The organism is Bradyrhizobium sp. USDA 4538 (genome assembly GCF_024171045.1).
In the GTDB taxonomy this organism is placed as follows: domain Bacteria; phylum Pseudomonadota; class Alphaproteobacteria; order Rhizobiales; family Xanthobacteraceae; genus Bradyrhizobium; species Bradyrhizobium australafricanum.
In genome coordinates this window covers 5,011,299-5,068,595 of the sequence record NZ_JALJZE010000001.1, presented here as the reverse complement: position 1 = coordinate 5,068,595, position 57,297 = coordinate 5,011,299, and the positions used below count along the sequence as shown (strand labels likewise).

Sequence of the window (57,297 nt, the reverse complement as noted above, 5' to 3'; positions counted from 1 at the left end):
GATCGCGTCTACCGCCCAGGACCCCGGGACTTAAAACAGCGTCTCGAACTTCAACGAGCGACCGTAGACGGAGATTCAGGAGTTGCGCTGTTGGGCGCGTCATTCGACTGTTCGGCGGCAACGACGGAACGAATCTCGTCGATCCGTCGACACGCGCGGATCGCACACTCTCTCAACTCATCGATCGATTGCGTTTCTGCCCGCGTCTTTTCAACCGCTTCGATTTGCGAGTTGAGGGCTGCAAGTTCTGCCTGGAGCAGTTCAAGCAGCGATTGGTTGGAACCAACCGCCCTTTCCACTCTTTTTGCCCGCATTGTCATCCCCAAATACGGTTGTACATTCGTGACAACGATTCGTGGCTTCATTATGAATCACGCTGCCGAAGTGATCGTTCATTGCGTGACGCGCCATTTCGTTCGCGACCTCGAGCGCGCCCCATCGGCGATGGTCGAACCCCGAACGAGAACGCCCCTGATCGTGTTCTCGTACTTATCGCGACTGCAAATGCACGGCCTTTGCCAAGGCTCGCGCCGCCTCTTCCGGAGAAGCCTTGTCCGTATCGCCGTCGACCATGAGGTTAGCGGCGCGCATCGCCTCAACGGGCACCGAGCCGACAAGCGGAACAAGTGCTCGCTTCAGCCGCGCATCGGCGGCGCGCTTTGGCGCGATGAGGATCAGCGCATCATAGGAAGGTATCGCATGCTTCGGGTCAGCCAGCACGAGCAGATCAAGCGCCGCGATACGCCCGTCGCTGGAGAACGCGGAGATGACATCGGCCTCGCCGGCCTCGAGAGCATGATACATGATCGTTGGATTGTACGAGCGTCGCGTTCTGAACGACAGACCATAGGCATCCTTAAGCGAGCGCCATTCCGGTCGGCCCAAAAACTCAAGGTCATCGCCGATGGTGAGTTGAGGTGCAACACGAGCAAGATCGGCAATCGAGGTGACGTTTAATTCCTGCGCTCTCTCCCGTTTCATCGCGAGAACGTAGGCATTTTCGAAACCAAGCGCACCGAGTACCGTGACACCCTGCTCCGCTTTCATCCAGCGGACGATCTCCGCCTGCATCTCCTCGCGCCGTGGCATATCGGTGCGACCGATAACGTTGCGCCAGAGCGTGCCGGAGTAATCGACGTAAGCATCAATGTCATTGTGAGCCAGCGCGCGAAAGGCGATAGCCGAACCGAGCCCGTCCTTACGCGTTACGCCGACCCCTTCGGCCTTCAGCCGGTCACCCATCAGGTCCGCCAGAATGAACTGTTCGGAGAAGCTCTTCGCGCCGATGACATAGGTTTCTGCTTCGTTCGAGAGCAGCGGCGCGAAACCGGCGAGCGTGCCGAGAGCAAGCCCGGCGATGCCGAACACCACACGCTTCCTGCTGCGTTCAGACGCCCCTGTCTCCACGAGACCGAGACAGAAGTCGGTGATCAGAGCAAGCCCGGCCGCGGCGATGCAGCCGAACAGCACGGAAACCCAGTTCTCGGTTTGCAACCCCGTAAAAATGTAATTGCCAAGGCTGGTTTGGCCGACGGGCGTGGAAAGCGTGGCTGCTCCAATCGTCCATACGGCTGCAGTCCGCACCCCGGCCATGATGACGGGCGTGGCGAGCGGCGCCTTGACGCGCGTCAGAATCTGCTGAGGCGTCATACCAACGCCTTCTGCCGCTTCGACGATAGCTGGACTGACGCCATTCAAACCAACCACACTGTTGCGCAAGATCGGAAGCATCGCATAGAGCGTCAATGCGATCAGCGTCGGCAGGAATCCCAGTGCGGGGATACCGAAGCCGAAGAGCCGTGCCGTCAATGTCGAGAGCGCAAGGAGCAATGGATAGAACAGTGCGAGCAACGCAAGTCCCGGTATGGTCTGGATCAAGCTGGCGATGGCAAGCACCAGCCTGCGTAGCCATGGTCGTTCCGCTGCGAGGGCAGCCAGCGGCAGGCTGACGAGCAGTCCAAGCGCCAGCGCCGTGGCGCAAAGTACAATATGTGGTGTGAGATAGGTGGGAAGCAGGCGCCAGGCGTCGAACAACGCGTCTAATCGGGCACTGGAAAGCAGCTCTGCGCCGGCATCAGGCACGAGCAGGTCCGTTCTTGGTCGCAAGCGCGGCGATGCGTTCCGCTTGACGTCGCGGGACTTCCATCAAGGCGGTCACGTCCGGATCGTCAGAACCAGAGCCCATCATCAACGTGTGCGGCGTATCGTCCGCGAGTACGCGGCCGTTCTTCATGACGACGATTCGATCAGCCATCAGCGCAGCTTCCTGGATGTCATGGGTGACCATCAGGGTCGTCATGCCGAACCGGTCGTGCAGCTCGCGGTAGGAAGAACCCAGGCTGTCGCGGGTGACAGGATCGAGCGCACCCAGCGGCTCGTCCATCAGAACAATGCGCGGTCGGGCGGCGATTGCACGCGCGACGCCAACCCGTTGGCGCTGACCTCCGGACAACATGTGCGGAAAGCGGCCGGCGTAATCCTGCGGCAAGTCCACCATATCCAGCATTTCGGCCACCCGCGCTTTGATCTCGCTCGCCTGCCAGCCACGCAACCTGAGTGTTACGGCAATGTTGTCGGCAACGCGCATGTGCGGAAACAAACCGATCCCCTGAAAGACGTAGCCGATGCTCCGCCGCAGCATCGGCGGTTCGGCTTCGCTTACAGGCACTCCGTCGATCCTGACTTCTCCAACGTCAGGATCGACCAGTCGATTGATCGTCTTCAGTAGCGTGGTCTTGCCGGATCCCGAGCCGCCCACGAGCGCGACCAGTGAACCCTGCTGCACGTCGAGCGATACGTTGGAAACAGCAACACTCCGCCCCCCATCGTAGGATTTCGATACAGCATCGATCTCGATATACGGCACGGAATTGGACGGATTCGAAATCGGCGAAGCTGTCATGGACAGGGCCTCCCTGTAGACTGCAGAACTGGCAGAAAATGACCAAGCAGGCGTCAGGGCATGATTCACTTGGAGGCACAGGTCCCTGGGTCACACCCACGCCCATCTTCGGAAAGCGAGTCCGTCACGGCTCCAACGCGACCTGCAAGCCGTCGTCGCCCTCAACATGGACATAACGGGGTCCGATCGGACGCCCCCTGCCGCTGGCAACAGTGACAATGTCTTCCAGGGGAGCGGCGCGCGCATCCGCCTCAGGGCGGGACAACATCAGATCGGCGTGAAACAGCCCTTCCGACTCAAGACCGGTAGCATCGATGCCAAGAGCCGCCAGGCTGGCCAAGCAACTTTCAAACTCCTCAGCATCGCGAAAACGACGCTGGATGAAAGTCGCGCCGGCAAGACGCTCCGTCACAAGGCCACGCTTCGCGAACGTCGCGGCTAGAGAATCGAACGGGAACATTCGTAGCACGAACGAAATGATCCATGGACGCTTCTCCGTCGCATCGAGAATCTTGCTGAACGTCTTCTCGGTGACGTAGCCGATGCACCCAGTCGACATGATGACATCCGCGGATCGGACAAGATGCGCGCTGTCGGTCGAGAGCGCCTCCGTTTCAAGATCTGCGACAATGCCCTGCTCAAGCAGACCAACACCCGTCGCATACCTTATCGCCGGCGCCGATACATCGAGACCGATAAATCGCGCGAGACCGACATCCGGCCAAGCCGCATAAAAATTGCGATCGAGACGCACCAATGTCTCAGAACCGATCGCCCTCATCTCGCGTCGGGCGTAGCGATGGCGCAAGCCCCCGAAAGTCAGTGGAAACCGATGCACCGCTGCGTTGATTCCGTATGAACAGCCAACATCAAGCACGGTCGGCTTGACGCCGGTTTCCGAAACCTTCGCTGCCAGAATTTGGCGCACAACCGGCTCGGCCACGTCCGGGATCATGTAATCCAAATCTCCCAGGACAGAGAAATATGCCCTGGGATCATCCAGGGCATAAATATCATCGAAGACGGCCTTGGACTGATTGATGCGCGAAAAATGTGTTTGCAACCCGGTCTCCTATTTCAACTTGCAAGCCACTCGACGGCTGCTGCGTTCAAGTGCTTGATGCCCTATTGCAGAGATTGATCGACGCACAAACCCATTGCGCTTTTTTTCAACCTCGCTTCGTGGAACTGCGCTGCGCACTGATGTGCACGCGCGTGTAACGCGGCCTCCTTTTCGAGACCATCGCCTGTTGGGGCGGCTTGATGTGCGGTCAGGATGATGTCGAAAATGCCAGTCGCTCCGGCAGAGAAAAGGATCAACTCTAGTGCTGCACGAATCAAAGCGTGCGGGCAGCCGGCCCCGATAGTCGACAATGCTGGTCAGGCACGGACGCGACGGTTGGGAAATCACGCTCACGTTGCGTGCCCGGTGGCGCCAGTCGCGGCACCGAAGAACATTTCGCAGAAGCATGGAACGCACTCGCGCCAGCACAGTTGCCGACAACAGGTTGAGACCGCGCCAATAGGAAGGCCGCTCAGATGGGAATGATTGGCCCGCGTAGTTGGCCGATGGATCGAACTCGGCCTACGGACAAGGCGCGCTGGAGCAGTTCCTCGGCAACGGCAACTCACGCACGTGGTTTGGGGGCCATGTTAGAAAATGCGCCAAGCTGCCACGCCGAGGATGAACCAAGCTTGAAGCTGATTTGGTGGAACAGCAACTCGCGCATACGCACAGGGCTATTGACGGTTTGCATCGCTCGCGAGGCCGATGTTCGGAACTTTGTCGGTTCCGCTGCAACGATGAGACTCTGACAGCGCTGAACGGACCGGGCTCCTCGCAGGTATCGTCAGCGAGATTGAGCGTTTCCAAGCGTCTCGAACACCGTCTGCTGCCACCAATCACCTTCGATTTGATCGAGTACGGCGAGATCGAGCATCGGCCGCAAGGCGCTGTCTTTGGGCAGCACGATCGCATAGCTCTCGCTGCTGAAGCTGGTATCGACGACGCGAGCCGAGGCCGGGAAGTCGCTGCGAACCATCCAGGTCAGCAACGGCTTGTCATGAACAAAGGCATCGATTGTCCCACGCCCCAGCGCGGAGAGGCCGCCTTGGATGTCCGGAAACGTTCTAAACGAAAGCCGCTGACGAGCGAGGTAGTCGGTCGTCGCGGAGTTCGCGACCGCGCCGACGCGCACGGACCGCAAGTCGTTGAAGCCGTGAACGGCGCCCTCGAGCCCTCTGCGCGTCAGGGTGGAGGTGATACCGGCGGTGAACACCGCAATCGCGATCACGGAAGCGATCATCCATCCCATTGCGACGATCCTGCCGGGGAGGGTTGTCGGCGCATTCTGAGCGGCCCCGGCTTGCGTCATGGCGATGGTCGACCACCAGAAGCTGGAGCCGAGTCCCTTGGCGCCGCCACCGAAGTGCTCCGTTTTGCGCCGTTCCAGCATCCAGATCAGGAATCCGACCGCCATTGCGAAACCAAGCAGCACCGCGACGGCCTGGAAGAATCCGAAAGAGAGAAGCGCCCGCCCGATCGCGAGCCAGGGGTTTTCGTTGACCGGTACCGCAACGCCGAGCCCGGTGTTGTAGAACGGCTGCGTAAAATCGACTTTGCGCGCACGCTCGGCAGTCACTGTGACCGCCGCGACGCCAACATCGAATCTGCCGTTTGCGACGCCGTCCAGCAAATCCGGCACGCTCTGGGTTTCGACCAGGCGAAAACGCAGGTGTGCCTGATCGGCGATCCTTTTCCAGAGCGCGATGCTCATACCGCTCCAACTCCCATCCGGCTGCTTGATGGCAAATGGAGGGGCCTGCTTGGTCGCCACGACTAATTCCTTGTCGGGCGCCGCGGCCGCTTGGGCGTGAAGGGCGCCGCAGCCGAACGCGGCCACCGCCAGCGCCAAGATGCATAACCAGACCGGTCGAATCGACGTCCGCTTGCGTTGCGAGATTGGATCTCCCGGCCTGGCGCTGTGGGCAGCCATCTCACACGACACCCCTCCCAAGTGGCGGTCGTGCAGAGCTGTCGGGAAAGCCTCGAATGAACTCATTGCTCACCTCGATGCATACCGGGATTGCCGGCCGGAGCTTCGCTACTCTCTTGGCAGCATTCGTCACACTCCTGTCCGTCAAAACAAAGGCGAAGGAGTCTTCGGCCATGTCCGGAGGGCTAACTAACCTCAGGTTGAATTTCACAACGCAGACGCTCGATTGTCGACGTTGCGGGTGACGGCATCGCTTCTCTCGATTCAACAAAATCGCAAGCATCGGCATGAGCTGCGAGGCAGTGACAAATGACACCATAACGCTCAGGATACGAGAGTTTCGGCACCATCGAGGCGTTCGCGAAGACACCCGCTGGCGTGCGCATGGTCTTTACGAAGAATGGAGCCCGGTTGGATGCTGAAGCCTCGCTTGCGGTTGTGGCGGTGGGTTGGGTCGCAGACACGAAGCGGCTGAACGTCGCGGCTAGCCTACCCCACCTACGGAGGGATCTTGGCCCGGGCTGCGGTGATGGCGGCAGGACAGCTCGGCTTGAGCATAGGCTGGCAAGCGCACCGGTTCGAGAATGTATCGCCTGCGACCCGCCAGTCGGGAGAGGTCGGGGAGCGTCGGTGACCTTCACGGGTCGCCCGTCGCAAGGGAGATTTCCGCAAATTTCGGCAAGCATCGAGACGTGCGAACGGCCCACGGAGACGGGCTGGCAGCCCCGACCAGTAAGCCGATCCTGGTCAACCCACAGCACTGAAAGCCATCCAATCCCTGCAGCCGGGCAGCACCCCGCGACGGGCAGAACGGCTAGTCCGTTTTGTTCGCGCTGATATCCCCTTCAGCGACGAACACGGTGGCCACCGCAACGAAAACGCTAGGCAATGGCGGCATTCGCGAGGTTATCCAGTCCATGCCATTGAATTTGCTTGGGATATCCCTCCTGCCGGGATCGCCACGTCATTTCCCGCTCCAGTGTTTTCAATGGGTTGAGCCTCAATTTGGAAGTCGAGCTTGTTCAGAAGGCGCAGCCTCATGAAGATTGGAAAGCCAAGAGAGCCAGTCACCGTCCTTTGGCGCGCGTTCGCGTCGCGTCATGCGCACGGCTCGGCCAGCCCTTCATCTGCACGTCGACATGCGTGTGAGTGACAAGGTCATCGCCTGTGGTCGCTTTTTTTCCGGATCACGAACGGACCCGAAGTTTGACGATCATTGTGAACCACCCCACAGCCCGCATGCAGCCGAAGTGATAAAAGGCATTTTAGACATTGGACAAGACCGCTGACGGTCTCCGGCGGTCCGAGAACCGCAGGTTTGTTGATTTTCTCTCCAAGACAGGGTTCCATTCCGGCTCCATTGAGCCGAGGTCGTGCAATGCCTGCCGGAGCTGTCGCGAGGGAGCAAGCCGCCCACACGCCAAAATGGGTGAATGCACGCCTCCGGTCTCAGGAGTGGTCCAACAACCCTCGCGCGGACGCCCGGACCGCGGCAGTGCTGCTTATCGACATTGCCGGCTTCACAGCGAAGACCGACCGCGCTGCCGGCGACGGCGCTGAAAGCCTTACCTACTTCATCAACGATTGCTTTGCGATACTGGCCGACGTGATTGATTCAGAGGGAGGCGACATCGTCGCTTTCGCCGGTGACGCCATTCTCGCGATTTGGGTCGATCCGGACGCTGCCGTCGCTACCGCGCAGGCCGTGCGCTGCGGCCTTGCGCTGCGACAGGCCATGACCGCCGGGCCGGGCCGAGAAGCGATCAGTGCGCGCACGGCGGTGGAAACCGGCGAAGTGTTCTTCTGCAGGCTCGGCGGCTGGCAGGACAAATGGCACTATGTTGCAGCCGGAGAACCCTTTTATCGCATCGGCCTCGCTTATCAGAAAGCCGCGATCGGCGACATCGCGTTGTGTGCAAACGCCGCGCGGCTGTTGACGGGCTCGTGCGAACTCGAGCCCATGCCCTATGGAGCACGGCTCCTTGGAATGAACTCGCCTGATGCCGTCGCACCGATAGACCGCACCATCTTCGGAAGCCACACGGGCAAGGCCGATGCCAGCGACTGGGTCGGCGAGTTTCGCACGCTCACAGTGGCGCGGGTCGGCCTCCCCGATTTCAATTTCGATGATGATTTCTTGACGAGACTGCAGGCCTTCGTCGTTGACGTCCAGCAAATCGCCGAACGGCTCGAGGGAACCGTTCATCAGGTCCTGATGGACGACAAGGGCCTGACTCTCACGCTCGTCTTCGGATTGGCTCCGCTTGCCCACGAAGACGATCCCTTCAGGGCAGTCGAGGCGTGTCTGCGCCTCCGTCGCCAGCTGGAAGCGAAGGCCATTCCGATTTCTGTCGGCCTGGCGACCGGCCGCCTGTTCTGCAGCAATTATGGCGGCCTCCATCAAAGGACATTCGGGATTTTTGGGCAGGCGATCAATGTGGCCGCGCATTTCGCCGAGGCCGCACAGGGCGACATCGTCTGCGACGCCACGACGGCCCAGGCCGTCGGGCGCAGGATCGTGTTCAATCTGCTGCCACATCTCCAGGTCAAGGGGACGGGCGCATCGATGCTGGCGTTCAGTCCGGCGGCAGTGACCGACGATTTCCATGCTCCACCCCGGCGCACCATCATCGACCGCATCAGCGAAACCGCGATGCTCAGGAGCTGTCTCGACGGTCTGAAGACGGGAACCGGTAAGCTCGTCCTCATTGCAGGCGAAGCCGGCATCGGAAAATCGCGCCTACTCGAAGACTTCATCGGATCGGCGCAGGCCGACAATCACGCCGTCCTGGTTGCAAATGCCACGGCGATCGAAAGATCGACGCCCTATTTCGTGTGGCGCGCCGTATTGCGGCAGATCTTGCAGTTTGAAGGACCGGGCGACGGACCGCGGGTTCGACGCGAATTGTCGGAAGCGCTGCTCGAAAACGAGTCGCTGCTGAATTGGCTTCCGCTGCTCGAAGAAGTCATTCCACTGGGATTTTCCGAATTCGCCTTCACTGAACAGATCGTCGGCTCGGCTCGCGCGAGCGCGATCGAAGAACTCGTGATCTTCATCCTTCGCCGATCGAGCGTTCGCATCCTCCTGATGGAGGACGTCCACTGGTTCGACGGCCCCTCGATCGAACTGCTTGGCGCCGTCGCGCGCCGGCTTTCGGACTTCCTGATCGTGGTTACTCAGCGGACCCAGACGACAGCGATCGCAGAGCAGCGTCTTGCCGTCGAACTCGCCTCATCGCTGCAGCTGCGGCTCGACCGGCTGTCGCGCGACGACGTGCGGCTGCTGGTGAAGCGGCGCCTGAGATCGTCCGAGGTTCCGCCGGAACTGGTGCGATATGTCTACGGTCATGCCAGTGGAAATCCGTTCTTCAGCGAGGAGCTCGCGCTCGCGCTCAGGGACACTGGAAAGATTCAGGTTACGCGGGGGATATGTTCGTTCGATGAACAGAGCCTCGCCGATTCCAGTATCTCGCTCTCGACCAGCGTTGAACGCGCAATCGTCAGCCGGATCGACCTGCTATCGCTCGACGACCAGCTGGTGCTCAAGGCCGCCAGCGCAGTCGGCGACGCCTTCTCCTCCGAGCTGCTGGATCAAATCGTCCCGGAGTTGTCCGCTGCCACCAAGGCGGAATGCATCCGCCGATTGATCGAATTTGACTTCCTGCAACTCGATCGCGATACGCGGCCACTTTCCTTTGTGTTCAGGCACTCCATAACGATGGAGGTTGCCTATCATGTCTTGTCTTTTGCGCAGCGAAAAACCCTCCATCGGCGGATTGCCGGCTTCATCGAGCAGCATCACGCCGAGGAGCTGCAACCGAATTATGCGCGCCTGGCAAGGCATCTCGAGCTTGGCGGCGAGCCGTTGCGGGCGATCACTTACCTCGAGCTTGCGGCGCAACAGTCGCGCAACAACTCGGCAAATCGCGAAGCGATCCGTTACGTGGAGAAGCTATTCGATCTCACGCAGCGCGAAGCAATCCAGATCGGACGCAGCCGCAAGGCGGCTTGGGAGGTCATCCTCGGTGACGCTTGTCACGAATTGTCGGACTACGAGAGCTCCGCCAACCACTACCACCGCGCGATGGAGTTGCTTGGTCATCGTCTCCCGGTGAGCAAGACCGAACGAATCGGCGCGCTTGTTCGCAACGCCGCAACCCAGTTGAGGTTACGGTACACTTCGTCGAAACAAGTGGCCCTGGCTGAGCAGGACAGGTCCGACATGCAGCGCGTCGCTCATATGCACGAATTTCTGTCGGAGCAGTATTTCTACCAGAATGACTCGCTGGCCGTGCTCAACGGAACCCTGGCCTCGTTGAACCTGGCCGAAAAATGCGGCGCGACCCCGGAGACGATTCGAGGATACAGCGCGCTGGCGCTCGGAATGGGGATGTCCGGCATGGTGGGGATCGGTCGCAGCTACGCAGCGCGCGCGATCCAACTTGCGGAAGGTTACGGCTCGCTGCCCGAGATCGCGCGGGTCCGACTCGTGCTCGGCGTTCTCTCTTATGGCCTCGCCGAATGGGACAATGCCGAGGCGCATGGCGAACATGCAAGACGTTGTTACGAGCGCCTGGGAGACCGAAAGCGTGCGCAGAACAGCGAGACGATGTTGATCTTCATCGCGCTGTTGCGGGGATATATTTCGCTCGCCGACGAGCGGCTTGCCAGGCTGTTCGCGGAACTCTCCGACGATTCCCCGCCGCAGATCCGCGCTTGGAGTCTTTCCTTACGGGCATTGATCGACATCACCCGGGGCGGGGCCGATACCGGATGCCTCGACAAACTGAAAGCGCTGGCGGGCCAGCGGTTGATCCGCACGGAACAATTGCTTTGCACCGGCGTGGCCGCGGCCGGCTACCTCGAGCGCGGCGAGGCCGCGGTCGCCCTGGAGCTTGCGGAACGGGGACTTCCGATCTTGCGCGAATGCGGCGTTGTGTGGGGCGGATATGCCTTCGGGCCGGCAGGAATCGCCGATGTCTTACTGAGCCATTGGGAGCAAGCTTCCGGCGCAGTCTCTTCGAACATTCAAAGCCAGGCGAAGCTGGCGTGCCGGGAGCTTTCCCGGCTGGCTCGAACATCGCCGATCTGCCGTCTCTACAGTCTGTTAATGAACGGCCGATTGTGCTTCCTGACCGGTCAACCGGCGCGGGCGCTCGAGAGTTGGAAGCGCGCCGCCGAAGTGGCCGAGCTGCTGCAAACCCCCCGCGAGCAGGCGCAGGCGATCTATCGAACCGGCCTTGCGACCAGCGCGAGCGATCCTGAGCGTGAGTCTCGCCTGCGGCAGGCGGCCGACATCTTTGAACGCCTCGGCGCCGCCAAGGAGCTCGCCGAACTGAAACGTGTCCATCCATCGCCGTCGTCGCAATGGAGACAGGCTTGAGCCAGCGCCGCATCATCATCGTGGGCGGCGGAATGGCGGGACTTTCCGCCGCCTATCAGCTCAGCCTTACATCGGAATTGCGCAAGCAATATCACGTCACGGTCTATCAGCTGGGATGGCGGCTCGGAGGCAAGTGCGCCAGCGGGCGCGATGCGCAGGGCCGCAACATCGAGCATGGCCTGCATATCTGGTTCGGCCACTACCTGAACGCTTTCCAGATGTTGGCTGAGGTTTACCGAAACTTGCCGCGGAAGGGAGCGAGAGTCGATTTGAACACCTTGATTCTCCCACAGGCTTACACGCCGATCGGCGATCCCGATGGGGCCAAGCCGACCGTGTATGACGTCAACTTCCCGACATCGAAGAAAGTCGGTATACCCGGCAGAGAACCGGCTGACCTCAGCATCGCCAATTGTCTGTCGCACGCGATAGGGCTGTTGATCGACTTCCACGACTATGCGCTCGGGTCAGACTCGCCGATCGTCAAGCTCGACGAAGTTTCGATCGAAACGATAAAAATGCGCGACGACCCGCGGTTTCCCCCCTCAAGACTACTCGGTGTGGTGACGGCAAGGACCTGTCTGGAGATTGCCTCGGCATGGCTGTTGCATCTCGACGAAGACATGATCTCGTTTGGCCCCGCGGACATGGAATTAGTCCGCCGGGTGCTTCAGGGCGCTGCTGGCGCCAGTTGTCATATGACCTTTGCGAATACCGCAGCCGGTCACTTGTTCGACCAGGCCTTGCGACTAGCGTGGCCGCTGGTGGACGGCATTTTCGACGACATCGTGATTGAGCAACGATCCATCCAGCAGATGGACGGCGAGGACTTTCGCCGCTGGTTGGTTCGTCATGGCGCCGAGCCCTTACTGGTCAAGCAGTCGCCAATGGTGAGAGCGCTCTACGACACGATGTTTCAGTATCCGGACGGAGACATCGCCAACGCGAGCTACGGCGCAGGAACCGCGGTCCAGGTCCTGCTTCGAGCACTCGGAACCTATCAGGGAGCCGTGGCGTGGGAGCTGCAGGCCGGTGCGGGCGAAGTGATTGTCGCTCCCCTGTTCGAGATACTCAAGCAGCGAGACGTCGAGTTTCGGTTCTTTCACAAACTGACCGATATCAGGGTCTCGTCGGATGGGCGATCCGTCGATTCACTGCACTTTGACGTGCAGGCGATACCGAAGTCCGGCTATGAATGGACCGTGCCGATTGGCGATGGACTGTCCGGCTGGAGCAGCCAACCCGACTGGCTTCACCTCGACGTGCCCCCGAACGGCTGCGTTGATTTTGAATCGTTCTGGTGCAACGAGCGGGTCGGCACCGACGTAAAGACACGCGTCGACGATTTCGACGATGTCGTCCTGGCGATACCGCTCGGCGCTTTCAAGAAGTTCACGGGCAACAAGAGTGTCGAGCGACCGCCCGGACCAGGCCTATCTGGCATTGAAGCAAAGCACGAGCCGTTCGACGACCTTTACAACTACAGCACCGGCTTCTGGAATATGGCGGCAAAGCTTCGCCTGGTGCCCAGCATCGCAGTTCAGCTCTGGAGCACGCGCTCGCTTGCCGGCCTCGGCTGGTCCGGACAAAAGCCCGCGCTGGTGTCAGGCCCCAATCCTCTCGACATCTGGGCGGACATGTTCCAGCTCCTGCGGTATGAGCGCCGCGACCCTCCCTACTCGCTTCACTACCTCTGTGACGTCTTCCCTTCGAAATTGTACGCAGCGCCGCAGACAAGCCGGCATGCCCAGGAGGTGGCAAATCTGCTCGCCTATCTCAAGACGTTGGATTGGCTCGAGCACAAGGCCAAATTCATCTGGCCGAAGGTGATGACGAATGGTGCGTTTGACTGGACCGTGCTTTACGACGATCAGGATCGCCACGGCTATCGCCGGATCAGGGCTCAGCACGTCAAAGCCAATATCAGTCCCTGGGACTGCTGTGTCGCGACCGCGGCCGGCACCAGCGCCTGGCGCCTGAAGACCGACGAGTCCGGCTTCAAGCACCTGTACCTCGCCGGAACCTGGATCGACACCGGCTTCAACACCGAATGCGTTGAAACAGCCGTGATCTCGGGAATGCAGGCGGCGCGCGCGATCACCGGCGCAGAGCTCGAAATTCCCGGCGAGCGTTTCCTTCACGCTACCCGACAATTTGTGTCTCTCTGTGATGTTATGCGCAGCTGCGCGCCCGCTCCCGCTGAATGAGGATCGGCCGCATGGCGCTCAGAAAGATTGCAATCCTGGGAGGCGGTGTCGCGGCGCTCAGCGCGGCGTTCGAGCTGACGGAACAGGATCCGCAGCATCAGCTGTTCGACATCACCGTCTACACGATCGGCTGGCGGCTTGGCGGCAAGGGAGCGGTCGGCCGCGACAAGGAGAAAGGATATCGCGCCGAAGAACACGGACTTCATGTCTGGACCGGTTTCTACGATAACGCATTCGAACTGGTCGACCGGCTTTATGCCGCGATGAACGATCTCGATCTCAGCCCGCCGTTCGGATCACGCGAGAACGCCTTCGAGGGCCTCGATCGATCCGTGCTCATGGAGCCGTTCAATTCCGGTTGGACTTCATGGACTATCGACATTCCACCCCATGAAGGAATTCCGGGCACGCCGCGTCCCGCAGTCTCGCTCGTCGATTTTCTGCGCTCCCTGCTCGAATGCTCGGTGCAGCAGAGCCAGTCGATCGCTGGTTTCACCGACCAATGGCCGGCGGGGACCCAGCACTCCGCCGTGGCGGCCGGAACAACCGACGGTCCGTTCAGAACGGCGCGGGCGAAGATCGATATCCTGCCGCAGGATCCCAGGGCGGTCAGCCCGAGTGACGCCGCCGAACTACAGACGATACTAAGGCATGCGCGGACTCGGCTCTGCGACAAGCCGGCGTCAGCCGTCATGTCTCGCGACCCGCGCGAGATCGTGGCGGAGGTCGCTCTGACGATCGCGATCGGCATGTTGAGCGACGGCGTGCTGTGGCAGGGCTTCGACTGCATCGACCATCAGGAGTGGACCGATTGGATGAGGTCGAACGGTTGCTCGGATTCGACGCTGGATTCCGCCATTATCCGTGGCTGCTATGATTATGTGTTCGGGTTCTTCGGTAGCCGCCACACGGATAGATACGGGAATGTCATTCCCTGCAGGAATGTGGCGGCAGGCACCGGCACCCGCATCCTGTTGAAACTGCTCTTCACATATCGCGGGTCGTTCTTCTACCTTCTCAAGGCGACCATGGGCGAGCTGCTGTTCGCTCCGCTCTACCAGGTCCTCACGAAACGCCATGTCAAATTCGAATTCTTTACCAAGGTCGAGCACATCGGACTGTCTCAAGACAAAGCTTCGATCGAGTTCATCGACACCACCGTGCAGGCGACCACCCACTCCGGCAATTCTTACGATCCGCTGATCTGGATCGGCGCAGATGGCACAATCCCGAGCTGGCCTTCCCATCCAGACTACTGTCAGCTGGTCCAAGGACAGGATCTGCGGGACCAAAGAATAGACCTGGAATCGGCGTGGACGAAGTGGCCCGGCGTCGCCCCTCCCCGAAAGCTGCTGCGAGGGAGGGATTTCGACGATGTCGTGCTCGGCATCGGCATCGGCGCATTTTGCACGATATGCAGCGACCTGATCTGCCACACGCCCGGCTGGCGAGAGATGGTCGATGCCATCAAGACGACGGCGACGGTAGCCTTTCAGGCATGGACAAACGTCGGCATGCGAGAGCTCGGTTGCAAGCAGGATCGAACGGCTCTTTCGGGATTCGTATTGCCGCTCGATACCTGGGCCGACCTCAGCCTGATGTTGCCACTGGAAAAATGGCCTCACCCGCCTCCCAAGGGGTTGGCATATTTCGTTGGCTCCCTGGTCGACGATCCCCTGAATCCGCCGCCCCCGTTCTGCAAACACAGTTATCCGGCCAGGATGCTCGCGCGGCAAAGGCGAAGGATGCTGCACTGGGTCGAGAGCAACCTTCACTTCCTATGGCCCGGAATTGAAGGCCCCGGCCATGCCATTCGGTGGGAGCGATTCTTCGACTATCGTGCTTATTCCCCCCCGACTCGAAGGCGGTTCTTCGCGCAATATCCGAGGGTGAACATCAATCCCTCGGACCGATATGTGCTATCGGTTCCCGGCAGCGTGTTCAAACGCATGGAGGCCGGCAAGTCGGGGGTCGACAATCTCTTTCTCGCCGGCGACTGGGTTCGTACCGGTATTAATGCGGGTTGTATTGAAGCATCGGTCATGGCGGGCCGCGCCGCGGCAGCCGCAATTGCAGGAGTAGATATTGCCATGCCAAACGCCAACGACTTCGACGACGTTTCGCTGCCAACCGCCTTGTTGCCGGCATTGGACCTGTTGCGCAAGCTTGCCACTAACGCCGTCGCCGGTACCGGCGAAATCGAGGCGTTTTGCGTCGTCCAACAACGGCCGCGCTGCGAACTCGAGAAGATGCTACCCGATGGGCTGACACTCCTCGAACCTCCAGCGCCCCACAGCACGATCAAGACAGCGCATCACGGCGCGGCGTCCGATGCAGAGGGCAAGACGGAAAAGACACCGGAGATTATTCCCGAGCCACCGCATCATGTCGTCCTGATCTTTGCCCGGCAACGCAACGTGCGTCCAGGACCACTACCCTTCGGCGGCGCGCACTACCTCGAAATCGCCCAGCTGATTCCCGACGTTATCCATAAGAACGCACCTTCATTGCAGAACGTCCTGTTCAGCTACATGCCGCAATTGTTCGTGAGCTCGCTGGCAGCCACGTTGATCGGCCAGAATTTTTACGGCTTCAACAAACAGGTCGCACGAATCCAGGATGATAATGACTCCTTCTCCATGCGAAGCTCATCCGGCACCATAAGAACCTGGTTCGAGCGCGACGGCGTGCCCGGTGGCATCGACAGCTATCTCGCCATCAAGCAACTCCGCGACAAACTGGATCAACCTCTGGTGGGCGTCCAGCCGGATGGCAATTTCATCTACTCGATGCTGAAATACGGTCTTGGCGGTGCGGTCGTTCAACCCATCAAAGGCAAGATCGCGCTATCCTCGCCTTTCGCCCATAAGGCAGAGGAGATCGAACTCGCACCGATCTCAAAGCCGCCGCAAAAGGACGACTCTTGGGGATTCCGGTTCATCGCGCCTTGGACGCTCAGCCTGCCCTTCAACTTTCCGGCGGGGCAGCCGAGTTCGAGCGCAAGAAATCTGGCGAGGGCCACCGGCGAGTACAGCACGGCATTGCTGGGCCGTATCTTGGTACGACGCTGACGGCCTGGAGGCTTGGCGCCACTAATTCGCTCAATGGTCGCCAAGGCACCGCACTCGTACGAAGCTCTTAGAATGACGACCGCCATCAAAACGGCGAGAGTCGAGCATGAGGATGCAGCGGCTCCGACCCGACAGCTGAACACCAGGCAGCCTTTCACTCGCTACTCGTGCCTTGGCCGCAGAGCGCGCCGGCCCCCGAGCTGGCGGACCGCGTGGAAAGCACCATCCCTTTGGAGGCTGGATAAGGCGGTGAACCGCGACGGTATGACGAATGCCGCATGGTAGCGGGGGAGGGACTCGAACCCCCGACCCCAGGATTATGATTCCCGTGCTCTAACCAGCTGAGCTACCCCGCCATGGGCTCGCCATCGGCGGCTGGTGAGCCGCGGGTGCGAACGCGCGGCATATAAAGAGTGGCATGCGCGCCTGTCAAGCAAACCCGGACGGGGCAGCAACTTATTGCAGGCAGGGGCTATTTCGGCCTGACCGATGGGTCGCCACCGGGGCTGCCGGGCGGCGGAATCACCGGCGTGTTGCCGCCTTGCGGGGTCGGCGCACGCATTTCGGGATCGACACCGGCCGGCGGGCACAGCACGCCATCGGATTTGGCGAGCTTGTCGCCCAGCGGCTGGGCGGCCTGCCCGGTCGTGGTTCCCTCCGGCACTGCAGCACCCGGATGCGACGGCTGCTGCTGCGGCGCGCAATTCGTGGCGGCGCGCTGCGGCGCCGGCGGCGCGGTCTGTGCCGGCGGCGTGGCTGATGTCGGCGGCGCCTGCGCCGCGGCAACAGCGGGTGCCAGCATCAGCACACAGGATAAAGCGAGTGTTCGATTGATCCTCATGACGAGAAAACCGTGACGGCGCGCCGATGTTCCCTCGCAAAATCGCCGCAACCTCACGATTTGCGGAAGCGGATCAGCGAGAAATGCCCCATCGGCGGCATCGGGCGGCGCTCCGCAAGGCTGACCCCGCCATGCTTCGCCGCCCAATTGGTCAGCCGTTCCCACGGAAACTCCGGACGCCAGCCGAGCCGCCGCGCCAGCGGCGCGAAGGCGAGCTCGAAGACGCGGCGCGGGCCGCTCTCGGCGCCGATGTGATTGACCAGGATCAGCTCGCCGCCGGGCTTCAGCACGCGGATGAAATCGTCGAGCGTCGCCTCGGGATCCGGCACCGCGGTGATGACATATTGCGCGACCACCGCGTCGAAGAACGCATCCGGAAATGCGAGATTCTTGGCGTCCATCACCGCCAGCGCCTCGACATTGCTGAGGCCCTGCGTGCGCACGCGCTTGAGCGCCCGCCGCAGCATCGGCTCGGAAATATCGACGCCGCATAGTTTTGTGGTGCGCTTGTATTCCGACAGCGAGAGCCCGGTGCCGACGCCGACGTCCAGCACGCGGCCGCCGATCCGGTCGGCTTCCGCGATCGTCGACTGACGGCCCTGATCGAACACCTTGCCGAACACCAGATCGTAGATCGGTGCCCAGCGGCCATACGCCTTTTCGACCCCTTCGCGGTCGATGTCCCCAGCCATTCCCCTGCCCCGACGTTACTCTTGTTTGCGCATGATCGTCGCGGAAAACCGGTCCCCACTTTTCCGGATCATGCGCTATCCGCGAACCGCTTCTGCAAGCGGCGCCAACGCGTCCTGCGTCGCGGTCCGCATTGCGCGGCTGGCGCTTGCACTTCTGATGAAGCCGCCGCCGAGCACACGCGCCTGCCCGGAGGCCGCGTCGTAGAACACGCAGGCCTGGCCGGGCGACACGCCCTCCTCGCCGGCGACGAGCTCGACCTCATAGCCGCCATCGACGGCGCGCAACCACGCCGGCTGCGGCGCGCGCGTCGAACGCACGCGGACATAGATCTCGATGCCCTCGCCGATCACGCGATCCAGCGCGCCGTCGCCGATCCAGTTGACGTCGCGCAGCGCGATGCGATCCATCCGCAGTGCCTCGCGCGGTCCGACCACGACACGGCGCGTCGCCGCATCGAGCTTGACCACATAGAGCGGGCTGCCGGAGGCAATGCCGAGCCCCTTGCGCTGGCCGACGGTGAAATGAACGATGCCCTGGTGCTGGCCGATCACATGACCGTCGAGATCGACGATATCGCCCGGCGCGATCGCATTCGGCTTCAGCCGTCCGATGATGTCGGTATAGCGGCCGGTCGGCACGAAGCAGATGTCCTGGCTGTCCTGCTTGTCGGCGACCTCGAGATCGAAGCGCCGCGCCAGCTCGCGGGTCTGCGGCTTGGTCATGTCACCGAGCGGGAAGCGCAGGAAGTCGAGCTGCTCGCGCGTGGTCGCGAACAGGAAATAGCTCTGGTCGCGATCGGCATCCGCGGCACAGACCAGCGAGCGCGATCCGTCGGCAAGCCGCCGCGAGGCGACATAGTGGCCGGTTGCGAGCGCCTGCGCGCCGAGCTCGCGCGCGGTCGCGAGCAGGTCGCGAAACTTGACCGAACGGTTGCACTCGATGCACGGCACCGGCGTCTCGCCGAGCGCGTAGCTGTCGGCGAAATTGTCGATCACCGATTGCTTGAAGCGGCTTTCGTAGTCGAGCACGTAATGCGGGATGCCGATCCGCTCGGCGACATTGCGCGCGTCGTGGATGTCGCGGCCGGCGCAGCAGGCGCCCTTGCGATGGGTCGCGGCGCCATGGTCGTAGAGCTGCAGCGTGATCCCGACCACGTCGTAACCCTGCGACTTCAACAGCGCAGCCGTCACCGACGAGTCGACGCCGCCGGACATGGCAACGACGATCCGTGTGTCTTCAGGGCGGCCTTCGAGATCCAGACTGTTGAGCATCTTTAAGCGGTCATTGGTCACTGTCGCGGCGAGCTTAGACGCTCCGCGACGATATTGGAAAAAACCTTTTGTCCAGAGAGCCTTAGAACACATCCAAGGCCGGTTCGGTCGGTTCGGACGCGTTGGAGGCCACCTTTAATATAGGCCGTATTCCGGTGAGGCAATCCGCGGAAGCCGTGCCGTGCCGCGCCTGGACGGCAAATCTTGCCGCCGGGCAAAAAGGAGACCTGCCGGGAACCCGCTCCAGCCGACCAAGGCAGCCCCTAACCTTCTGAAATAACTCATTATTTATTGCCGTCCCTGGTTGGCCCACTCCTTGCTGACAAAACGCCGGAAGTCTCATTTGCGAGGGTTGGCAGTGGTCAGCGTCACGTCGGAAGCATTGGCAGGCCGGTCTTTTCAGGGCGCGACGCAGCGGTCGGCGCGGCCCGATCCCGCTTCGCAGGCGGGGAACGACGGCTTTGCCGCGCTGGTCGACAGCAACACTGCGTCCGCAAACGACAGCAGCCGCTACGACTCCCAGCCGGCGCCCTCGCGGCGGTCCGACGATCCGCCCTCGACGACCGACGCACGCCCCCGCGACACCAGCACGGGCCCCGACAGGACGTCGCGGGATTCCGGCAGTTCGCGCGACGACAACAAGGTCGACAGCGACGCGCCGTCCAAGACCAAGTCGAAATCGAAATCGGACGACTCGAAATCGAGCTCCGATGCGAACTCGACCAGTGACAAGCCGGACGCGACGCTGGCCGCTGCGCAGCAGGATCCCGGTGCGGCAACTGTGAATGCCGTGATTGCTCCTGTTGCCGCGACACCGGCGACCGCCCCGACACCGGCGGCCACCGCGCCGTCCGACCAGCCGGCCGCACCGCTCGCGATCGCGGCGGCGGCCATCGCGGCAAGCTCGGCCATCGCCGGCACTGGTGCCGCTGCCGGCACCGGCGCGCCTGCCGGCGCCGACACCGCAGCGGCGGCGGCCACCACAGCGAACGCCGACAAGGTCGCCAAGGCGGCCGGCGTCAAGACCGACGCGCAGATCATCACCACCAGCGATGCGGCAACGGCATCGGGCGCAGCGACAGCAACCGGCGATGCGACATTCGCCGCCGCGGTTGCCGCCGGAACGCCCGCCACCAAGACGACGGCGCAGGCCAAGACACAGCTCACCACGAAGGACGCGACGGCGACGATGCCGGCCGACCAGGACGGCGCCACAGCGGGCAGCGCCAACACCGCGCAGGCTGCTCCGACCAACATCGTTCCCGCCGCCGCGCAGCCGGCCGCCGTTGCCGGCAAGGCAAAGGCCGCCACCGACGGTGCCGCCGATGCCATCAAGGCCGACGCGGGCGGCGACGGCAATGCCGCGCCGACACCGGCGGTCGGCGGCCACGCCGCCGCGCAGACCCAGCTCACGACCCCCGATCCCAGCGCGCAGGCAGCGAACGCACTGCAGCCGCAACCCGCGACCACCCAGACGACGCCGTCTGCGACCGCACAATTGACCGTGACCAACGCTGCGCAAAGCGCCGCCGTGCCGCTCAGCGGGCTTGCGATGCAGATCGCCGCCTCCGCCAAGAGCGGCAAGAGTCGCTTCGAGATCCGGCTCGACCCCGCCGAGCTCGGCCGCATCGATGTCCGCATCGATGTCGATCGCAACGGCCAGGTCACCTCGCATCTCACCGTCGAACGTCCGGAAACGCTGTCGATGCTGCGCCAGGATGCCAACCAGCTGCAGCGCGCGCTCGACAATGCCGGCCTCTCGACCGGCAATGGCGGATTGCAGTTCAGCCTGCGCGACCAGTCGCAGTCAGGCCAAAACAACAATGGCCAGTCCAATCCGAACGCCCATCGTTTGATCGTCACCGAGGAGGACAGCGTTCCCGCCGCAGCGGCGGGCCGCTCCTACGGCCGTGCAACCGGCGCCCTCGGCGGCGTCGATATCAGAGTGTAAGGAGTTCACCATGGCAGTCGATGCAACTATGCCGACGCCCGTCGTCTCAGCACCGGGCACCAGCAACGGAACGAACTCTGGAAGCAGCAGCGGCAGCGGCCTGACGACCTCCTCGCAGGGCATCGCCGACAATTTCCAGACCTTCCTGACGCTGCTGACCACGCAGTTGCAGAACCAGAACCCGCTCGACCCGCTCGACACCAACCAGTTCACCCAGCAGCTGGTGCAGTTCGCGGGCGTCGAGCAGCAGCTGAAATCCAACGATCAGCTGAAGTCGCTGATCGAGATCGAGAAGAGCGCGCAGTCGACCCAGGCGCTGGTCTATGTCGGCAACACGGTCGCGGTCGACGGCAGCAAGACGCAGTTCGACAAATCCGCGACCTGGAATCTGGTGTCCCCGCAAGCCACCAGCGCCACCATCACGATCACCAGCGCGACCGGCCAGACCGCCTATTCCGGCAATTTCAGCCTGAAGCAGGGCAATGCCAGCTTCGTCTGGGATGGCAAGGGCAATGACGGCACGCAATGGCCGGCCGGCACCTACACGCTGACCGCCACCGGCAAGGATTCCAAGGGCAACCCGATCGCCATCTCGACCGAGGTGCAGGGCGTCGTCGACTCCGTCGACCTGACCGCCTCCCCGCCGCTGCTCTCGATCGGCGGGCAGACCTACACCACCGACAAGATCAAGCGCGTGGTGCGCGGGGCGACTGGCTCGAGCTGAGCACATTGCCACGATCCGTAGCTGCGCGTTGAGCGGGCGACCGCGCACACCACACTGTATCGTCGTCCTGGCGAAAGCCAGGACCCATATGTGGACGGCCCCCGTGGCACAAGAGCTGTTTGGTGAGATCGGATCGCTTGCATCCATATGTCCGGCCTGTTGGGTGCGATCGAATGGATCGCTGGCCAAGATGGTTTGCGCGATGCGAGTTCCAAACAACCACGCGGCCTGTTGGCAGCCGATGGGTCCTGCGGACTGTCTCGCATCGTTGCTCGATCGATCGCTCCATCTGCTCTTGCAGCTCCGGTCGGCCGGCGAGCGAGCCCGCCGGCTAATCGATTAGGCGGCGGCTGTCATGGGATTCATCCGTGCCGCCTCGTAACTCTCGCCCGTTGCCATCAGCTTCCAGGCGATACGGGCCACTTTGTTGGCGAGCGCCACGGCCGCAAGCTTCGGCGGCTTGCGCTTGATCAGGGCCAGCAGCCAGCGCGAGTGATGACCGCGTCCCCGCCTGGCCTGCTGGATCACCGCTGTGGCCCCGACCACCAGCAGACGGCGCAAGTTCTCATCGCCAGCCCGCGTGATCTTGCCAAGCCTGGTCTTGCCAGCGGTGGAGTGGTCCTTGGGTGTCAATCCCAGCCAGGCCGCAAAATGACGACCAGAACGGAACGTGCGCGGATCAGGTGTCTTCATCACCAGCGCGGTTGCAACGATCGGACCGACCGAGGGGATCTGAGCCAAGCGCCGGCCCGTGGCATCGGCGCGGTGCCAGGCCATCAGCTTGGCCTCAACCGCCTCCAACTCACCCTCGAGCCTGACGCGCTCCCGGCCCAGCACCACAAACAGCTCGCGCGCCAGAACCGGAAGCGTCTCGTCCTGCGCAATCCGCACCAGCAGTGGTTCGATCGCGTCCAGTCCCTTGGGGGCGATCAGGCCATACTCCGCCGCGTGGCCGCGTATCGTATTGGTCAGCTGGGTGCGCCGGACGATCAATCCGTCGCGGACACCCATCAGCATCAGCGCGGCCTGCTGCTCGGCCGTCTTCACCGGCACGAAGCGCATGCTCGGCCGGCTCATCGCTTCACACAGGCCTTCTGCATCCCGCCCGTCATTCTTGTTCCGCATCACGTAGGGTTTGACCAATTGCGGTGCCATCAGCTTCACCTCGTGACCGAGCTTGGAAAGCTGACGCGCCCAATGTTGCGAAGCCCCGCAGGCCTCCATCCCGATCACAGTCGGCGGCAATTTGGCGAAGAACTCCAGCACTTGTTTGCGCGACAGCTTCTTGCGCAGCACCACCTGCTCCGCCGCATCAACCCCATGCAGCACAAAAATATACTTCGACGTATCAATCCCAATGCGGATAATCTGGTTCACGGACGGCTCCCTTGTATGAGATCTAGACAACCTCATTCTGGCACACTGATGCCGTAGGGGGCCGTCCACACCATCAACCACCGCATTTGGTAATGAACGGGATCGTGGCCCCAGCGTCGCGCAACAATTGAGAGTTGGGGTAATGGGTCCTGGCTTTCGCCAGGACGACACTGAGTGTGTGGCGCGGGTTTTGTGGTCACACGATCGCATTCTCGCGACATGATTTGCCCGAGCTTTTGCTTCTCGTCTCGCCTCTGCTGGAGGGCGCAGGGAAAGCCGGGTGCCGATCGCGACGGTTCCATGCTATAGCCACGTCACTTGGCTGCTTGCTGTGGGGCTCGACAATGCCGATCAATCGCTTGCTGAAGACGGACGAATACACGCCGGAGCAAATCGAGCTCTTCAACAGGGCGTTCAGCCTGGCGCTGCATTCGATGGGTCTGGTCGATCGCAACGATCCGCTTTGCGAGATCGTGGCCCGCAAGGTCATCGAGATCGGCAAGACCGGGGCCCTCGACGCGAAGGGCATCGCGGAAGCGGCTGTCGCCAGCATCGGTCTCTGACGGCCGACGCGGTCGATGACCCCTGACCGAACGGCGCTTGTCCCGCGGATCAGGCGTTCCGGCTGATGGCGGGCCGCCGCCGTTGCTGGCGGCCCGCCATCAGAGCGGCCTCACTCGACTTCCTGGACGACCGTACGGGTGTCGGGATCGACCAGCATCACGCGCTGGCCGGTATAGACATAGCGATATCTGGTGAGCGACGGGCCCCAATCGGCAGGCACCGCTTCAAGCTCGACCTCGCGCGGCACAGGCGAGCCGACGACGATCCTCTCCCGCGTCTCGACGGGACGGATCTTGTGTTCGGTCACATAGCTGTGGATTCGCGTACGGTATTGCGGCTCGATCTGCACGGTGGCGGCATGTCCGGCACCGGTCGTGCCGACAATCGTGCTCTGGGCAAAAGCGCCCGTCGACGCCAATACGGCGGCAACAGAAATCAAAACCAGTCTTTTCATAACGTCCTCCTCACCGCTCCATGCGGCGTTTCGAGAACCGCGACAGAATGGCAATGTTCCTAATGGAGGATCCCCATCAATCGCGCCGCCGGCACGCCTCTCGCGGCAAGACCGGCTTCATCCGGGAATGATCGTCTTGTTCGGCTGGTCCAGTGCTGGCGCGTCCGGACTTTCGTTCTCCGCATTCAGTTCGACCTCGGCCGCGTGCCGGAATTGCTCGTCCCTGCCGTCGGGCTTTCCGGCCTTCTCCCAGAGCTGCCGCGCGTAGTCCCGGATCTGCTGTACGGTGGCCATGTCATTCCTCGGGAATTCCGAGCTCCTTGCGAACCGTCACGGCTGAGTCACCGACCTTCTCGACGGCTTTACGCAGCTGTTCGCGCGACACACCGAGGGCATGTGTCCAGCATCTCACCTGAAGCAGATCGTGCATGTTGATCTTCGATCGATCGAACTGCTCTTTCCTGGTCAGGCGCTTCGTCACTGAATTTCTCGCGTCAACCGCTCGGCCTGAGCCTCGGCCGTTGCTGGCGATCCAATCTTCCGGACAGTCATTTGTTCCTTTCTTGGATGGCTGGGTCCTCACCCCTCGGAGGAACATTCTCCACGAGCGATACTTCAGTCGTGAGAGGCCGCGGGCGGCAGCACGAACAAGGGTAAGCCATGACAGGCATTGCAGACAGGATCGGCGGACGGGTCAAGCAGCTCATCGCCGAGATCATCAACGATGGCAGGCTTGCCAAGGAAGGCGCGCAGCAGATCAAGAAGGCCGAGAACGCGCCGCCCGCGAAGCCGTTCGGCAATTTGGACAAGCTGACCTAGATGCCCAGATACTTCTTCCATCTCGCGGGCGACATCCCCGCACACGACGTCGTCGGTCACGACTGTGCCGACGACAAGGACGCCCAGGATCACGGCAGCTTCATCGCTCACCGGATCGGGACCGAAAAGCCGGAGATGGTTCGCGACGGCAATTTCATTTCGGTTCGCGATGCGGGCGATAGCGAACTCTTCCGCATCCCCCTGGCTTCGACGAGCGTCTGACGGGGAACGATCGTTCTCAGCTCGGCTCGGCTCGCTTCCCGCAGACCGACGCTGCCGGCCGATGTCCAGCATTCCCTGGCCGGCCCGCCGCATGGTGCTCTCAAGGAGGCGACCAGGACAGGCCACGCCCCGCCGTTCAATAGGAACAAACGACGACGAGCGCGGTTCGGACCTACATCAGGGTTGAAACACCAATTGCACACATGAAACGTCGCAATCGCTTCAAGCAAACCACGACGCTCGCATACCGCCTCATTCAGCTGGAGGAAGCGGCCCGCGCGAGGGCTTCGCATCTGCCTCCCGGCACCGAGCGGGAACGACTTCTCAAGAAGGCCCGCGAGGCCGAGCGCGCCGTCCAGATCGACCAATGGCTCGCCACTCCGGGAGCAGAGCCGCCACCATAGCGCTTCGATTCACATAAGTTGTGTCGATTCACATAAGCTAATGCGCGCACAGCCGCGAGAGGCGTTCGAGGCTCGGGCCCGCCCCAACGTCGGGTTTTGCCCCAACCAGACTTGCAGCCGGCCTCAACCCACCTCGCCCTTCGCTCCGGAGCGCCCCCATGCAGCATCTCGCGCACATGCCGATCAGGGGCGGCGGCTCAGTGAGAGCCCTTTCGTGCGAGCCGCACACCGCGTGGCGAATCGCCGAAGCGGGCTCGGAACAGACGGTTGAAATGCGAAACATCCGAGAAACCGACCTCGAGCGCGATATCGGAAATTCGCCGACGGCCGGCATCTGGCTCGGTGAGCAATTTGAGCGCCCGCTGGAGCCGCAATTCATTCAAGCGCTCGGTGAATGACGGTCCTGATGACGCCATCAGGCGCTGCAGATAGCGCGACGAGATGCCCTGGCCACGCGCAACCGTTTGAACGTTGAGCCCGGGCTCCTCAAAGTGTGCGGCGATGTAGTCGAGCACGGCACGGTGCCGCGCAGCGACGACGGCGCTCGCGCTGCTCTCGCCCAGCGCAGCACACTCGCCGATCGCGAGCGCGATGAGATCGTGGATATGGGTCACGACCGTATCGCGAAGCTTCGGCGCGCTCAGCGCTTTCGTCTTAAGCACCGATTTCAGGTATGAGATAAAGAGTCGGAATGCTTCTGTCCGGTGCCAAATTGGCCGCATGACCAGGCCTTCGACGTCGCTCACGCGCTGCGCAAGTGCCTCGCGCGGCACGGCCAGGCCGAATTGCAACCCGTCGATATAGGTGACGCTGGCAGGCTCGGAATGCAGAATTGCGATTGCATCGCCGGCGCGAAAATCGGCGTCTCGGCCGCGCTGCGATAGCTGACCTCTGCCCGGAGAGCAGAAGATGACCCCGATGGAGTCATCGCCATCGGCAAGGTTCGCCTGCAAACGCTTGAACCGCATCGACGTGCCCTTCAGCGCCAGCATGCGTAGACCCTGAACCGCTCGCAGCGACGCATCGGCCTGGAATGAAACGTTCGAGAGAGGCTCGATATCGGCGTGCACGATGCATCGGCCAAAGTGCTCGCGCCAGAGCGGGATACGAATGCGTTCCGGAAGCTCGCACGTCGAAAATCGATACGATGCGAAATTGGCTGCGTCCATCGGCATGGGGACCTCCAGCCTTCACAAAACACCAGAATGAAATGCTGCGGCACTCCACAGTCAGTATCTGCATTTTGCGATTCACGCACCGGCCTTCGCTCGATCCGTGCGCATGAGTCCAAGAAGCCACGCTACCGGTCTGCTAGTCTTGCTCGCCTGTGATTGATGCTGATGTGAACTGGTTCACTTGGTGATTAGAATATTACGTATATAATGACATCATGAAAATCGCGGCAAATTTCCCTTTTAAGAAGAAGCAGTCGCGATCGCTCTATTTATAATTGCTGCCATCGGATCCGTTTCAAACATTCCGGGCAGCGTGCAAGCGCAAATCAGTGTCGTGCCCCTGTACGCGGTTTCCTGGCTAAGACGCCACGCGCAGGTCATTCAGTAGAACGACTGATATCGATTTTGGTTGCGTCGGACTGCCTGCGGCACTGTCGGTTATCGCCGCCGGTTGAAATGGTCGAAATCTGTCACGTGGGAAAGTCAACCTAGTGATCAAGAAGGCGTTCGATCATGTCCATCATATTCGACATGCTTTATCGTGAATACTGTCGCGCCCGCCTCGCCGAAATGCGAAAGCAGCATTTGTTGCCGGCCATCGGCGACGTCGCGCAGGCGGCGCCGTCAGAGGATAGCGATCCACCCGGTCCCCGTGATTGCGGCTGGCCGGCGGAAGCGCCGCCAACCCTCGGGTAGTAGCTGGAGCGCACAATCATACAGGTTGGCCGGAGGCTAGTCCGGCACGCGCACGCCTCGGAGCACCCGGGCGTCTCATGGACCTGGGTCCGATGAGGCTGCGCGCCCGCCAGACAGATCGATAGATGCACGATCGAACCCGCAGCTCGAAGCGATTGCTCGGCGAGACTCCGCCGGAGTTCAGATCGACCGGCCGCGACCCGCGCATCGATGTCTGTCGCGGGATCGCGTTGTGGTGGATCTTTCTCGATCACATTCCAGACAACGTCGGAAGCTGGCTGACCCTGCGCAACTACGGCTTCTGCGATGCCGCCGAAATCTTCATGTTCATCTCGGGCGTCACCTGCGCACTGGCCTACGGCAGGGCGCGTCAGCGCGACGGTTGGCGCGGCATGATCGGCCGTTCGCTGCGGCGAGGATGGGATATCTATGCCGCCTTTCTGCTGCTGACGCTCGCCTGCGCGATCGTCGTCTACCTCGCGGGCAGCGACCGTCTCGCCGACGACAGCAATACGCGGGTTCTGTTCGAACGTCCGGGCGCAGCGCTTGCGCACGCCGCGGTGCTGCAATTCCACCCTGTCAATACCGACGTGCTGCCGGTCTTTGTGATCTGTCACGTGTTGTTCGCACCGCTGCTGTGGCTGCTGCTGCGAGCGCCGAACCTGGCGCTTGGTCTTTCGCTGTCGCTTTATGCGCTGGTGCATGTCTTCGGCTGGAGCATTCCCGCCTGGCCCGACGGCGTCTGGTTCTTCAACCCACTGGCCTGGCAGCTTCCGGTCGTGCTGGGCGCATGGTACGTCATCGAGGGAAGGACGATCCAGGGATGGGTGACGTCGCGCCCTGCGCTGGTTCTGTCCGCGCTCTATCTCGCGTTCGGCCTCGTCGTTGCGCTGGGCCACGGCATCAAGCCGCCGCTGCTGCCGCAGGCGCTGACGGATCTGCTGTTTCCGATGGACAAGTCGAATTTGAGCCCGTTGCGGCTGCTGCATTTTCTGGCACTTGCCATCGTGGTGTCATGGCTCGTTCCAGCGGGCTGGCAGGGACTGTCGACGCCGATGCTGCGCAGCGCGAGGCGTTGTGGCGAGAACTCGCTGCCGATCTATTGTCTCGGCGTCCTGCTGGCGCTCGCCAGCCAATGCGACCTGTTTGACATCTCGAACCGGCTCTCGATGCAGATCGGACTCAGTCTTGCCGGTGTCCTTGTGATGGCCGCGGTCGCGACGCTGCTGAACACGCTCGGCACCAAGCGCGCCCGGCCGCCGGATGTCGATGCCGCCGGACATGACCTTGTGCCGCGCGCCGGCGATCGCGGCATCTTCGACGGTCATGGCGCGCATATCCTCTAGAGCGCGTCATCGTGCGCGGGAGAAGCGGATGCTCTCCCACGCACGGTCAACGCCGACGCTCAGCTCGACTGCCGCGCGGCGTCGAGGATCAGCCGCGCGATCGCGTCCGGCTGCGAGATCAGCGCGAGATGGCTGGCCTTCACCTCGATCGTGGTGGCGCCCATCCGCTTGGCCATGAAGCGCTCGAGATCCGGATTGATGGTGCGATCTTCGGTCGAGACGGCGTAGTAGCTCGGCCTGCTGCGCCAGGCCGCATGGCTGGTCTTGCCGGTCAGCAGTTGCTTGTGGAACGGCTGCTGCACGGCATAGAGCACCTTCGCCTTCGCCTCCGGCAGGTCGCCGGCGAAATCGCGCAGGAACGCTTGTTCGCTGAGCCGGCCCTCGTCGCCGTCGAACACGATGCCCGCGCTCGCGGGCGGCGTCGGATAGGTCTTTGCCAGCGCGGTGTAATCCTCGTCCGCATCGGGTGCGCGCGCCGCGACATAGACCAGCGCCGAGACATTCGGATGCACGCCGGCCTCGGTGACGATCATGCCGGAGAAGGAATGGCCGACCAGCACGGTCGGACCATCCTGGCGATCGAGCACCCGCTGCGCGGAGGCAACCGCTTCAGGCAGCGTGGTCAACGGATTTTGCACCGACGTCACGTTGAGCCCGGCGGCCTGCAGGCGCGGAATGACCTCGGACCAGCAGGAGCCGTCGGCGAACAGGCCGTGCACCAGCACGACGTTGCGCGCCTTGACCGGCGGCGTGGTGGCGGCCATGCCGCGCGTGGACACCAGTGAAGCCGCGGCTCCAGCGAGCAAGGCGGTCGAGAAGGCGCGTCTGTTCATCATCATGTTACTGCTCCGTTGTTGTATGCTGAGTTGAAAATCAGAGAAGCGCGTCCACCTGCGGTGAACGGACAATCTCTCCTACGCGCGCAAAGGCCTCATGGTTACGCTCGATGCTGTCGTGATCGTAAAGATAGTTGACCATGATGCCGAAGGATTCCGCCATCGCGCGATCGGCCGTGTTGCCGAGCCAATTGATCCGCTCCAATCGGGCACCGTTGCCGAGATGGAAGCGCGCCACCGGATCGATGCGATTTCCTGACGCCGGCGAGCGCGTGAGATATTGCGCGCATAGCCTCATCAGGACCGGACGCCAGGTCTCGCTGGTCGCCGCGTCGTGCCACCAGCCTTCGCGGTCCAGCTCGCGCAGCATCGCGACCTCGTTGCCGCCGGATTGCGGCTGCTGGCTGAGCCAGCGCCGAAAGCCCGGGATCGGTGACAGCGTGGAGAAGCGTTTCAGCTGCGGGAATTCCGTTTGCAGCTCCTCGACCACCTGCTTGATCAGGAAGTTGCCGAACGACACGCCGCGCAGTCCGTCCTGGCAGTTGGAGATCGAATAGAAGATCGCGGTGTCGGCATGCGCGGCCCTGAGGCCGGCGCTGTCTTGATCCGCATCCTGCACCAGCAGCGGTCGCACGGCGGTGGCCAATCCCTGCACCAGCGCGACCTCGACGAAGATCAGCGGCTCGCCGGGCAGCGCGGGGTGGAAGAAGGCAAAGCAGCGGCGGTCGGGCGCAAGGCGGCGGCGCAGATCGTCCCAGCCCTTGATCTCGTGCACCGCCTCATAGGCGATCAGCTTCTCGAGCACGGCGGCCGGCGACTGCCAGTCGATGCGGCGAAGCTCGAGGAAGCCGCGATTGAACCATGAGACGAACAGATGCTTGAGATCGGCATCGAGCAGCTTCAGCTCCGGTTCGGGGCCGAGACGGCCGGCGATCTCGCTGCGCATCGCGATCAGGCTCGCCGTGCCGCCGGGCGCCATATTCATCCGCCGCAGCACCTCCTGGCGCGGCGGATCGGCGGCGTCGGCCAAGGCGGCCGCGGCCGCCGCGGTGCCGTCGGCAAGATAGCGCTTCGCCGCATCCTGCAGCGCCGTCGCGTCGGGCTGGAACGCGCTCGCCAGATAGCGTTGAAAGCCGTGCCGGCCGGTGGCATCGAGCGCGCGCATGGTCTGCTGCAATTGGCGCGCGATCAGGGCGCCCGACGCTTCGCCGCGCTCGGACAACAATGCCGCGGCGAGCTGCCTCGCTTTGTCGAGTGAGGCCGGTGGACTGCCTGGGATGTGCTCGGCGTGGGTCATGGGAGCCTCCTTCTAGCGGCGGAATTTGGCGGGCGGCGTGTAGAGGTTGCCCGATGCGGCGACGAGATCGTCGATGGATTTCGCGGCGAGCCAGTCGCGCGTCGCCGTCTCGACGTCGAGGCCGAGATCGGACGGCAGCATCACGATGCCGCGGCGGCGCAGACCGTCGGTCGTCCCGGCGTCCTGCCGCCGGCCGAACTCGGTGTCGCCGGCGACCGCGCGCAGGGCCGCCTCGCGCTCCTGCGGCGAGCGGCAACGCAACAGGTTGCAGACGCCGCGTTCGGTGATCACGTGGGTGACATCGTCGCCATGGATCATGACGGGCGGCAGCGCGAAGCCGGCCGAGGCCGCGAGGTCGAACGCGTCGAGGCGCTCGACGAAGCTCGGCGCGCCGTTCGGCTGCCAGGTCTGGACCATCTGCACCACGAGCTTGCGGCCGCGCAGGCGCTCGCCTGCTTCCTCGCCGGCACGCAGCCAGGCAACGCTGTCGTGGCGTCGGCCGCGCGGATCGGCACCCATGTTCGGCGCGCCGCCGAAGCCGGTGATGCGGTCCTTGGTGGCGGTCGAGCTGTTGCCCTCGGGATCGATCTGCAAGGTGCCGCCGACGAACAGATCGCAGGCATATTGTCCGGCGACCTGCGCCAGCGCGCGGTTGGAGCGCAGATTGCCGTCGGCGCCGACCGGAAACACGTCGGGACGGCTGGCGACATAGCGCTCCATGCCGAGCTCCGAGCCGAAGCAATAGACGTTGTCGACGAAGCCGGCTTCGATCGCGGGGATCAGCGTCGGATGCGGGTTGAGCACGAAATTCCGCGCGACCTTGCCCTTCAGCCCGCGCCTGGCGGCAAAGGTCGGCAGGATCAGCTCGATCGCTGCGGTGGCATAGCCGATGCCGTGATTGAGCCGTGTCACCTGATAAGGTTCGTACACCGCCGCAATCGCCATCATCGCCATCAGGACGTTCTCGTCCCTGATCTTGGCGGGATCGCGCGTGAACAGCGGATCGATCGCATACGGCTTCGGACCGGGCACCACGACATCGACCCAGTCGCCGGGGATATCGACGCGCGGCAGGCGATCGACGATTTCGTTGACCTGCGCCACGACGACGCCGCCGCGGAACGCCGCGGCCTCGGCGATGGTCGGCGTGTCCTCGGTGTTCGGACCGGTGTACAGATTGCCGTCGCGATCGGCCTTGTCGGCCACGATGAGCGCAACCTGCGGCGTCAGATCCACCAGCATCCGCGCGTAAAGCTCGAGATAGGTATGGATCGCGCCGATCCGCAGCGCCTTGGCGGCGACGAGCTCGGCAAGGCGGCGGCTCTGCGGGCCGGCAAAGGCGAAGTCCAGGCGGTTGGCGATGCCGCGCTCGAACACCGCGAGATGATCGGGAAGCGCCAGCACCGACTGCACCATGTGCAGATCATGCACCCGCGCCGGGTCCACCCCGGCGAGGCACGCGGCCAGGAAGTCGGCCTGTTTCTGGTTGTCGCCCTCGAGTGCCACCCGGTCGCCGGATGCGATAACCGCCTCCAGCAGCTCGATCGCGCGGTCGGGCGGGCAGACCTTTCCGTTTGTGCCGCAGACAGTTCGCGCGCGCACGAGGCGCGCCGTGCGATCGGTTCGTGGTGTCGTCTCCGACATGATGGCCTCTCCTTGCTTGATCATCTGAAGCGAAGGTAGGCGGGCGGAATTGATAATAGAAACGATATTCTATAATATGATTGATTACAGATATGGATTAATCGATGCTCGACCTCGAACTTTTGCGGGCCTTCGTCGCGGTCGCCGATTGCGGCGGCTTCCACCGCGCCGCCGAGCAATTGCATCTGACCCAGTCGACCATCAGCCAGCAGATCAAGCGGCTCGAGCTCGAGACCCGGCGGCCGCTGTTCCGGCGCACGACGCGCAGCGTCGCGCTGACCGACGAAGGCGAGATGCTGCTCGGCGATGCGCGGCGTTTGCTGCAGCTCGAGGAAGCGGCGCGGCAGCGGCTGGTGGCGCCGCGGCTGTCCGGCTCGATCCGTCTCGGCGTGGTCGAGGAAGTCGCCGGCGGCTCATTGCCGTCGGCGCTGGGCCGCTTCGCCGCGCTGCATCGCGGGGTCAAGCTCGAGGTGCAGATCGGTGTCAGCGCCGAACTGATCGAGCAGCTCAATGCGGGCCGGCTCGATCTGGTGTTCGCCAAGCGGCCGCTCGGAACGTCGAAAGGCCGTCTGGTGTGGCGCGAACCGCTGGTGTGGACCGCGGCGGAAACGTTCGATCTCGTTCCCGGCGCGCCGCTGCCGCTGGCGCTGTACCGCGAACGATCGGTGTCGCGCGACGCCGCACTCTCCGCGCTGCGCGACGGCGAGCTCGGCTGGGAGATCGTCTATACCAGCCCGAGCCTGACCGGCGTCCGTGCCGCCGCCGTCGCGGGACTTGCCGTCACCCCGCTGCCGCTCAGCGCGGTCACCACGGGCCTGCGCGTTCTCGGAATTGGCGACGGCCTGCCGCCGCTTCCCGATCTAGAATTCGCCATCTACGAGAAAAGACGGCCGGACAAGGCCTCAGAGGCGCTCGCCGATGCCTTGCTGACGCTGGCGCGCGGTCCCCTGCGCCCCACGATTTGAGCGCGCCGAACCGCGAATTGCGCCGCGCGCCGGTCTGCCCGACGGCGGGCAGACCCGAATGTTCCCGGCCGTTCCAACGAGATTCGTATTGAACGCTTGGGCTTAGGCAAATTTTAAACCGGGAGGCGTAGCTTACCCCTTGCGAGTTCAGTGGTTGAGAGTTTGTGAGTACGCCATGACAGAACCCCATCGCCCGAGGGTGAAATACGTCATCGGGCCTGACGGCAGCCCGTTAACGATTGCGGATTTGCCGGCCCCCGGTACCAAACGGTGGGTCATCCGCCGCAAGGCCGAAGTCGTCGCTGCGGTCCGCGGCGGCCTGCTCTCTCTCGAGGAGGCCTGCAGCCGCTACACATTGACCGTCGATGAATTCCTTTCCTGGCAGTTCTCGATCGACCAGCACGGTCTGGCCGGGCTGCGCACCACCCGCATCCAGCAATATCGGCAGTAATTCGGCGCCGATCCTGTGGCATTTGACGAAAACCGGCCTCGCCTTGCGAAGCCGGTTTTTTTCATGTCCGCGATTTTGCCGCGGTCCTTAACCTTCGTTAACCATATGGAAACCATACCCTAGGCAATATTTGCCCAGTCGGACCCGCGCGGGCCGAATCCTGGGGGCCGTTGGTGCAAAGTCTGGTTGCTTTCCTGAGAGGTCTTGGTGCGGCCCGCCTCGCGGCCATGGTTGCGGTCACCGCGGCCCTGATCGGCTTCTTCGCCTTCGTCATCATGCGCGTCACGACGCCACAGATGACCACCCTCTTCACCGACCTGTCGACCGAGGATTCCTCTGGAATCATCAAGGAGCTGGAACGCCAGGCGATCCCGTTCGAGCTGCGCAATGACGGCGCCGCAATCATGGTGCCGAAGGACAAGGTGACGCGGCTCAGGATGAAGCTCGCCGAGGGCGGCATGCCCAAGGGCGGCGGCGTCGGCTACGAGATCTTCGACAAGTCGGATGCCCTGGGCACCACGAGCTTCGTCCAGAACATCAATCATCTGCGGGCGCTGGAGGGCGAGCTCGCCCGCACCATCCGCGCCATCGACCGCGTCCAGGCCGCGCGCGTCCATCTGGTACTGCCGGAGAAGCCGCTGTTCTCGCGCGAGACGCCGGAGCCCTCCGCTTCGATCGTGCTCAGGGTGCGTGGCGCGCTGGAGCCGCAGCAGATCCGGGCTATCCGCCACGTCGTCGCCTCCGCCGTCAACGGGCTGAAGCCGCAGCGGGTCTCGATCGTCGACGAGGCCGGGCAACTGCTCGCCGACGGCGCCCAGTCCGATGCCGACGCCGCGGTCGGCGACGAGCGCCGCGCCGCCTTCGAGAAGCGGATGCGCAAGCAGGTCGAGGACATCGTCTCCTCGGTGGTCGGCGCCGGCCGCGCCCGCGTCCAGCTCTCCGCCGACTTCGACTACAACAAGATCACCCAGACCTCGGACAAGTTCGACCCCGAAGGACGGGTGCTGCGCTCGACCCAGACCCGCGAGGAAAGTAGCCTCACCGCCGACAATTCCGGCCAGGTCACCGTCGCCAACGAGCTGCCGGGCGGCCAGAACCAGGACAACGCCGCCCGCGCCCGCGACCAGAGCAAGAAGAGCGAAGAGACCAACAATTACGAGATTTCGCGCACCACCAAGACCGAGGTGACCGAGGCCGGCCGCGTCAATCGCATCTCGGTCGCGGTGCTGGTCGACGGCAGCTACTCCAAGAACGAAAAAGGCGAGCTGGTCTATCAGGACCGCACCAAGGAGCAGCTCGACCGCATCGCCGCTTTGGTCCGCTCCGCGATCGGCTTCGACCAGAAGCGCGGCGACCAGGTCGAGGTCGTCAACCTGCGCTTCGCCGAGCCGCCCGCCGCGCAGCCGATCGCCGAGCCGACCGGCGTGCTCGGCATGCTGCAGTTCACCAAGGATGACGTGATGTACGTCATCGAGCTCGGCGTCATGATGATGCTCGGCCTCGTCGTGCTGTTCATGGTGGTCCGCCCGCTGGTCAAGCGCATCGTGGCGGCCGACGTCATTCCGGCGCTGGCCGGCGCGGGCATGCCCGCGTTGGCGGAAGCGCATGCCGAGAGCGCCGCAACGCCAGGTCAGGCGCTGATCCCGAGCGGCAGCGGCGCGGCGCAATTGATCGACGTCGCCCAGATCCAGGGCCAGGTCCACGCCCAGGCCGTGCACCGGGTCGGCGAGCTCGCCGAACGCAATCCGAACGAAACCGTCTCCATCGTCCGTCAATGGCTGAGCGAGCCGGTAGAGAACTGACATGGCCGCCGTACCCCAGACCACCAACGCCAACGACATCGCCACCGTCCTCTCGACGCTGGCGAACCGGCAAAGCGCCCGGCCCAAGGGCAAGCCGTTACCCGGCCCCAAGCGCGCGGCAATCCTGATGCTCGCACTCGGCGAGCAGTATGGCGGCAAGATCTGGTCGATGCTCGACGACGAGGAAGTCCGCGAGCTGTCGGTCCACATGTCGACCCTCGGCACCGTCGAGGCCGACGTGGTCGAGGACTTGATGCTGGAATTCGTCTCGCGGATGTCGGCCTCCGGCGCGCTGATGGGCAATTTCGACGCCACCGAACGGCTGCTGCAGCAATACCTGCCGGCCGAGCGCGTCTCCGGCATCATGGACGAGATCCGCGGCCCGGCCGGCCGCAACATGTGGGAGAAGCTCTCCAACGTGCAGGAAGAGGTGCTCGCCAACTACCTCAAGAACGAATACCCGCAGACCATCGCCGTGGTGCTGTCGAAGCTGAAGCCGGAGCACGCCGCGCGCGTGCTCGCGATCCTGCCCGAGGACATCGCCCTCGACGTGGTCGGCCGCATGCTGCGGATGGAAGCCGTGCAGAAGGAAGTCATCGAGCGCGTCGAGCAGACGCTGCGCACCGAGTTCATGTCGAACCTGTCGCAGACCCGCCGCCGCGACGCCCATGAGGTGATGGCCGAGATCTTCAACAATTTCGACCGCCAGACCGAGACCCGCTTCATCACCTCGCTGGAAGAGGAAAACCGCGAATCCGCCGAGCGCATCAAGGCGCTGATGTTCACCTTCGACGATTTGATCAAGCTCGATACCGCCTCGGCCCAGACGCTGATGCGCAACATCGACAAGGACAAGCTCGGCGTCGCGCTGAAGAGCGCCAACGAGGAGGTGCGCAGCTTCTTCCTCGGCAACATGTCCTCGCGCGCCGGCAAGATGCTGATGGACGACATGGCCGCGATGGGCCCGGTGCGGCTGCGCGACGTCGACGAGGCCCAGGCCCTTCTGGTCAACCTCGCCAAGGATCTCGCCGCCCGCGGCGAGATCACGCTGACCAAGAACCGCGCCGACGACGAGCTGGTGTATTGATGGCCGCGCCCGCAAAATTCCTGTTCGACACGGATTTCTCGGCGCCGGACCGCGCACGCGAACGCGCGCCGACGCCGGCCGAGGTCGCGCAGAAGGTCGCCGACGCCGAGGCGCGGGCCTATCGCGCCGGCTACGAGGCCGCGCTGCGCGAGGCCAAGGTCGAGAGCGACCGCCGGGCCGCGCAGGCGTTGGAGGAGATCGGCACCGCGATCAAGGGCATCGCGGCGCGCTTCGCCGGCATCGAGACGCGGATGGAGACCGAGGCGGTGGACGTCGCGGTGGCGGTCGCCCGCAAGCTTTGTTCCGAGCTGATCGCGCGCGAGCCGCTCGGCGAGATCACCGCGCTGGTCTCCGACTGCTTCTCGCATCTGGTGGCGACGCCGCATCTCGTGGTCCGCATCAACGACGCGCTCTACGAGGCGGCGCATGACAATATCGAGCGGATGGCGGCGCATTCCGGCTTTCAGGGCCGGCTGGTGATCCTGGCCGAGCCGACGATTGCGACCGGCGACTGCCGGATCGAATGGGCCGATGGCGGCGTCGTGCTGGAACGCGCCGCGATCGAAGGCAAGATCAACGAACTCGTCGGGCGCTATCTGGCGTCCCGCGGCGAGGCCGGCTGAAGGCGATTGAGGGCTGAACCATGACCGACACCGACACCCAAGTCCCGCTTCCCGATCTCAATTCCGCCGACGCGCCCACCATCGACGACATCGGCTACAACGAGGACGAACATGCCGCGCGCATCGCGGCCGATCTGGAGGCCGTGTTCGACGTGCCGGTGCAGGTCTCGGCGGTGCTCGGCCGCTCCAAGATGGACGTCGGCGACCTCTTGAAACTCGGACCGGGCACCGTGCTCGAACTCGACCGCCGCGTCGGCGAGGCGATCGACATCTACGTCAACAACCGCCTGGTGGCGCGTGGCGAAGTGGTGCTGGTGGAAGACAAGCTCGGCGTGACCATGACCGAAATCATCAAGGCAGAACGCTCTTAATAACTCAGGCGGTCACGCGCGGGACCTGCGCGACCAGACGAACAGGAGATCATCATGCGGCTTCTCATCGTTGGCACCCTGAAGGGCCAACTCACGACCGCGACCAAGATCGCGATGGACAACGGCGCCTCCGTGACCCACGCCGAGGCCGCCGAACAGGCGATGAACGTGCTGCGCGGCGGCAAGGGCGCCGACCTCCTGCTGGTCGATGTCGGTCTCGACATCCGCGACCTCGTGATGCGGCTCGACGCCGAGCACATCCACGTGCCGATCGTCGCCTGCGGCATCTCCAACGACGCCCGCGCCGCGGTCGCCGCGATCCATGCCGGCGCCAAGGAATACATCCCGCTGCCGCCGGACCCCGAGTTGATCGCAGCGGTGCTGGCCGCGGTCGCCAATGACGCGCGCGATTTGATCTACCGCGACGAGGCGATGGGCCGGGTGATCAAGCTGGCGCAGCAGATCGCGGGCTCGGACGCCTCCGTCATGATCACCGGCGAGTCCGGCACCGGCAAGGAAGTGCTGGCGCGCTACGTCCATTCCCGCTCGGCCCGCGCCAAGCGGCCGTTCATCTCGATCAACTGCGCCGCGATCCCCGAGCACCTCTTGGAATCCGAGCTGTTCGGCCATGAGAAGGGTGCCTTCACCGGCGCGGTCGCGCGCCGCATCGGCAAGTTCGAGGAAGCGACCGGCGGCACGCTGTTGCTCGACGAAATCTCCGAGATGGACGTGCGGCTGCAGTCCAAGCTGCTGCGCGCGATCCAGGAGCGCGTGATCGACCGCGTCGGCGGCACCAAGCCGGTCCCGGTCGACATCCGCATCATCGCGACCTCGAACCGCAACCTCTCGGAGGCGGTGCGCGAAGGCACCTTCCGCGAGGACCTGCTGTTCCGCCTCAACGTCGTCAACCTGAAGATTCCGCCGCTGCGCGACCGCCCGGCCGACATCCTCGAGCTGGCGCAGCATTTCGCCAGGAAATATGCCGAGGCCAACGGCATGCCGGTCCGTCCGATCTCGACTGATGCCCGCCGCATCCTGACCGCGAACCGCTGGCAGGGCAACGTCCGCGAGCTCGAGAACACCATCCATCGCGCGGTCCTGATGGCGCAGGGCGACGAGATCGGCGCTGAGGCGATCCTGACCCCCGACGGCGACCGCCTCGACCTCGCCAAGACCGCGCCCGCGGTCGCGCACGCCACGCTGGCCGCCGAGCAGGTCACCCGCGCGCTGGTGGGCCGCACGGTCGCCGATGTCGAGCGCGACCTGATCCTGGAGACGCTGAAGCACTGCCTCGGCAATCGCACCCATGCCGCCAACATCCTCGGCATCTCGATCCGCACGCTGCGCAACAAGCTGAACGAATATGCCGACGGCGGCATTCCGATCACCCCGGCCGGCAATGGCGCGCCCGACTATCAGCGCATGGCGAACGCCGGCTGAGCACGGGAAGCGACGGATTAAGTCCCGCCGTTTGCCTCGCCTCACGAATAACTGGGCGCGTCGGGCTTGCGGAAGATCCGGATCGGATCGCCGGGCGTGATGTCGCGACCGGTGAACGTCACATAGGCATAGAGCGCGAGATAGGCGACGGCGATCGCACCGACGAGATAGAACAGCCAGGTTCCCACGCGTTTCATCCAACGGTCACCTCTCCGAAACATCCGCGCCATTTAATGCGCCGATTGGGAAAGCGCCACAGCCAACATGCCGCGCCGGCCTCGGCGCCGTTCATCCCTTGAATCTTGCGGCAGGTTGCCTTATTCAATCTCCTATTGCGTTTACATTCTTAGACAACTGGAGAGTGATATGGCCCTTTATGCGCAGACCAGCGGCACCCTGTCCACGACCTCCGCGACTTTAACGCCGATGCAAGGCCTCAGCCTGACGATTCCGGAGGGCGTCGGCACCACCGCGATCATCACCCTTAACGTTCCGAATCCCTACGCCACGGGCAACGATATTCCGGGCGGCGTGTTCGGAGTCACCGTCAATGGCACGGTCTCGCCGGTCGTCGCAAGCTTCACCTATAACGAGACCCCGTCGAGCTTTGGCCGTATCCCGACCACGCTCGTCGTTGGCATTCCGCTGGCCAATGCAGCTCAGACCATCCAGGCTGTATGGGCTGGCGTCCGCGGCAGCAATGTGATCATCGACAGCCCGGCATCGCTGAGCGCAGTTTTCTAAAGTCCGATCCGGATAAGCACCGCGCGCTAACGCGGCCCTCACACATGAACATGACGCGACGGCAGGCTGACCTCAGCCAGCCGCGCGGCGTCTTCCTCATGGTCGATCGCGACATACTCGCCGTGCCAATATGCCAGCGCGGCGGTGCGCTCTGACGCGATCACGTCGAGCACGCGGCCGATGACGATCACGTGCGAATGCCGTTCGATGGTCTCCTCGACCTCGCAATCAACCGCGGTCAACGCGCCGACCAGCAGCGGGACGCCTGACGCGCGCGTCGTCCACTCGGCGCCGGTGAAGCGGTCCGCGCCCTTCAGGCCGCCCTTGCCGGTGAAGCGCTCGGCGATGTCGCGCTGATCCGCGGCCAGGATGTTGACGCCGAACACGCCATGGCGCGCGATCAGCGGCCATGACGAGGCCGCGCGGTTGATGCTGACGATCAAGGACGGCGGCTCGACCGACAGCGACGACACCGAGGTCACCGTCATTCCCGAGATATCCTTGGCCCGGCCGGCCGTGATCACGCTGACGCCGCCGGTGAGGTGACGCATCGCGCCGCGGAATTCGGCGGCCGCAACCGCTGATACGATCGAAACATTGCGGACGATGGAATTCATGGCGACCTCACAGACTGTCTTCGCTGCCTTCGAGCAGATGCTTCAGGATCTCGCCCTCCAGCGCGGCGAGTTCGGCTGACCCGCGCCGGCGCGGCCGCGGCAGGTCGATCGTGACATCCTCGGCGATGCGGCCGTCCTCGATGACCAGCACGCGGTCGGCGAGCGCGACCGCCTCGGCGACGTCATGCGTCACCAGGATCGCGGTGAAGCCCTGGTCGCGCCAGACCCGCTCCAGCAGTTGCTGCATCGAGATCCGCGTCAGCGCATCGAGTGCGCCGAGCGGTTCGTCCAATGCCAGCACGCGCGGCTGGCTGACCAGCGCCCGCGCCAGCGCCACGCGCTGCTTCTGCCCGCCCGACAGCACCGACGGCCACTGGGTGCGCTTGTCGCCGAGTCCGACCTCGACCAGCGCGCGCTCGGCGCGCGCCTGTGCATCAGCAGACGAGCGCTCGCGCCCCAGCCCGACCTCGACATTGGACAGCACCCGCGCCCAGGGCAGCAGCCGCGGCTCCTGGAACATGACGCGCACGTCCTGCGCCCGCGGCGGTTCGCCGAAGGCGATGGTTCCCGCCGTCGGCGCGTCGAGGCCGGCGATCAGACGCAGCAGCGTGCTCTTGCCGCAGCCGCTGCGGCCGACGATCGCGACGAACTGGCCGGCCGGGATGTGCAGGTCGATGCCGCGCAGCACCTCGGTGTCGCCGAACGCCTTGCGCAGGCCGCGGATGGTCAGCGACAGGCCGCGGGCCGCGCCTTCCGGCACGCGCCGCAACTGCCTCGCCTTCACGACGATCTCGGTGCGGTCGACCGGCTCGGCTTCCGCGGTTTCGAAACGAAGCGCTTCTTGCATTCTGATTCTCACTTCTTCTGGAAGGCGGGATGCCACGACAGGGTCAGCCGCTCCAGCGCCCGCGAGGCGCTGTCGGCGAGCTTGCCGAGCAAGGCGTAGATCAGGATCGAGAGCACGACGACGTCGATCAGCATGAACTCGCGCGCCTGCATCGCCATGTAGCCGAGGCCCGACGAGGCCGCGATGGTCTCGGCGACGATCAAGGTCAGCCACATGATGCCGAGCGCGAAGCGCAGGCCGACGAAGATCGAGGGCAGCGCGCCGGGGAAGATCACCCGGCGGAACAGCTCGCCGTCGGTCATACCGTAGATGCGGCCCATCTCGATCAGCTGCGGGTCGACGGTGCGAATGCCGTGCAGCGTGTTGAGATAGATCGGGAAGAACACGCCGAGCGCAACCAGGAACAGCTTGGCCGACTCGTCGATGCCGAACCACAGGATGACGAGCGGGATCAGCGCCAAATGCGGAATGTTGCGCACCATCTGCAAGGTGGTGTCGGTGAGCTTTGCCGACAGCTGCGACAGGCCGTTGGCGAGGCCGAAGGCAAAGCCGATGCCGCCGCCGATCAAGAAGCCGATCGAGGCGCGCCAGAAGCTGACCCAGATGTTGCGGACCAGTTCGCCGGACAGCAGCAACTTCCATCCCGCCACCGCGACGTCAGTCGGCGCCGGCAACACCCGCGAGGGCACGTAGCCGGTGACGCAAGCAAGCTGCCACACCAGCACGATCGCCAGCGGCACGATCCAGGGGATCAAGCCGTCGACCTTCGGGAGTTTCGGCGCGCTGGAGCTGTTTCCGTTCCGATGGGATCGGAACGGAGCTCCAGATTTTTGTTTTGACGCGTTTTCTTCACGCGAACCGGCATCCACTTCGCTCGAAAACGCTTTGCGGCGCGGGAGACTGTCGATGAGACTCATGATTGCGATGCCTGCTTCTGCGGACGATAGTCGTTGCCGATGGTCTCACCGAACGGCCCGGTGTTGACGCGGATCGGCGTCACGTTGCCGCCCTGCGCCAGCGACAGCAGTGGGAACACCAATTCGGCGAAGCGATAGGCTTCCTCGAGATGCGGGTAGCCCGACATGATGAAGGTATCGACGCCGATCTCCTGATACTCCTTGATCCGCGCGGCGACGGTCTCGGGATCGCCGACCAGCGCGGTGCCGGCCCCGCCGCGCACCAGGCCGACGCCGGCCCACAGGTTCGGGCTGATCTCGAGCTTGTCGCGGCGGCCGCCATGCAGCTGCGCCATGCGCTGCTGGCCGACCGAATCCATCCGCGCAAAGATCTTTTGCGCGGCGGCCACCGTGTCGTCGGTGACGTACTGAATCAGCTCGTCGGCGGCGCGCCACGCTTCCGCGTTGGTCTCGCGCACGATCACATGCAGGCGGATGCCGAACGAGAGCTTGCGGCCGCGCTGCGCCGCCACCGCCTTCACCTTGGCGATCTTCTCGGCGACCTGCGCCGGCGGCTCGCCCCAGGTGAGATATTTGTCGACGGTGTCGACCGCGACGTCGATGCCGGCATCCGAGGAGCCGCCGAAATACAGCGGCGGCCGCGGCGACTGCACCGGATTGAACAGCAGGCGGCCGTCCTCGATCCTTATGTGCTCGCCTTCGACATTGACGGTCTTGCCCGCCAGCAGATCGCTGTAGACGTTGAGGAACTCGCGGGTCACCGCGTAGCGCTCGTCGTGACCTAAGAAGATGCCGTCGCCCTTGTTCTCGATCGGATCGCCGCCGGTGACGACGTTGATCAGAAGGCGGCCGTTCGACAGCCGGTCCAGCGTCGCGGTCATCCGTGCGGCGACGCTCGGCGACTGCAGGCCGGGCCTCACCGCCACGAGATAGCGCAGGCGTTCGGTCCAGGGCGCGACGGCAGAGGCCACCACCCAGGAATCCTCGCAGCTCCGCCCGGTCGGCAACAGCACGCCGTAATAGCCGAGCTGATCCGCGGCCTGCGCGATCTGGCGCAGATAATTGAAGTTCACCTCGCGGCCGCCGATTGACGTGCCGAGATAGCGGCTGTCGCCGTGGGTCGGCAGGAACCAGAGGATGTTGGCGTTGGTTGGGGTGCTCACGTGCCCGGCCTCCATGCGACGTCGGAAATCTTGATTTGTTTCGGGATCAGGCCGAGCGCGAAGAACGTGTCGGCGACCTGCTGCTGGTCCGCGACCACCGCATCGGTGACCGGCTTGATGCCGTAGGCCTGCCGCTTCAGCGCGACCTCGACCACCGGCACCGACAGGCCGATGCTCGGCGCCAGCTGCTCGGCAACGGCGTGGATATCGCCCTTGGCCCAGTCGTCGACCTCGCTCAGCTGCGCCAGCACGAGCTCGACGATCTTCGGATCGGCCTGCAGGAATTTCTTCGAGGCGAAGTAGAACTGATAGTTCGCGACGATGCCGGTGCCGTCGGCGACCGTGCGGGCGCCGGTCGCAGCCTCCGCCGCGGCCTGGAACGGATCCCAGATCACCCAGGCATCGACCGCGCCGCGCTCGAACGCCGCGCGTGCATCGGCCGGCGCCAGGAACACCGGCTCGATCTCGGAATATTTGACGCCGGCCTTCTCCAGCGCCTTCACCAAGAGATAGTGGACGTTGGAGCCCTTGTTCAGCGCGACCTTCTTGCCCTTCAGGTCAGTGACCGACTTGATCGCGCTGTCCTTCGGCACCAGGATCGCCTCGCCCTTCGGCGCCGGCGGCTCGTAGGCGACATACTGGATCGGCGCGCCGGCGGCCTGCGCGAAGATCGGCGGCGCCTCGCCGGTGTTGCCGAAATCGATCGCGCCGACATTGAGCGCCTCGAGCAGCGGCGGCCCGGACGGAAACTCGGTCCACACCACCTTGGTGCCGACCGCCTTCAGCTTTTCCTCGAGCGAGCCCTTGCTCTTGAGCAGCACCAGCTTGCCGTATTTCTGGTAACCGATGCGGACCACTTTCTCCTGGCCGTAGGAGGCACTGACGGTTGCGGCGACGATGCTGAGCGACAGCACCGCGCGGGCGATCCAGCGTCGAAATAAACGCGTCATGGGACTATCCTCTGCATTGAAATGACCAAACGCGCGCCGATCAGGTCTGGGGATTGCGCCAGACGATGTCGCGGATCGCGATCTGCTTCGGGATCAGGCCGAGCTTGAAGAAGCGGTCGGCGACGCCCTGCTGGGTCGCGATGATGTCGTCGGTCACGGGTCCGACCGAGAAGCCCGCCCGCTTCGCCGCGATGGTCTGGATATCGAGCGGCACGCCGGTGACGGCGGCCAGCGATTTGGCGACCTCGTCGGGATGCGCCTGCGCCCATGCCGCGCTCGACGTCGTGACATCGACGATCTGCTGCAGGACCGCGCCGCGATTGCGGGCGAAGTCGCGGTTGGCGATGTAGAACGAGTTGGTCTTGGTGATGTCGCGCGTCTTGACCAGAATGCGGCCGTTCTGCCTGGTCTCGGCGATCGCGAAATACGGATCCCAGATCGCCCAGGCATCGATGCCGCCATTGGCGAAGGCCGGACCGGCGTCCGGCGGCGTCAGATAGACCGGCGTGATGTCGTCATAGGTGAGCCCGGCCTTCTCCAGCGTCTGGATCACGACATTGTGCGCGCTCGATCCCTTGGTGAAGCCGACGCGCTTGCCCTTGAGATCGGCGATTGACGCGATCGCCGAATTCTGCGGCACCAGGATGCCGGACCCGTTGATGATGGGCTGCGCCGCGGCATAGACGATGGCCGCGCCCGCGGCCTGCGCGAAGATCGGCGGGGAATCGCCGACCGCGCCGTAATCGACGCTGCCGACATTCATCGCTTCCATCATCGGCGGGCCCGAGGAGAACTCGACCCATTTCACGCCGATGCCCTGCGGCTTGAAATGATTTTCCAAGGCCTCGCGCTGGCGCGTGATAACGAGCACGCCGTTCTTCTGGTAGCCGATACGAATTTCCTTCGCGTCCGCCTGCGCCTTCGCACCGCGTGACAGCGCAGCGGCGGCGGCCGTGACGAGCGACAGCTGGAGGAACTCACGACGCTTCATTCCAAACTCTCCTGACGATCAAGCGCGCTATCGCGCTGCACGATCATGCGATGTCAGGATGATGGGGCGCGCGAATGAAGCTGTCGAGCACCGCACAAAAATAGCGATGCCAGCACTTCGGTGCTGGCATCGCGCGTGCCGTTTCTTTTAAGGCGCGGATCGCGTGTAGCGAATTATTTTCTTCACGCGATCGCGAGGCGGCTGCGCATTAATTGATCAGCCCGCAGCTGCTGCCTTCGAGCCGACATTGACCGCGAGTTTACCATAGCGGTCCGTGAACGCCTGGGTGTCGATCTCCTCGAGCTTAATCGAGCCATCGAGCACGCCCTTCTTCCAGGCATCGTGCTCGGGATCGTGCTGGAACTCCGGCATCACTTCTTTCGCGAACAGCTCGAGCGAATCGCAGATGTGCTCATGGGTGTTCTTGCCGGCCTGGTTGAGCAGGATCACCTGATCGATATGCGAGGCGCGGAAGCGCCGCAGCTTCTTGCGCAAGGTCTCGGGCGAGCCGATCAGGCCGCCGCGCAGCGCGGCCTCCTGCGCCTCCGGATTGTCCCGCTTCCACTTGTTGTACTCGTCCCACATGTTGACGGTGCCGGGCGCCGGGCGTTGCCGGTTCTGTGCCTGGCCGTAATAGCGCAGCGCGAACTGGAAGAAGGTTGCGCCGTCGGCGCGCCGGCGGGCTTCCTCGTCGGTCTTCGCGCACATGAAGAACGAGACCAGCGCCATGTTCGGATTGATCTTGTAGTCGGCGAGCTTCTTCAGCCGCTTGGTGATCGCGTTGTAATAGGCGTGCACCCAGGCATGCGCCGCCTCGGCGCTGACGAACTGAAAGCCGAGCGCGCCAAATCCGTTCTGCCCGGCGCGTTCGATGGTCGGCAATTGCGAGCATGCCATCCAGAGCGGCGGATGCGGCTTCTGCACCGGCTTCGGCACGACATTGCGCAGCGGGATATCGAAATATTGTCCGTGATGCTCGGTGCCGACCTTGCTGAACATCGGAAAGATCGCCTGCACGGCTTCCTCGAACACCTCGCGCTTGGTCTCCATGTCGCGGCCGAACGGCGTCAGCTCGGTGATCGAAGCGCTCTCGCCCATGCCGAACTCGCAGCGGCCGTTGCTCAGGAGATCGAGCACCGCGACCCGCTCGGCGACGCGGGCGGGATGATTGGTGGTGAGCTGGAAGATGCCGTGGCCGAGCCGGATGTGTTTGGTGCGCTGGCTCGCGGCGGCAAGGAAGGATTCCGGCGCCGGCGAGTGCGAATATTCCTCGAGGAAGTGGTGCTCCACGACCCAGGCGTAGTCGTAAGCGAGCCGGTCGGCGGTTTCCAATTGCGTCAGCGCGTTCTGGTAGAGCCTGAGCTCGTCGCCGTCGTTCCAGGGGCGCGGCAGTTGCAGCTCGTAAAAGATGCCGAATTTCATGGAGTCACTCCCAAGGTCGCTTGCTCGACCACTTATCGTGGTCTCGACCGCTTGTTGTTTTGGGGCAGTCTAGTGGCGCTCCGGATCAAGTCTAGCCTCGGGGGCGAAACCCCAATTCCGCGCAGCGGGAGACGGCTTGATCGGAACGCATGAATGTTTAGCTTGTGCTGGCCTGAGTCGCGGCGCTATCGGTCGCGCGCTCACTCTTCCGAAAGCCCATGACCACGTTCACGCCGCATCAGGACACTGCGCTGAAAGCCGTCGCCGACTGGCTGAAGGCCAAGCCCGGCCAGAATGGCACGCCGCCGGTGTTCCGCCTGTTCGGCTATGCCGGAACCGGCAAGACCACGCTCGCCCGCCACATCGCCGAAGGTGTCGACGGCGAGGTGAAGTTCGCGGCCTTCACCGGCAAGGCGGCGCTCGTGATGCGCAACAAAGGGTGTGACAGCGCCTCGACGATCCATTCGCTGATCTACCGCGCCCGCGAGTCCGGCGTCGAGCAGCCGAGCTTCGAGCTCTGGGACGATGCCCCGGCATCAAAGGCGAAGCTGATCGTGATCGACGAGTGCTCGATGGTCGATGCCGAGCTCGGCCGCGATTTGATGTCGTTCGACTGCCCGCTGCTGGTGCTCGGCGATCCCGCGCAATTGCCGCCGATCCAGGGCGGCGGCTTCTTCACCGATGCCGAGCCCGACGCGATGCTGACCGAGGTGCACCGCCAGGCGCAGGACGATCCGATCGTGCGGATGTCGATGGATATCCGCGAGGGTCGCGAGCTCGAGATCGGCCGCCATGGCGAGAGCGAGGTGGTGTCACGCAAGGAGCTCGATCCGGACCGCGTGATGAGCGCCGACCAGGTGCTGGTCGGCCGCAACAACACCCGCCGCGCCTACAACATGCGGGTGCGGCAGCGGCAGAACATCGAGGATCCGCTGCCGGTCGCCGGCGACAAGCTGGTCTGCCTGCGCAACAACCGCAAGAAGGGCCTGTTCAACGGCGGCCTGTGGCGGGTCAAGGCGCGCGCGCAGTCGAAATCCAGGATCATCACCATGCGCGTGATGCCGGACGAGGATTTCGGCTACAAGGTCACCAAGGTCTCGGTGCGCGGCGAGTGCTTCGACGGCGGCGTCGAGGGCGTGCCGTGGGAGCAGCGCAAGCCCTATGACGAGTTCGACTACGGCTATGTGCTGACCGTGCACAAGTCGCAGGGCTCGCAATGGGACGACGTCGTGCTGTTCGACGAGAGCTTTGCCTTCCAGGACTCGCGCGCGCGGTGGCTGTACACGGGGATCACGCGGGCGGCGAAGCGGCTCAGCGTGGTGGTGTGACGCCGTCATTCCGGGATGGTGCGTAAGCACCAGACCCGGAATCTCGAGATTCTCGGTGCGCAATTGCGCACCTGAGGGTTCGATGCTTTCGCATCGCCCCGGAATGACGCTCGCAAACGCGCATTTCCCTCACGAAACCGTGTGGCCGGCGCCGTAACAAAACGCCTCCTCGCCCGTATTTTGAAGCGTCGGAGCCACCCGGCCTGATTGGCCAATGCCGGCTCCCGCTCTAGACTGGCCCCACTTGCGATCCCACGAGGAACCCATGCCCAAAAGCTCCCTCAGCCGCCTCTCGCTGTGCGCCGCCGCGATCGGCGCGCTGGCCGTCACAGCTTTTGCCGTTGCGCCCTCGCTTGCCGCCGAGGACGCCGTGATCATCCCGGCGCCGGCCGCGAGCGCGCCGGAATCCGGCATCAAGACCGCAGTGCTGGCCGGCGGCTGCTTCTGGGGTGTGCAGGGCGTATTCCAGCACACCGCCGGCATCGTCAGCGCGGTGTCCGGCTACTCCGGCGGCAGCAAGGCAAGCGCCGATTACGAGAAGGTCTCGACCGGCACCACCGGCCATGCGGAATCGGTCGAGATCAAGTACGACCCGCAGAAGATCTCCTACGGCAAGATCCTGCAGATCTTCTTTTCCGTCGTGCACGACCCGACCCAGCTGAACCGGCAGGGCCCCGATTCCGGCACGCAATATCGCTCGGCGATCTTCACCACCAGCGACGAGCAGAAGAAGGTCGCGGACGCCTATATCGTCCAGCTCAACGCGGCCAAGGTCTACAAGAAGCCGATCGTCACCAAGGTCGGCGCGCTGGAGGCGTTCTATCCGGCGGAGGGCTACCACCAGGACTATCTGACGCTGCACCCGAACCAGCCCTATATTGCCTATAACGACATCCCGAAGGTCGAGAACCTGAAGAAGATCTTCGCGGAGAACTATATCGAGAAGCCGACGCTGGTGGGCAGCACCAAGGTCACCAACTGAGGCGACGCTTCCCGTCATTGCGAGCGAAGCGAAGCAATCCATGCCGCGGCAAGCGGAAAGATGGATTGCTTCGTCGCTTCAGCGCAAAATTGCCTTGCAATTTTGTCGCGAGCTCCTCGCAATGACAACCAACAAGGGAGTTTCCATGTCCGATACCAAGACCGACGGCAAGATCCGCAAGAGCGAAGCCGAGTGGCGCAAGGAATTGACGCCGATGCAGTACGCCGTGCTGCGCGAGAAAGCGACCGAGCGGCCCTTCACCGGCGAATACGAGCATGATCCCCGCAAGGGCACCTATGTCTGTGCCGGCTGCGGGCAGACGCTGTTCGAATCCGACCAGAAGTTCGATTCCGGCTGCGGCTGGCCGAGCTTCTCCAAGCCCGCGGTCGAGAGCCATGTCGACGAGGAGCGCGACATGAGCCACGGCATGATCCGCACCGAGGTGCTGTGCTCGAAATGCGACGGCCATCTCGGCCACGTCTTCAACGACGGCCCCGGCCCGACCGGCCTGCGCTACTGCATCAACTCGGCGGCGCTGAAGCTCGACGAGAAGAAGTAACGGCTGCGATTTTTGTCATGCGCGGGCTTGACCCGCGCATCCATCAAGGAGAGAGCCTTTCTCTGCGATGGATTGCCGGGTCAAGCCCGGCAATGACGACAGTGGGTTGGGCAAATATCCTGGCCTCACGTCGAACAATTTCTCCGCCCCGCGCGACCAAGAACCGGTCGCGCGGGGTTTTGTTTTGGCCGTGGTGACCTGCGCGTCAAACGAAGGAAATTTTGATGTCACGGATTCCAGGAAAGCTTTTGTTCGGTCTCGGTCTTGCCGGCCTCATCGTCGGGAGCGCGGTGAGCGGGCCTGCGTTGGCTGCCGACAAGATCTCGCTGTTCAAGGTCATCACCAGCAAGGACGAGATCGTCATCGGCCTGACCGATGCCGACCTCGCAGAGGTCGAAGGCCAGAATGCCGGCGGCATCGCCAAGATGCTGGTTGCGAAGGGCACGATGAGCGTCTGGCAATACGCCGTGCACAAGTCCCCCTCCGGCGATCTCGAACAGGCGCCGGTGCACAAGGTCGGACTGATCGCCAACGACTCGCTGCGGGTCGAGCCCTATCCGACCCCGCTGAAGGTGCTGCCGATCGACGAAGGCAGGAAATAGCCACCAGGGCCACCGGCAACATCCTCGTGATCGGCTGACGGCCTTAACGACTCGCAGGCCGGAATGTGCTTTGCTCGGTGTTCGCGGGGCCGTAGGCGTCTCGCCGTGCGGCTGCCGCCTGTTCTGAGGAGGGCGCCATGTCGCTTGGACTGATCCTCATCATCCTTCTGCTGATTATCCTGCTGGGTGGCTATAGCGGCCGAATTCGCGGCTATGGCTATGGCCTCGGCCACTCCGGAATGGGCCTTTTCGGGGTGATTTTGATCGTGGTCGCGATCCTGGCCTGGCTCGACAAGATTTGAGCACCATAAACCATTGAAATAAAAGAATTTATCTGGCCGGCCCCCGTGCTATGCGCGGATTCAGCATGTGCCCTGTCAGGGGCTCTTCTGGGGTCGCATTTTTGTCAAAGAGGCCTATATTAGGGGTCGAAATGACATGTACGGCGCGCCGCCGATAATAGGCCGCCGTCCCCCAAAATCCCTTTCGCAACGCCAACTGAAAAGAACACAAGAGGTCGTCGACCATGCGTCCCCTGCGTCCGTTCAACTATAACACATCCGCCGAACTGTTCCCCGCCGCGATCCGCAAGAAGAAGCGGGCGGGTTTCGCCTACCGCCGTTTCGGCACCGCTGCCGAGGCCGTGCAGTTCGCGATGGAGCAGCTGCCGGCGGACTCGCTGAACGGCGCCTATCTCCAGGTCGAGGAAGCCCGTTTCGACCAGAACGGCATCCGCTCGCTCTATGAGAGCGAGGCTTTTCCGCTGCCGCGTCGTCCGCGCCCGGCCGCCAGCCAGACCGACGCTGACGCCGCATAAGCTTTCTGCTCTTCGCTCAACGAAAAGCCCTCGGATCGATCCGGGGGCTTTTGTTTTGAGAGTTAAAATCGCGGCTGCTTGTCGAGCCAGCGCCGCAGCATCCGCACATTGCGGATATTGGCGCGGAACATGACGTCGAAGGCATCGCCCGCCACCGGCACCATGCCGATCACGCCGTCGACGGCGACGTTGGCGAGCATCCGCGCGGTGATGTGCCAGGGCGCGCCCAGCAGACGCGCCTCGCGCACCAGCCATAGCGAGATCGCGGTGGTGATGATATCGCCGACCACCGGGATCAGGCCGATCAGCCCGTCGATGCCGTAGCGCACATTGGTGCCCGGAACGATGAAGGCGACGTCGAGTAGTTTTGCGATCATCTCCAGCCGCTGCAGCCGCTGCTCGCGGGTCAGATTGCCGAACGGGTTGGCGGAGGAGTTGCGGAAGTCGAACTGGAAGCCTTCCTGAAAGGCTCCCTGAAAACCTTGGAACTGCGGATGCAGCAGGCCATCGGCGAGCTCGCGCCCGTCCTGGTCGATGACCTTGCCGCGCGCCTGCGCGCCGCCAAAGGGCGGCCGCGATCGCGCGGCGTGGGGCGTGAAGATGTCGTCCTCGGGCATGGCCATCACATGGTAACGCAGGCAGGCGGTTCAAGTTGCGTCACATTACCACTGTGTCACCTTCAAGGCCTATTACCTCGAGGCTCTGCCGCGCTCGCTTCAGTAGACGCCCTTGTTCATGGTTCTGAGCCGCTGCGCCAGCGTCCGCATGACCTTCAGGGCAAAATGCGGCGTCTGGCTCACGAGGAAGAGAAACTGCTTTTCCGAAACCGGGACGAGCTCGACATCCGTGAGCGCCGTGGCGGTCGCGCTCCTTGGCTCATTGTCGATCAACGCCATCTCGCCAAAGATCGTGTCGGGCGCCAGATCCGCCATCGTCTTGTTGCCGACCTGAATGCGCACATAGCCGCTCTTGATCACGAAGAGCTCGTTGGCCTGCTCGCCCTCGCGAAAGATAATGCCGCCGGCTCGGACCAGGCGCGTTTCGATACTGTTGCCCGTCAGAAGGCTGAAGCTTGCATCTGCCACTCGAAATTCCTTTCCCCGAATCCGGACGCAGATCCCGTACGTCCCGGTCGTCTGCAGCGACGGCTGAAATAAATGCGCGAACACAGAATAGAGCAGGCCCGGGATCGGCATCGCCACTGCCCCGGGCGGCCGCGGGTCACGAGGACGAACGCGGACATGACATTGGGACTACGTTTGCATGACGATGATGTGACAGTTGTGTGAAGGTAGCCGGACCTCCGGCGTCTCGCGCGCTGATACGATTACTGCAAGGGGCGATCTATTCCGCGCCGGGCGTTGAGCGCGGCCCTTGTCCGATCGCGACGTGCTCATTTCGCGGTTGGGTCAGAAGTCGCCGAACGCGACTTCTGCTTTTCCCTTGGTACTGAGCACCTGCCCTAATGCTGGGAAGCCGGCTGCGCCGGCGCGTGCAGCTCTTCGGCATATTTGTGCGCCAGCCAGGACGTGATCACGCCCGGGATGAAGCCGACCATTCCGTACAGGATGAACTGCACCGCGCCGCTTTCGGAGCCGTGCGAGGCGTAGGTCAGCGCCGCGCCGACGAACGCCACCGCACCAACGAGCAGCATCCGCACCACCGGCGCGATCCGCCTCACATGCATCAGGATGTCGTCGATCGCACCGAACATCAGCGACGGCACGATGCCGAACAGATAATTGTATTGCAGCGACTTCACGAACACGACGAGCAGCTTGGTCACCTCGCCGCCGCTGGTCTCGGTCCAGTAGCCGGACTGATAGGTGGTCATGAGCAGCAGCAGGAAGCCGCCGATGAACGGCCCGATGGCTGCGAAGATCAGATAGCGTTTCATGGCGTGCCCTTGCCCGACGTCAACCAAGTGTAACGCGGTCGCGCGACGGTTCTAGGGAAAAATCGAAAGTCGCGGCGATGTTCCGGAGCTCTGCACGTCGATGCGCTGCAACAGCCGCTGATCTTGCTGCGATACGGAATCGCCCGGACGAAGCCGGGCGACGACATTGCTGGCGACCGGGGCGAGAGCTAAGGCCGCTACTCACCCCACGCCGCGAACGCCTCGTTGAAGGCTCGCTCGCCGGGGGCGCCCTTTTCGATCGCGATGATGGCGCGGCGCTGGTTGGTGTAGACCAGCGGCACGTCGAACCAGGAGCGCTCCTTCAGGAGCTGCAGGTTGCGCGAGCGGTCGGCGTCGACATTGGAGAGGCCGACCAGGAAGAAGCCGTCGGTGACCTTGACCGCGAGCCCGGCCAGCGGCGTGCCGCGTGCCTGCTCGTTCGACTTCATCAGGATGCCCGGCACGTTGCCGACGCCGCCATTGGCGAAGTCCTGCGGCAGGATGAAGGTCAATTCCGCGGTATGGCTCGCCGGCAGCGATGAATCGGTGTTGCGGCGGAACGACATCGTCATCTTGAACTTGCGATCGGGAATGTCGATGTCGGCGCGCACGGCGATGTCGGGCTTCTGGTTGCCCGATCCCTTGACCTGCTCGGTGCGCCAGACCACCGAACCGACATACTGCTTGCCCTTCGGATCCGACGGGTCCTCGTCATACAGCACCACGCGCTGCGCCACCGGGGCGACCGTCTCGCCCGACGACGAGGGCTGGCCGACGCGGTCGGTGATCTTCTTGCTCGCAGGCGTCGACGCGGCATCCTTCGGCGCCTCGACCGGGGCCGAGGATTTGAGCAGGCTGCTGACGAGGGTCATGGCCTGCTGCCGGAACAGGATGCCGGTGCCGACCAGGATCAGCAGGATGCCGATCACGATCGCGGTCTTGAACGGGAACATCGAGCCGACGCGCGGCGGCTTCTTCGGCTCGCGCTCGCCGTTGCCGGCCCGCGACCGCTGCGGCGGCGGACCTTGCGGCGGCTGCGGGGTGTAGCGCTCGGCCTCCTCGATCGACTCGTCGTAGGAATACGGCGCCTCGGGATCGCCGCCGCGATTCTCAAGGCTCGGCTCGAGCCGATCGAATTCCGGCGAGGGCGACGGCACGTTGGCGTAGGTCTTGCGCGCGTTGCGGCTGGCTTGCGCCGCGGCACGGCCGAGATCGTCGGCATCGGCGGTGATGTCGCGGAAGCCGCGCACGCCCGGCGCGGCCGGCGGCACCGGCGGCGGCGCACCTTCCGGACCGCGGCGGGGCGGGCCCGGCCGGGCCGGCGGCGCCTGGGTCTCGGGCGGGACCGGCGGGTTCTGCGGCCGCGGCGGGGCCGGCAGCGGTGTGTCGGGGCGCAGATTGCGCGGCGGACGGGGGTCGGCCGGGGGCCGCGGGCGCGCGGCAGTGTCGGCGGGACTGGCCTCGGGCGGCCGGGCATTGGCGCGGCTGCCGCGGACAGCGGCGGCAGCACCGCCGGGGCGCGAGGCCTCGCGGGCGCGCTGCGCGGCCTCGGACTCGACCTTGCGAACCGCCTCTTCCAGCGACAGCCGTTCGCGGGTGATCTCGGACTCGGAGAGCGGCGGCTGCACGCCGCGGAGCTGCTGGATCAACGCCGTTCGCGCCCGCGCATACAGCGCACGGCGGGCTTCGCCGGGGGCGTTGGGGTCCAATCCGGCGATGGCACGGGCGATCAGCGGGTAGTAGTCAGCCATTTCCACACAATTGGAGGGATATAGGTAATATCCCGTTAAGCCTCGAACGGATTCTGTACCAGAATAGTATCTTCACGCTCCGGGCTGGTGGACAGCAGGGCGATCGGACACCCCACCAGTTCCTCGACCCGGCGAACGTACTTGATGGCCTGGGCCGGCAGGTCCGCCCAGGACCGCGCATTGGCGGTCGGCTGTTTCCAGCCCTCGATGATCTCATAGATCGGCTCGACCCGGGCCTGCGCGCCCTCGCCCGCCGGCAGATGGTCGATCTCCTTGCCGTCGAGCTTGTAGCCGATGCAGACCTTGATGCTGTCGAACCCGTCCAGAATATCGAGCTTGGTCAGCGCCAGCCCGGCAATTCCGCAGGTGCGGACAGTCTGTCGCACCAGCATGGCATCGAACCAGCCGACCCGGCGCTTGCGCCCGGTATTGACGCCGAATTCCTTGCCGCGACGGCCGATTTCCTCGCCGATCTCGTCGTTCAGCTCGGTCGGGAACGGACCCTGGCCGACCCGGGTGGTGTAGGCCTTGCAGATGCCCAGCACATAGCCGACCGCGCCCGGGCCGAGGCCGGTGCCGGTCGCGGCCTGCGCCGCCACTGTGTTGGACGACGTCACATAGGGATAGGTGCCGTGGTCGACGTCGAGCAGCGCGCCCTGCGCGCCCTCGAACAGGATGCGCTTGCCCTCGCGGCGCTTGAGGTCCAGCAGCCGCCACACCGTCTCGGCATAGGGCAATAGCTTCGGCGCCATCGCTGACAGCTCGCTCAGGATGCTCTTGCCGTCGATCTCCGCGAGGTTGAGGCCGCGGCGCAGCGCATTGTGATGCGCCAGCAGGCGTTCGATCTTGTGCGGCAGGGTGTCGAGGTCGGCGAGGTCCATCAGGCGGATGGCGCGGCGGCCGACCTTGTCCTCATAGGCCGGGCCGATGCCGCGGCGGGTCGTGCCGATCGAGGTGATGGCGTTGGACGATTCGCGCAAGGCGTCGAGCTCGCGATGCAGCGGCAGGATCAGCGTGACGTTCTCGGCGATCCGCAGATTGTCCGGTCCGACCGCCACGCCCTGCCCCTTCAGCTTGGCGACTTCGTCGAGGAAGGCCTGCGGATCGAACACCACGCCATTGCCGATCACCGCGAGCTTGTTCGGGCGCAGCACGCCGGAGGGCAGCAGCGCCAGCTTGTAGGTCTCGCCATTGATCACGAGCGTATGGCCGGCATTGTGGCCGCCCTGGAAGCGCACGACGATGTCGGCCTGTTCCGACAGCCAGTCGACGATCTTGCCCTTCCCTTCGTCACCCCATTGGGCGCCGACGACGACAACATTGGCCATTGCGAAGATGTTCCCTTCAGGTGTTTCAGACCATGATCGCGGCGAAAACGCGTCCGCCCACAGCGACCTGCATTGATATGCCCAGCCTAAATCGCGGCGCCCGGCCGCGCGCACGCAAGGCGCCTACCGGATAAAGGAAGCGGCTCGGCTGCGCAAGCAAGAAGGGGCTCGTTTACGCCTTTTAGACGACCTACAACCCTTTGATATCCCCATTAAATTCCATGCTGCGCCCGGCCGCACCGGGCTGGCGGGAATTTAATGTTACGGCAACGTGACGCCGGACCTGCTGTGGATTGATCGCAGCTCCTATTACGGCGATCATTCACCTAGATTAACCGGCAGGGTCCATGCCCAATTCCACCCAAGCGACGATGGCGCTGCGCAAGCTCGGCATTGCCTTCAAGCTTCACACCTATGTCTACGATTCCAGCGCCGAGAGCATCGGGCTGCAGGCGGCCGAGGCGCTCGGCGTCGACCCGAATCGCATGCTCAAGACGCTGATGGCGGAGGTCGACGGCAAGCCGGTCTGCGCCGTGGTGCCGTCCGACTGCGAGGTCAGCATGAAGAAGCTTGCCGCCGCCCTCGGCGGCAAGTCGGCCAGGATGATGCGCCCGGCCGATGCCGAGCGGCTGACCGGCTATCATGTCGGCGGCATCAGCCCGTTCGGCCAGAAGAAGAAGGTGCCGACCGCGATCGACGAGACCGCCCTCACCCACGTCACGGTCTTCGTCAATGGCGGCCAGCGCGGCCTGCAGATCGAGATCGATCCG

54 protein-coding genes and 1 tRNA gene (1 of these 55 cut by a window edge) are annotated in these 57,297 nt (G+C 63.7%); 25 read left to right on the top strand and 30 right to left on the bottom strand.

Features of this window, described 5'->3' with window-relative positions; all coding sequences use genetic code 11:
- Positions 1-50: 50 nt before the first annotated feature.
- The 5 genes from J2R78_RS22950 to J2R78_RS22930 form a co-directional block, all read right to left on the bottom strand.
- Positions 51-314, bottom strand: a complete 264-nt coding sequence (locus J2R78_RS22950; RefSeq protein WP_253606940.1) for a hypothetical protein — start codon at positions 312-314, stop codon at positions 51-53.
- Between the two features lie 175 nt (positions 315-489).
- Positions 490-2,034, bottom strand: a complete 1,545-nt coding sequence (locus J2R78_RS22945) for an ABC transporter permease/substrate-binding protein (RefSeq protein WP_253609885.1) — start codon at positions 2,032-2,034, stop codon at positions 490-492.
- Between the two features lie 40 nt (positions 2,035-2,074).
- Positions 2,075-2,902: an ATP-binding cassette domain-containing protein gene (locus J2R78_RS22940; RefSeq protein ID WP_253606939.1), complete on the bottom strand. Its 828-nt coding sequence runs from the start codon at positions 2,900-2,902 to the stop codon at positions 2,075-2,077.
- A gap of 124 nt (positions 2,903-3,026) precedes the next feature.
- Complete coding sequence (locus J2R78_RS22935) at positions 3,027-3,965, bottom strand: class I SAM-dependent methyltransferase (protein WP_253606938.1); 939 nt, start codon at positions 3,963-3,965, stop codon at positions 3,027-3,029.
- Positions 3,966-4,752: 787 nt separating this feature from the next.
- Positions 4,753-5,817: a transporter substrate-binding domain-containing protein gene (locus J2R78_RS22930; protein ID WP_253606937.1), complete on the bottom strand. Its 1,065-nt coding sequence runs from the start codon at positions 5,815-5,817 to the stop codon at positions 4,753-4,755.
- Between the two features lie 1,576 nt (positions 5,818-7,393).
- Here J2R78_RS22930 and J2R78_RS22925 point away from each other — a divergent pair.
- The 3 genes from J2R78_RS22925 to J2R78_RS22915 are packed head-to-tail and all read left to right on the top strand — an operon-like array spanning position 7,394 to position 16,559.
- On the top strand, positions 7,394-11,281 hold the full coding sequence (locus tag J2R78_RS22925; RefSeq protein ID WP_253606936.1) for an AAA family ATPase: 3,888 nt from the start codon (positions 7,394-7,396) through the stop codon (positions 11,279-11,281).
- The gene (locus J2R78_RS22920) at positions 11,278-13,488 is read left to right on the top strand and encodes an FAD/NAD(P)-binding protein (protein ID WP_253606935.1); all 2,211 of its coding nucleotides are present in this window, start codon (positions 11,278-11,280) and stop codon (positions 13,486-13,488) included. The genes J2R78_RS22925 and J2R78_RS22920 overlap by 4 nt, the downstream gene beginning before the upstream one ends.
- A gap of 11 nt (positions 13,489-13,499) precedes the next feature.
- On the top strand, positions 13,500-16,559 hold the full coding sequence (locus J2R78_RS22915; protein ID WP_253606934.1) for an NAD(P)-binding protein: 3,060 nt from the start codon (positions 13,500-13,502) through the stop codon (positions 16,557-16,559).
- Positions 16,560-16,838: 279 nt separating this feature from the next.
- Here J2R78_RS22915 and J2R78_RS22910 read toward each other — a convergent pair.
- The 4 genes from J2R78_RS22910 to mnmA form a co-directional block, all read right to left on the bottom strand.
- A tRNA-Met gene (locus J2R78_RS22910) sits at positions 16,839-16,915 on the bottom strand.
- Positions 16,916-17,031: 116 nt separating this feature from the next.
- Entirely contained in the window at positions 17,032-17,400 is a 369-nt protein-coding gene (locus tag J2R78_RS22905) for a hypothetical protein (protein WP_253606933.1), read from the bottom strand.
- A 53-nt stretch (positions 17,401-17,453) separates the two neighbouring features.
- Positions 17,454-18,092, bottom strand: a complete 639-nt coding sequence (locus J2R78_RS22900) for a class I SAM-dependent methyltransferase (protein WP_028333443.1) — start codon at positions 18,090-18,092, stop codon at positions 17,454-17,456.
- A 75-nt stretch (positions 18,093-18,167) separates the two neighbouring features.
- Positions 18,168-19,364 (bottom strand): tRNA 2-thiouridine(34) synthase MnmA, encoded by a 1,197-nt coding sequence (gene mnmA, locus J2R78_RS22895; protein WP_253606932.1) that lies wholly within the window; start codon positions 19,362-19,364, stop codon positions 18,168-18,170.
- Between the two features lie 343 nt (positions 19,365-19,707).
- Between mnmA and J2R78_RS22890 the strand changes: the two genes are divergently transcribed.
- Together J2R78_RS22890 and J2R78_RS22885 are read left to right on the top strand one after the other, a co-directional pair.
- Positions 19,708-21,315 (top strand): flagellar hook-length control protein FliK, encoded by a 1,608-nt coding sequence (locus J2R78_RS22890; protein WP_253606931.1) that lies wholly within the window; start codon positions 19,708-19,710, stop codon positions 21,313-21,315.
- A 10-nt stretch (positions 21,316-21,325) separates the two neighbouring features.
- Positions 21,326-22,039 carry a flagellar hook assembly protein FlgD gene (locus J2R78_RS22885; protein WP_016844363.1) on the top strand — a complete coding sequence of 238 codons (714 nt, stop codon included), beginning with the start codon at positions 21,326-21,328 and terminating at the stop codon, positions 22,037-22,039.
- A gap of 339 nt (positions 22,040-22,378) precedes the next feature.
- Here the strand turns inward: J2R78_RS22885 and J2R78_RS22880 are convergent, their stop codons facing one another.
- Positions 22,379-23,416 carry an IS110 family transposase gene (locus J2R78_RS22880; protein WP_253605065.1) on the bottom strand — a complete coding sequence of 346 codons (1,038 nt, stop codon included), beginning with the start codon at positions 23,414-23,416 and terminating at the stop codon, positions 22,379-22,381.
- 344 nt (positions 23,417-23,760) lie between these two features.
- On the opposite strand from J2R78_RS22880, the gene J2R78_RS22875 reads away from it, so the two are divergent.
- A complete protein-coding gene (locus J2R78_RS22875; protein ID WP_225161433.1) occupies positions 23,761-23,979 on the top strand; it encodes a hypothetical protein in 219 nt (72 codons plus the stop codon).
- A 110-nt stretch (positions 23,980-24,089) separates the two neighbouring features.
- Here the strand turns inward: J2R78_RS22875 and J2R78_RS22870 are convergent, their stop codons facing one another.
- The 3 genes from J2R78_RS22870 to J2R78_RS22860 all read right to left on the bottom strand — a co-directional run bounded on the left by J2R78_RS22870 (position 24,090) and on the right by J2R78_RS22860 (position 24,915).
- Complete coding sequence (locus J2R78_RS22870) at positions 24,090-24,434, bottom strand: DUF1236 domain-containing protein (RefSeq protein ID WP_092089173.1); 345 nt, start codon at positions 24,432-24,434, stop codon at positions 24,090-24,092.
- Between the two features lie 117 nt (positions 24,435-24,551).
- A complete protein-coding gene (locus J2R78_RS22865; RefSeq protein WP_253606930.1) occupies positions 24,552-24,728 on the bottom strand; it encodes a DUF2934 domain-containing protein in 177 nt (58 codons plus the stop codon).
- 1 nt (position 24,729) lies between these two features.
- On the bottom strand, positions 24,730-24,915 hold the full coding sequence (locus J2R78_RS22860) for a DUF3606 domain-containing protein (protein ID WP_028333447.1): 186 nt from the start codon (positions 24,913-24,915) through the stop codon (positions 24,730-24,732).
- A 179-nt stretch (positions 24,916-25,094) separates the two neighbouring features.
- On the opposite strand from J2R78_RS22860, the gene J2R78_RS45400 reads away from it, so the two are divergent.
- From J2R78_RS45400 to J2R78_RS22850, 3 genes are all read left to right on the top strand, one after another.
- Positions 25,095-25,253, top strand: coding sequence for a hypothetical protein (locus tag J2R78_RS45400; RefSeq protein ID WP_375167052.1), 159 nt, complete (start codon positions 25,095-25,097; stop codon positions 25,251-25,253).
- On the top strand, positions 25,254-25,475 hold the full coding sequence (locus J2R78_RS45395) for a DUF6894 family protein (RefSeq protein WP_028333448.1): 222 nt from the start codon (positions 25,254-25,256) through the stop codon (positions 25,473-25,475). It begins immediately after the preceding gene.
- 203 nt (positions 25,476-25,678) lie between these two features.
- The gene (locus tag J2R78_RS22850; RefSeq protein WP_057017332.1) at positions 25,679-25,879 is read left to right on the top strand and encodes a hypothetical protein; all 201 of its coding nucleotides are present in this window, start codon (positions 25,679-25,681) and stop codon (positions 25,877-25,879) included.
- Between the two features lie 197 nt (positions 25,880-26,076).
- Here J2R78_RS22850 and J2R78_RS22845 read toward each other — a convergent pair whose 3' ends face one another.
- Positions 26,077-27,054: an AraC family transcriptional regulator gene (locus J2R78_RS22845; protein ID WP_253606928.1), complete on the bottom strand. Its 978-nt coding sequence runs from the start codon at positions 27,052-27,054 to the stop codon at positions 26,077-26,079.
- A gap of 821 nt (positions 27,055-27,875) precedes the next feature.
- Here J2R78_RS22845 and J2R78_RS22840 point away from each other — a divergent pair.
- Entirely contained in the window at positions 27,876-29,096 is a 1,221-nt protein-coding gene (locus J2R78_RS22840) for an OpgC domain-containing protein (RefSeq protein WP_253606927.1), read from the top strand.
- Positions 29,097-29,155: 59 nt separating this feature from the next.
- Here J2R78_RS22840 and J2R78_RS22835 read toward each other — a convergent pair whose 3' ends face one another.
- Genes J2R78_RS22835 through mdcA form a run of 3 tightly spaced genes read right to left on the bottom strand, consistent with a single transcriptional unit; the run spans position 29,156 to position 32,897 of the window.
- On the bottom strand, positions 29,156-29,935 hold the full coding sequence (locus J2R78_RS22835; RefSeq protein WP_253606926.1) for an alpha/beta fold hydrolase: 780 nt from the start codon (positions 29,933-29,935) through the stop codon (positions 29,156-29,158).
- 34 nt (positions 29,936-29,969) lie between these two features.
- Positions 29,970-31,229, bottom strand: a complete 1,260-nt coding sequence (locus J2R78_RS22830; protein WP_253606925.1) for a malonyl-CoA decarboxylase — start codon at positions 31,227-31,229, stop codon at positions 29,970-29,972.
- Between the two features lie 12 nt (positions 31,230-31,241).
- Complete coding sequence (gene mdcA, locus J2R78_RS22825) at positions 31,242-32,897, bottom strand: malonate decarboxylase subunit alpha (protein ID WP_253606924.1); 1,656 nt, start codon at positions 32,895-32,897, stop codon at positions 31,242-31,244.
- 80 nt (positions 32,898-32,977) lie between these two features.
- On the opposite strand from mdcA, the gene J2R78_RS22820 reads away from it, so the two are divergent.
- From J2R78_RS22820 to J2R78_RS22790, 7 genes are all read left to right on the top strand, one after another.
- Positions 32,978-33,838 (top strand): LysR substrate-binding domain-containing protein, encoded by an 861-nt coding sequence (locus tag J2R78_RS22820; RefSeq protein WP_253606923.1) that lies wholly within the window; start codon positions 32,978-32,980, stop codon positions 33,836-33,838.
- Between the two features lie 175 nt (positions 33,839-34,013).
- Positions 34,014-34,289 (top strand): DUF1153 domain-containing protein, encoded by a 276-nt coding sequence (locus tag J2R78_RS22815; protein ID WP_002714638.1) that lies wholly within the window; start codon positions 34,014-34,016, stop codon positions 34,287-34,289.
- Positions 34,290-34,462: 173 nt separating this feature from the next.
- Positions 34,463-36,091: a flagellar basal-body MS-ring/collar protein FliF gene (gene fliF / locus J2R78_RS22810; RefSeq protein WP_253606922.1), complete on the top strand. Its 1,629-nt coding sequence runs from the start codon at positions 34,463-34,465 to the stop codon at positions 36,089-36,091.
- Position 36,092: 1 nt separating this feature from the next.
- Positions 36,093-37,178 (top strand): flagellar motor switch protein FliG, encoded by a 1,086-nt coding sequence (fliG, locus tag J2R78_RS22805; RefSeq protein ID WP_018273552.1) that lies wholly within the window; start codon positions 36,093-36,095, stop codon positions 37,176-37,178.
- The gene (locus tag J2R78_RS22800) at positions 37,178-37,801 is read left to right on the top strand and encodes a FliH/SctL family protein (protein ID WP_253606921.1); all 624 of its coding nucleotides are present in this window, start codon (positions 37,178-37,180) and stop codon (positions 37,799-37,801) included. Before fliG ends, J2R78_RS22800 begins: the two co-directional genes overlap by 1 nt.
- A gap of 20 nt (positions 37,802-37,821) precedes the next feature.
- The gene (gene fliN, locus J2R78_RS22795) at positions 37,822-38,172 is read left to right on the top strand and encodes a flagellar motor switch protein FliN (RefSeq protein ID WP_028333458.1); all 351 of its coding nucleotides are present in this window, start codon (positions 37,822-37,824) and stop codon (positions 38,170-38,172) included.
- Between the two features lie 54 nt (positions 38,173-38,226).
- Positions 38,227-39,612 carry a sigma-54-dependent Fis family transcriptional regulator gene (locus J2R78_RS22790; protein ID WP_225161424.1) on the top strand — a complete coding sequence of 462 codons (1,386 nt, stop codon included), beginning with the start codon at positions 38,227-38,229 and terminating at the stop codon, positions 39,610-39,612.
- Between the two features lie 41 nt (positions 39,613-39,653).
- Here the strand turns inward: J2R78_RS22790 and J2R78_RS22785 are convergent, their stop codons facing one another.
- Complete coding sequence (locus J2R78_RS22785; protein ID WP_016844338.1) at positions 39,654-39,809, bottom strand: hypothetical protein; 156 nt, start codon at positions 39,807-39,809, stop codon at positions 39,654-39,656.
- A 169-nt stretch (positions 39,810-39,978) separates the two neighbouring features.
- Here J2R78_RS22785 and J2R78_RS22780 point away from each other — a divergent pair, with 169 nt between their 5' ends.
- On the top strand, positions 39,979-40,356 hold the full coding sequence (locus J2R78_RS22780; protein ID WP_253606920.1) for a hypothetical protein: 378 nt from the start codon (positions 39,979-39,981) through the stop codon (positions 40,354-40,356).
- A 38-nt stretch (positions 40,357-40,394) separates the two neighbouring features.
- Here J2R78_RS22780 and J2R78_RS22775 read toward each other — a convergent pair whose 3' ends face one another.
- From J2R78_RS22775 to J2R78_RS22745, 7 genes are all read right to left on the bottom strand, one after another.
- Positions 40,395-40,973 carry a flavin reductase family protein gene (locus J2R78_RS22775; protein ID WP_253606919.1) on the bottom strand — a complete coding sequence of 193 codons (579 nt, stop codon included), beginning with the start codon at positions 40,971-40,973 and terminating at the stop codon, positions 40,395-40,397.
- A 7-nt stretch (positions 40,974-40,980) separates the two neighbouring features.
- The gene (locus J2R78_RS22770; RefSeq protein WP_253606918.1) at positions 40,981-41,820 is read right to left on the bottom strand and encodes an ATP-binding cassette domain-containing protein; all 840 of its coding nucleotides are present in this window, start codon (positions 41,818-41,820) and stop codon (positions 40,981-40,983) included.
- An 8-nt stretch (positions 41,821-41,828) separates the two neighbouring features.
- A complete protein-coding gene (locus J2R78_RS22765; protein WP_057017321.1) occupies positions 41,829-42,575 on the bottom strand; it encodes an ABC transporter permease subunit in 747 nt (248 codons plus the stop codon).
- A gap of 158 nt (positions 42,576-42,733) precedes the next feature.
- Positions 42,734-43,915 (bottom strand): FMNH2-dependent alkanesulfonate monooxygenase, encoded by a 1,182-nt coding sequence (ssuD, locus tag J2R78_RS22760; protein WP_253606917.1) that lies wholly within the window; start codon positions 43,913-43,915, stop codon positions 42,734-42,736.
- Positions 43,897-44,850, bottom strand: coding sequence for a sulfonate ABC transporter substrate-binding protein (locus J2R78_RS22755; RefSeq protein ID WP_253606916.1), 954 nt, complete (start codon positions 44,848-44,850; stop codon positions 43,897-43,899). The genes ssuD and J2R78_RS22755 overlap by 19 nt, the downstream gene beginning before the upstream one ends.
- A gap of 40 nt (positions 44,851-44,890) precedes the next feature.
- The gene (locus tag J2R78_RS22750) at positions 44,891-45,841 is read right to left on the bottom strand and encodes a sulfonate ABC transporter substrate-binding protein (RefSeq protein WP_253606915.1); all 951 of its coding nucleotides are present in this window, start codon (positions 45,839-45,841) and stop codon (positions 44,891-44,893) included.
- Positions 45,842-46,057: 216 nt separating this feature from the next.
- Positions 46,058-47,263 carry an LLM class flavin-dependent oxidoreductase gene (locus J2R78_RS22745; RefSeq protein WP_253606914.1) on the bottom strand — a complete coding sequence of 402 codons (1,206 nt, stop codon included), beginning with the start codon at positions 47,261-47,263 and terminating at the stop codon, positions 46,058-46,060.
- A 218-nt stretch (positions 47,264-47,481) separates the two neighbouring features.
- Here J2R78_RS22745 and J2R78_RS22740 point away from each other — a divergent pair, with 218 nt between their 5' ends.
- The 6 genes from J2R78_RS22740 (at position 47,482) to J2R78_RS22715 (ending at position 51,551) form a co-directional block, all read left to right on the top strand.
- Entirely contained in the window at positions 47,482-48,591 is a 1,110-nt protein-coding gene (locus J2R78_RS22740; protein ID WP_057017316.1) for an ATP-dependent RecD-like DNA helicase, read from the top strand.
- Positions 48,592-48,856: 265 nt separating this feature from the next.
- Positions 48,857-49,573, top strand: coding sequence for a peptide-methionine (S)-S-oxide reductase MsrA (gene msrA, locus J2R78_RS22735; protein WP_253606913.1), 717 nt, complete (start codon positions 48,857-48,859; stop codon positions 49,571-49,573).
- Between the two features lie 145 nt (positions 49,574-49,718).
- Complete coding sequence (msrB, locus tag J2R78_RS22730; RefSeq protein ID WP_253606912.1) at positions 49,719-50,132, top strand: peptide-methionine (R)-S-oxide reductase MsrB; 414 nt, start codon at positions 49,719-49,721, stop codon at positions 50,130-50,132.
- Between the two features lie 224 nt (positions 50,133-50,356).
- Positions 50,357-50,734: a hypothetical protein gene (locus J2R78_RS22725; protein WP_253606911.1), complete on the top strand. Its 378-nt coding sequence runs from the start codon at positions 50,357-50,359 to the stop codon at positions 50,732-50,734.
- 137 nt (positions 50,735-50,871) lie between these two features.
- On the top strand, positions 50,872-51,036 hold the full coding sequence (locus tag J2R78_RS22720) for a DUF3309 family protein (protein WP_016844323.1): 165 nt from the start codon (positions 50,872-50,874) through the stop codon (positions 51,034-51,036).
- A 224-nt stretch (positions 51,037-51,260) separates the two neighbouring features.
- Entirely contained in the window at positions 51,261-51,551 is a 291-nt protein-coding gene (locus J2R78_RS22715; RefSeq protein WP_016844322.1) for a hypothetical protein, read from the top strand.
- A gap of 62 nt (positions 51,552-51,613) precedes the next feature.
- On the opposite strand, the gene J2R78_RS22710 is transcribed toward J2R78_RS22715, so the two are convergent.
- From J2R78_RS22710 to J2R78_RS22690, 5 genes are all read right to left on the bottom strand, one after another.
- A complete protein-coding gene (locus tag J2R78_RS22710) occupies positions 51,614-52,174 on the bottom strand; it encodes a DUF4112 domain-containing protein (RefSeq protein ID WP_253606910.1) in 561 nt (186 codons plus the stop codon).
- 93 nt (positions 52,175-52,267) lie between these two features.
- A complete protein-coding gene (locus J2R78_RS22705) occupies positions 52,268-52,747 on the bottom strand; it encodes a Crp/Fnr family transcriptional regulator (protein ID WP_253606909.1) in 480 nt (159 codons plus the stop codon).
- Between the two features lie 266 nt (positions 52,748-53,013).
- Positions 53,014-53,448, bottom strand: coding sequence for a DUF5413 family protein (locus tag J2R78_RS22700; protein WP_028343492.1), 435 nt, complete (start codon positions 53,446-53,448; stop codon positions 53,014-53,016).
- Between the two features lie 197 nt (positions 53,449-53,645).
- The gene (locus tag J2R78_RS22695; protein WP_253606908.1) at positions 53,646-55,199 is read right to left on the bottom strand and encodes a hypothetical protein; all 1,554 of its coding nucleotides are present in this window, start codon (positions 55,197-55,199) and stop codon (positions 53,646-53,648) included.
- A 35-nt stretch (positions 55,200-55,234) separates the two neighbouring features.
- Complete coding sequence (locus J2R78_RS22690) at positions 55,235-56,527, bottom strand: adenylosuccinate synthase (protein WP_016842678.1); 1,293 nt, start codon at positions 56,525-56,527, stop codon at positions 55,235-55,237.
- A 347-nt stretch (positions 56,528-56,874) separates the two neighbouring features.
- Here J2R78_RS22690 and ybaK point away from each other — a divergent pair, with 347 nt between their 5' ends.
- A protein-coding gene (ybaK, locus tag J2R78_RS22685; protein ID WP_028333475.1) for a Cys-tRNA(Pro) deacylase crosses the window boundary here: on the top strand, positions 56,875-57,297 show its 5' portion. 60 nt of this gene lie beyond the right edge of the window; only the first 423 of its 483 coding nucleotides appear in the window; the start codon lies at positions 56,875-56,877; its stop codon lies beyond the right edge, outside the window.

Coding starts and splice junctions, on each gene's coding strand:
- J2R78_RS22950 (WP_253606940.1), bottom strand. CDS start 314: ATGCGGGCAAAAAGAGTGGAAAGGGCGGTTGGTTCCAACCAATCGCTG.
- J2R78_RS22940 (WP_253606939.1), bottom strand. CDS start 2,902: ATGACAGCTTCGCCGATTTCGAATCCGTCCAATTCCGTGCCGTATATC.
- J2R78_RS22915 (WP_253606934.1), top strand. CDS start 13,500: ATGGCGCTCAGAAAGATTGCAATCCTGGGAGGCGGTGTCGCGGCGCTC.
- J2R78_RS22905 (WP_253606933.1), bottom strand. CDS start 17,400: ATGAGGATCAATCGAACACTCGCTTTATCCTGTGTGCTGATGCTGGCA.
- J2R78_RS22900 (WP_028333443.1), bottom strand. CDS start 18,092: ATGGCTGGGGACATCGACCGCGAAGGGGTCGAAAAGGCGTATGGCCGC.
- mnmA (WP_253606932.1), bottom strand. CDS start 19,364: ATGCTCAACAGTCTGGATCTCGAAGGCCGCCCTGAAGACACACGGATC.
- J2R78_RS22885 (WP_016844363.1), top strand. CDS start 21,326: ATGGCAGTCGATGCAACTATGCCGACGCCCGTCGTCTCAGCACCGGGC.
- J2R78_RS22875 (WP_225161433.1), top strand. CDS start 23,761: ATGCCGATCAATCGCTTGCTGAAGACGGACGAATACACGCCGGAGCAA.
- J2R78_RS22870 (WP_092089173.1), bottom strand. CDS start 24,434: ATGAAAAGACTGGTTTTGATTTCTGTTGCCGCCGTATTGGCGTCGACG.
- J2R78_RS22865 (WP_253606930.1), bottom strand. CDS start 24,728: ATGGCCACCGTACAGCAGATCCGGGACTACGCGCGGCAGCTCTGGGAG.
- J2R78_RS45400 (WP_375167052.1), top strand. CDS start 25,095: ATGACAGGCATTGCAGACAGGATCGGCGGACGGGTCAAGCAGCTCATC.
- J2R78_RS45395 (WP_028333448.1), top strand. CDS start 25,254: ATGCCCAGATACTTCTTCCATCTCGCGGGCGACATCCCCGCACACGAC.
- J2R78_RS22850 (WP_057017332.1), top strand. CDS start 25,679: ATGAAACGTCGCAATCGCTTCAAGCAAACCACGACGCTCGCATACCGC.
- J2R78_RS22845 (WP_253606928.1), bottom strand. CDS start 27,054: ATGCCGATGGACGCAGCCAATTTCGCATCGTATCGATTTTCGACGTGC.
- J2R78_RS22840 (WP_253606927.1), top strand. CDS start 27,876: ATGCACGATCGAACCCGCAGCTCGAAGCGATTGCTCGGCGAGACTCCG.
- J2R78_RS22835 (WP_253606926.1), bottom strand. CDS start 29,935: ATGATGATGAACAGACGCGCCTTCTCGACCGCCTTGCTCGCTGGAGCC.
- J2R78_RS22830 (WP_253606925.1), bottom strand. CDS start 31,229: ATGACCCACGCCGAGCACATCCCAGGCAGTCCACCGGCCTCACTCGAC.
- mdcA (WP_253606924.1), bottom strand. CDS start 32,897: ATGATCAAGCAAGGAGAGGCCATCATGTCGGAGACGACACCACGAACC.
- J2R78_RS22820 (WP_253606923.1), top strand. CDS start 32,978: ATGCTCGACCTCGAACTTTTGCGGGCCTTCGTCGCGGTCGCCGATTGC.
- J2R78_RS22815 (WP_002714638.1), top strand. CDS start 34,014: ATGACAGAACCCCATCGCCCGAGGGTGAAATACGTCATCGGGCCTGAC.
- fliG (WP_018273552.1), top strand. CDS start 36,093: ATGGCCGCCGTACCCCAGACCACCAACGCCAACGACATCGCCACCGTC.
- J2R78_RS22800 (WP_253606921.1), top strand. CDS start 37,178: ATGGCCGCGCCCGCAAAATTCCTGTTCGACACGGATTTCTCGGCGCCG.
- fliN (WP_028333458.1), top strand. CDS start 37,822: ATGACCGACACCGACACCCAAGTCCCGCTTCCCGATCTCAATTCCGCC.
- J2R78_RS22790 (WP_225161424.1), top strand. CDS start 38,227: ATGCGGCTTCTCATCGTTGGCACCCTGAAGGGCCAACTCACGACCGCG.
- J2R78_RS22785 (WP_016844338.1), bottom strand. CDS start 39,809: ATGAAACGCGTGGGAACCTGGCTGTTCTATCTCGTCGGTGCGATCGCC.
- J2R78_RS22780 (WP_253606920.1), top strand. CDS start 39,979: ATGGCCCTTTATGCGCAGACCAGCGGCACCCTGTCCACGACCTCCGCG.
- J2R78_RS22775 (WP_253606919.1), bottom strand. CDS start 40,973: ATGAATTCCATCGTCCGCAATGTTTCGATCGTATCAGCGGTTGCGGCC.
- J2R78_RS22770 (WP_253606918.1), bottom strand. CDS start 41,820: ATGCAAGAAGCGCTTCGTTTCGAAACCGCGGAAGCCGAGCCGGTCGAC.
- ssuD (WP_253606917.1), bottom strand. CDS start 43,915: ATGGAGGCCGGGCACGTGAGCACCCCAACCAACGCCAACATCCTCTGG.
- J2R78_RS22755 (WP_253606916.1), bottom strand. CDS start 44,850: ATGACGCGTTTATTTCGACGCTGGATCGCCCGCGCGGTGCTGTCGCTC.
- J2R78_RS22750 (WP_253606915.1), bottom strand. CDS start 45,841: ATGAAGCGTCGTGAGTTCCTCCAGCTGTCGCTCGTCACGGCCGCCGCC.
- J2R78_RS22745 (WP_253606914.1), bottom strand. CDS start 47,263: ATGAAATTCGGCATCTTTTACGAGCTGCAACTGCCGCGCCCCTGGAAC.
- J2R78_RS22740 (WP_057017316.1), top strand. CDS start 47,482: ATGACCACGTTCACGCCGCATCAGGACACTGCGCTGAAAGCCGTCGCC.
- msrA (WP_253606913.1), top strand. CDS start 48,857: ATGCCCAAAAGCTCCCTCAGCCGCCTCTCGCTGTGCGCCGCCGCGATC.
- msrB (WP_253606912.1), top strand. CDS start 49,719: ATGTCCGATACCAAGACCGACGGCAAGATCCGCAAGAGCGAAGCCGAG.
- J2R78_RS22725 (WP_253606911.1), top strand. CDS start 50,357: ATGTCACGGATTCCAGGAAAGCTTTTGTTCGGTCTCGGTCTTGCCGGC.
- J2R78_RS22720 (WP_016844323.1), top strand. CDS start 50,872: ATGTCGCTTGGACTGATCCTCATCATCCTTCTGCTGATTATCCTGCTG.
- J2R78_RS22715 (WP_016844322.1), top strand. CDS start 51,261: ATGCGTCCCCTGCGTCCGTTCAACTATAACACATCCGCCGAACTGTTC.
- J2R78_RS22710 (WP_253606910.1), bottom strand. CDS start 52,174: ATGGCCATGCCCGAGGACGACATCTTCACGCCCCACGCCGCGCGATCG.
- J2R78_RS22705 (WP_253606909.1), bottom strand. CDS start 52,747: ATGCCGATCCCGGGCCTGCTCTATTCTGTGTTCGCGCATTTATTTCAG.
- J2R78_RS22700 (WP_028343492.1), bottom strand. CDS start 53,448: ATGAAACGCTATCTGATCTTCGCAGCCATCGGGCCGTTCATCGGCGGC.
- J2R78_RS22695 (WP_253606908.1), bottom strand. CDS start 55,199: ATGGCTGACTACTACCCGCTGATCGCCCGTGCCATCGCCGGATTGGAC.
- J2R78_RS22690 (WP_016842678.1), bottom strand. CDS start 56,527: ATGGCCAATGTTGTCGTCGTCGGCGCCCAATGGGGTGACGAAGGGAAG.